General features: G+C 72.3%; 54 protein-coding genes. 40 read left to right on the top strand and 14 right to left on the bottom strand.

The genetic code is table 11. The annotated features are described in order from the left end of the window. The coding region (locus tag AB0D67_RS31840; protein ID WP_362944249.1) for a hypothetical protein at positions 1-915 on the bottom strand (915 nt) is incomplete at its 3' end. Here AB0D67_RS31840 and AB0D67_RS31835 point away from each other — a divergent pair. Further along, positions 880-1,779 (top strand): hypothetical protein, encoded by a 900-nt coding sequence (locus AB0D67_RS31835; protein WP_362944247.1) that lies wholly within the window; start codon positions 880-882, stop codon positions 1,777-1,779. The genes AB0D67_RS31840 and AB0D67_RS31835 overlap by 36 nt on opposite strands. A gap of 105 nt (positions 1,780-1,884) precedes the next feature. Here AB0D67_RS31835 and AB0D67_RS31830 read toward each other — a convergent pair whose 3' ends face one another. Next, positions 1,885-2,811 carry an MBL fold metallo-hydrolase gene (locus AB0D67_RS31830; protein ID WP_362944245.1) on the bottom strand — a complete coding sequence of 309 codons (927 nt, stop codon included), beginning with the start codon at positions 2,809-2,811 and terminating at the stop codon, positions 1,885-1,887. Positions 2,812-2,927: 116 nt separating this feature from the next. Between AB0D67_RS31830 and AB0D67_RS31825 the strand changes: the two genes are divergently transcribed. After that, a complete protein-coding gene (locus AB0D67_RS31825) occupies positions 2,928-3,395 on the top strand; it encodes a single-stranded DNA-binding protein (RefSeq protein ID WP_362944243.1) in 468 nt (155 codons plus the stop codon). A gap of 79 nt (positions 3,396-3,474) precedes the next feature. Here AB0D67_RS31825 and AB0D67_RS31820 read toward each other — a convergent pair whose 3' ends face one another. Then, a complete protein-coding gene (locus AB0D67_RS31820) occupies positions 3,475-4,773 on the bottom strand; it encodes a DUF1015 domain-containing protein (protein WP_362944241.1) in 1,299 nt (432 codons plus the stop codon). 209 nt (positions 4,774-4,982) lie between these two features. Here AB0D67_RS31820 and AB0D67_RS31815 point away from each other — a divergent pair, with 209 nt between their 5' ends. Both AB0D67_RS31815 and AB0D67_RS31810 read left to right on the top strand, forming a co-directional pair. Further along, positions 4,983-5,324 carry a tetratricopeptide repeat protein gene (locus tag AB0D67_RS31815; protein ID WP_362944239.1) on the top strand — a complete coding sequence of 114 codons (342 nt, stop codon included), beginning with the start codon at positions 4,983-4,985 and terminating at the stop codon, positions 5,322-5,324. A gap of 24 nt (positions 5,325-5,348) precedes the next feature. Then, a complete protein-coding gene (locus AB0D67_RS31810) occupies positions 5,349-6,368 on the top strand; it encodes an HAD-IIA family hydrolase (RefSeq protein ID WP_362944237.1) in 1,020 nt (339 codons plus the stop codon). A gap of 49 nt (positions 6,369-6,417) precedes the next feature. Here AB0D67_RS31810 and AB0D67_RS31805 read toward each other — a convergent pair whose 3' ends face one another. Continuing rightward, positions 6,418-6,765, bottom strand: a complete 348-nt coding sequence (locus AB0D67_RS31805) for an SCP2 sterol-binding domain-containing protein (RefSeq protein ID WP_362944234.1) — start codon at positions 6,763-6,765, stop codon at positions 6,418-6,420. Positions 6,766-6,890: 125 nt separating this feature from the next. Here AB0D67_RS31805 and AB0D67_RS31800 point away from each other — a divergent pair, with 125 nt between their 5' ends. From AB0D67_RS31800 to pssA, 13 genes are all read left to right on the top strand, one after another. Then, positions 6,891-8,312 (top strand): hypothetical protein, encoded by a 1,422-nt coding sequence (locus AB0D67_RS31800; protein WP_362944232.1) that lies wholly within the window; start codon positions 6,891-6,893, stop codon positions 8,310-8,312. Beyond that, positions 8,309-8,497: a hypothetical protein gene (locus tag AB0D67_RS31795; protein WP_362944230.1), complete on the top strand. Its 189-nt coding sequence runs from the start codon at positions 8,309-8,311 to the stop codon at positions 8,495-8,497. The genes AB0D67_RS31800 and AB0D67_RS31795 overlap by 4 nt, the downstream gene beginning before the upstream one ends. Continuing rightward, positions 8,494-9,312, top strand: a complete 819-nt coding sequence (locus tag AB0D67_RS31790) for a TlyA family RNA methyltransferase (RefSeq protein WP_362944228.1) — start codon at positions 8,494-8,496, stop codon at positions 9,310-9,312. Before AB0D67_RS31795 ends, AB0D67_RS31790 begins: the two co-directional genes overlap by 4 nt. 56 nt (positions 9,313-9,368) lie before the next feature. After that, complete coding sequence (locus AB0D67_RS31785; RefSeq protein WP_362944226.1) at positions 9,369-10,274, top strand: NAD kinase; 906 nt, start codon at positions 9,369-9,371, stop codon at positions 10,272-10,274. 90 nt (positions 10,275-10,364) lie between these two features. Then, positions 10,365-12,080: a DNA repair protein RecN gene (gene recN / locus AB0D67_RS31780; RefSeq protein WP_362944223.1), complete on the top strand. Its 1,716-nt coding sequence runs from the start codon at positions 10,365-10,367 to the stop codon at positions 12,078-12,080. 119 nt (positions 12,081-12,199) lie between these two features. Then, positions 12,200-13,414 (top strand): putative cytokinetic ring protein SteA, encoded by a 1,215-nt coding sequence (steA, locus tag AB0D67_RS31775; RefSeq protein WP_362944221.1) that lies wholly within the window; start codon positions 12,200-12,202, stop codon positions 13,412-13,414. Further along, complete coding sequence (locus AB0D67_RS31770; RefSeq protein ID WP_362944219.1) at positions 13,411-14,376, top strand: copper transporter; 966 nt, start codon at positions 13,411-13,413, stop codon at positions 14,374-14,376. The genes steA and AB0D67_RS31770 overlap by 4 nt, the downstream gene beginning before the upstream one ends. Positions 14,377-14,380: 4 nt before the next feature. Then, a complete protein-coding gene (locus AB0D67_RS31765; RefSeq protein WP_362944217.1) occupies positions 14,381-15,259 on the top strand; it encodes a hypothetical protein in 879 nt (292 codons plus the stop codon). Further along, positions 15,259-16,971 (top strand): lipid II flippase MurJ, encoded by a 1,713-nt coding sequence (locus tag AB0D67_RS31760; RefSeq protein ID WP_362944214.1) that lies wholly within the window; start codon positions 15,259-15,261, stop codon positions 16,969-16,971. The genes AB0D67_RS31765 and AB0D67_RS31760 overlap by 1 nt, the downstream gene beginning before the upstream one ends. Before the next feature lie 83 nt (positions 16,972-17,054). Continuing rightward, complete coding sequence (locus tag AB0D67_RS31755) at positions 17,055-18,290, top strand: glycosyltransferase family 4 protein (RefSeq protein ID WP_362944212.1); 1,236 nt, start codon at positions 17,055-17,057, stop codon at positions 18,288-18,290. Between the two features lie 185 nt (positions 18,291-18,475). Beyond that, positions 18,476-19,468 (top strand): TerC family protein, encoded by a 993-nt coding sequence (locus AB0D67_RS31750; protein ID WP_362944210.1) that lies wholly within the window; start codon positions 18,476-18,478, stop codon positions 19,466-19,468. Between the two features lie 127 nt (positions 19,469-19,595). Further along, positions 19,596-20,243, top strand: coding sequence for a phosphatidylserine decarboxylase (locus tag AB0D67_RS31745; RefSeq protein WP_362944208.1), 648 nt, complete (start codon positions 19,596-19,598; stop codon positions 20,241-20,243). Further along, the gene (pssA, locus tag AB0D67_RS31740) at positions 20,230-21,060 is read left to right on the top strand and encodes a CDP-diacylglycerol--serine O-phosphatidyltransferase (RefSeq protein WP_362944206.1); all 831 of its coding nucleotides are present in this window, start codon (positions 20,230-20,232) and stop codon (positions 21,058-21,060) included. Before AB0D67_RS31745 ends, pssA begins: the two co-directional genes overlap by 14 nt. Positions 21,061-21,266: 206 nt before the next feature. Here pssA and AB0D67_RS31735 read toward each other — a convergent pair whose 3' ends face one another. Both AB0D67_RS31735 and AB0D67_RS31730 read right to left on the bottom strand, forming a co-directional pair. Further along, positions 21,267-21,908, bottom strand: coding sequence for an MBL fold metallo-hydrolase (locus tag AB0D67_RS31735; protein WP_362944204.1), 642 nt, complete (start codon positions 21,906-21,908; stop codon positions 21,267-21,269). Between the two features lie 96 nt (positions 21,909-22,004). Continuing rightward, positions 22,005-22,832 (bottom strand): maleylpyruvate isomerase family mycothiol-dependent enzyme, encoded by an 828-nt coding sequence (locus AB0D67_RS31730; RefSeq protein ID WP_362944202.1) that lies wholly within the window; start codon positions 22,830-22,832, stop codon positions 22,005-22,007. A 220-nt stretch (positions 22,833-23,052) separates the two neighbouring features. On the opposite strand from AB0D67_RS31730, the gene uvrA reads away from it, so the two are divergent. From uvrA to AB0D67_RS31670, 12 genes are all read left to right on the top strand, one after another. Continuing rightward, positions 23,053-25,893 carry an excinuclease ABC subunit UvrA gene (uvrA, locus tag AB0D67_RS31725; protein ID WP_362944200.1) on the top strand — a complete coding sequence of 947 codons (2,841 nt, stop codon included), beginning with the start codon at positions 23,053-23,055 and terminating at the stop codon, positions 25,891-25,893. 204 nt (positions 25,894-26,097) lie between these two features. Beyond that, positions 26,098-26,523 (top strand): Rieske (2Fe-2S) protein, encoded by a 426-nt coding sequence (locus tag AB0D67_RS31720; RefSeq protein ID WP_362944198.1) that lies wholly within the window; start codon positions 26,098-26,100, stop codon positions 26,521-26,523. A 122-nt stretch (positions 26,524-26,645) separates the two neighbouring features. Further along, on the top strand, positions 26,646-27,089 hold the full coding sequence (locus AB0D67_RS31715) for a Rieske (2Fe-2S) protein (RefSeq protein WP_362944196.1): 444 nt from the start codon (positions 26,646-26,648) through the stop codon (positions 27,087-27,089). Between the two features lie 107 nt (positions 27,090-27,196). Next, a complete protein-coding gene (gene uvrC, locus AB0D67_RS31710) occupies positions 27,197-29,239 on the top strand; it encodes an excinuclease ABC subunit UvrC (protein ID WP_362944194.1) in 2,043 nt (680 codons plus the stop codon). Continuing rightward, entirely contained in the window at positions 29,236-30,210 is a 975-nt protein-coding gene (gene rapZ / locus AB0D67_RS31705) for an RNase adapter RapZ (RefSeq protein ID WP_362944192.1), read from the top strand. The genes uvrC and rapZ overlap by 4 nt, the downstream gene beginning before the upstream one ends. Next, on the top strand, positions 30,207-31,142 hold the full coding sequence (gene yvcK / locus AB0D67_RS31700; protein WP_362944190.1) for a uridine diphosphate-N-acetylglucosamine-binding protein YvcK: 936 nt from the start codon (positions 30,207-30,209) through the stop codon (positions 31,140-31,142). Before rapZ ends, yvcK begins: the two co-directional genes overlap by 4 nt. A 90-nt stretch (positions 31,143-31,232) precedes the next feature. Further along, positions 31,233-32,216 (top strand): DNA-binding protein WhiA, encoded by a 984-nt coding sequence (gene whiA, locus AB0D67_RS31695; RefSeq protein WP_179827915.1) that lies wholly within the window; start codon positions 31,233-31,235, stop codon positions 32,214-32,216. Between the two features lie 241 nt (positions 32,217-32,457). After that, a complete protein-coding gene (gene gap / locus AB0D67_RS31690) occupies positions 32,458-33,462 on the top strand; it encodes a type I glyceraldehyde-3-phosphate dehydrogenase (RefSeq protein ID WP_362944188.1) in 1,005 nt (334 codons plus the stop codon). Beyond that, positions 33,462-34,655 (top strand): phosphoglycerate kinase, encoded by a 1,194-nt coding sequence (locus tag AB0D67_RS31685; RefSeq protein WP_362944186.1) that lies wholly within the window; start codon positions 33,462-33,464, stop codon positions 34,653-34,655. The genes gap and AB0D67_RS31685 overlap by 1 nt, the downstream gene beginning before the upstream one ends. A gap of 100 nt (positions 34,656-34,755) precedes the next feature. Then, on the top strand, positions 34,756-35,541 hold the full coding sequence (gene tpiA, locus AB0D67_RS31680; RefSeq protein ID WP_362944184.1) for a triose-phosphate isomerase: 786 nt from the start codon (positions 34,756-34,758) through the stop codon (positions 35,539-35,541). A 133-nt stretch (positions 35,542-35,674) separates the two neighbouring features. After that, positions 35,675-35,905 carry a preprotein translocase subunit SecG gene (gene secG / locus AB0D67_RS31675; protein WP_179827931.1) on the top strand — a complete coding sequence of 77 codons (231 nt, stop codon included), beginning with the start codon at positions 35,675-35,677 and terminating at the stop codon, positions 35,903-35,905. A 101-nt stretch (positions 35,906-36,006) separates the two neighbouring features. Further along, positions 36,007-36,354: an RNA polymerase-binding protein RbpA gene (locus AB0D67_RS31670; protein WP_179827933.1), complete on the top strand. Its 348-nt coding sequence runs from the start codon at positions 36,007-36,009 to the stop codon at positions 36,352-36,354. Positions 36,355-36,482: 128 nt separating this feature from the next. Here the strand turns inward: AB0D67_RS31670 and AB0D67_RS31665 are convergent, their stop codons facing one another. Together AB0D67_RS31665 and AB0D67_RS31660 are read right to left on the bottom strand one after the other, a co-directional pair. Beyond that, positions 36,483-37,298, bottom strand: a complete 816-nt coding sequence (locus AB0D67_RS31665) for a response regulator transcription factor (protein ID WP_362944181.1) — start codon at positions 37,296-37,298, stop codon at positions 36,483-36,485. Beyond that, a complete protein-coding gene (locus tag AB0D67_RS31660) occupies positions 37,295-38,587 on the bottom strand; it encodes a histidine kinase (protein ID WP_362944178.1) in 1,293 nt (430 codons plus the stop codon). Before AB0D67_RS31660 ends, AB0D67_RS31665 begins: the two co-directional genes overlap by 4 nt. Positions 38,588-38,851: 264 nt before the next feature. Between AB0D67_RS31660 and AB0D67_RS31655 the strand changes: the two genes are divergently transcribed. From AB0D67_RS31655 to AB0D67_RS31640, 4 genes are all read left to right on the top strand, one after another. Continuing rightward, positions 38,852-39,193 (top strand): hypothetical protein, encoded by a 342-nt coding sequence (locus AB0D67_RS31655; protein WP_362944176.1) that lies wholly within the window; start codon positions 38,852-38,854, stop codon positions 39,191-39,193. A gap of 12 nt (positions 39,194-39,205) precedes the next feature. Continuing rightward, positions 39,206-39,385: a hypothetical protein gene (locus AB0D67_RS31650; protein WP_362944174.1), complete on the top strand. Its 180-nt coding sequence runs from the start codon at positions 39,206-39,208 to the stop codon at positions 39,383-39,385. A gap of 148 nt (positions 39,386-39,533) precedes the next feature. Continuing rightward, the gene (locus AB0D67_RS31645; RefSeq protein ID WP_362944172.1) at positions 39,534-40,253 is read left to right on the top strand and encodes a TetR family transcriptional regulator; all 720 of its coding nucleotides are present in this window, start codon (positions 39,534-39,536) and stop codon (positions 40,251-40,253) included. A 301-nt stretch (positions 40,254-40,554) separates the two neighbouring features. After that, positions 40,555-42,237, top strand: coding sequence for an FAD-dependent monooxygenase (locus AB0D67_RS31640; protein WP_362944170.1), 1,683 nt, complete (start codon positions 40,555-40,557; stop codon positions 42,235-42,237). 79 nt (positions 42,238-42,316) lie between these two features. Here the strand turns inward: AB0D67_RS31640 and AB0D67_RS31635 are convergent, their stop codons facing one another. Further along, a complete protein-coding gene (locus AB0D67_RS31635) occupies positions 42,317-42,952 on the bottom strand; it encodes a helix-turn-helix domain-containing protein (RefSeq protein ID WP_362944168.1) in 636 nt (211 codons plus the stop codon). Positions 42,953-43,007: 55 nt separating this feature from the next. On the opposite strand from AB0D67_RS31635, the gene AB0D67_RS31630 reads away from it, so the two are divergent. From AB0D67_RS31630 to AB0D67_RS31620, 3 genes are all read left to right on the top strand, one after another. Next, positions 43,008-43,748, top strand: coding sequence for an SDR family oxidoreductase (locus tag AB0D67_RS31630; RefSeq protein WP_362944166.1), 741 nt, complete (start codon positions 43,008-43,010; stop codon positions 43,746-43,748). A gap of 42 nt (positions 43,749-43,790) precedes the next feature. Then, complete coding sequence (locus AB0D67_RS31625) at positions 43,791-43,949, top strand: hypothetical protein (protein ID WP_362944164.1); 159 nt, start codon at positions 43,791-43,793, stop codon at positions 43,947-43,949. Between the two features lie 128 nt (positions 43,950-44,077). After that, on the top strand, positions 44,078-45,079 hold the full coding sequence (locus AB0D67_RS31620; RefSeq protein ID WP_362944162.1) for a zinc-dependent alcohol dehydrogenase family protein: 1,002 nt from the start codon (positions 44,078-44,080) through the stop codon (positions 45,077-45,079). Between the two features lie 66 nt (positions 45,080-45,145). On the opposite strand, the gene AB0D67_RS31615 is transcribed toward AB0D67_RS31620, so the two are convergent. Beyond that, entirely contained in the window at positions 45,146-45,526 is a 381-nt protein-coding gene (locus AB0D67_RS31615; protein ID WP_362944160.1) for a VOC family protein, read from the bottom strand. An 88-nt stretch (positions 45,527-45,614) separates the two neighbouring features. Next, on the bottom strand, positions 45,615-45,980 hold the full coding sequence (locus AB0D67_RS31610; RefSeq protein ID WP_362944158.1) for a DUF488 family protein: 366 nt from the start codon (positions 45,978-45,980) through the stop codon (positions 45,615-45,617). Positions 45,981-46,055: 75 nt separating this feature from the next. Between AB0D67_RS31610 and AB0D67_RS31605 the strand changes: the two genes are divergently transcribed. Continuing rightward, positions 46,056-46,646 carry a DinB family protein gene (locus tag AB0D67_RS31605; RefSeq protein WP_362944155.1) on the top strand — a complete coding sequence of 197 codons (591 nt, stop codon included), beginning with the start codon at positions 46,056-46,058 and terminating at the stop codon, positions 46,644-46,646. 137 nt (positions 46,647-46,783) lie between these two features. Here the strand turns inward: AB0D67_RS31605 and AB0D67_RS31600 are convergent, their stop codons facing one another. Further along, positions 46,784-47,194 carry a hypothetical protein gene (locus AB0D67_RS31600; RefSeq protein WP_362944153.1) on the bottom strand — a complete coding sequence of 137 codons (411 nt, stop codon included), beginning with the start codon at positions 47,192-47,194 and terminating at the stop codon, positions 46,784-46,786. Between AB0D67_RS31600 and AB0D67_RS31595 the strand changes: the two genes are divergently transcribed. Next, entirely contained in the window at positions 47,126-47,410 is a 285-nt protein-coding gene (locus AB0D67_RS31595; RefSeq protein ID WP_362944255.1) for a hypothetical protein, read from the top strand. The two genes, AB0D67_RS31600 and AB0D67_RS31595, sit on opposite strands and share 69 nt — an antisense overlap. 12 nt (positions 47,411-47,422) lie before the next feature. On the opposite strand, the gene AB0D67_RS31590 is transcribed toward AB0D67_RS31595, so the two are convergent. After that, a complete protein-coding gene (locus AB0D67_RS31590; protein ID WP_362944151.1) occupies positions 47,423-48,067 on the bottom strand; it encodes a TetR/AcrR family transcriptional regulator in 645 nt (214 codons plus the stop codon). Between the two features lie 145 nt (positions 48,068-48,212). Between AB0D67_RS31590 and AB0D67_RS31585 the strand changes: the two genes are divergently transcribed. Both AB0D67_RS31585 and AB0D67_RS31580 read left to right on the top strand, forming a co-directional pair. Then, the gene (locus tag AB0D67_RS31585) at positions 48,213-48,992 is read left to right on the top strand and encodes a glucose 1-dehydrogenase (RefSeq protein WP_362944149.1); all 780 of its coding nucleotides are present in this window, start codon (positions 48,213-48,215) and stop codon (positions 48,990-48,992) included. Next, positions 48,989-49,465, top strand: a complete 477-nt coding sequence (locus AB0D67_RS31580; protein ID WP_362944147.1) for a nitroreductase/quinone reductase family protein — start codon at positions 48,989-48,991, stop codon at positions 49,463-49,465. The genes AB0D67_RS31585 and AB0D67_RS31580 overlap by 4 nt, the downstream gene beginning before the upstream one ends. Positions 49,466-49,590: 125 nt before the next feature. On the opposite strand, the gene AB0D67_RS31575 is transcribed toward AB0D67_RS31580, so the two are convergent. Beyond that, complete coding sequence (locus tag AB0D67_RS31575; protein ID WP_362944253.1) at positions 49,591-50,079, bottom strand: alpha/beta hydrolase fold domain-containing protein; 489 nt, start codon at positions 50,077-50,079, stop codon at positions 49,591-49,593. Between the last annotated feature and the right edge of the window lie 162 nt (positions 50,080-50,241).

Genomic DNA, 50,241 nt, shown 5'->3' with positions numbered 1-50,241 from the left:
TATCGTGAGGAGCGTCCGGGTCAGGGGCGTGATGACCGTGGTGAGCGGCGTCCCTTCAACCGTGAGGAGCGTCCCGGTCAGGGGCGCGATGATCGCGGTGAGCGGCGTACGTACGGTGATCGTGATCAGGCGCGTAGCCGGTACGGTTCCCGGGACCGGGACGATCGCCCCGGCTACGGTCGTGATGACCGCGGCCAGCGACCTCCGTTCAACCGCGATGACCGTGGTCAGCGACCTCCGTTCAACCGTGAGGAGCGTCCCGGTCAGGGGCGCGATGATCGCGGTGAGCGGCGTACGTACGGTGATCGTGATCAGGCGCGTAGCCGGTACGGTTCCCGGGACCGGGACGATCGCCCCGGCTACGGTCGTGATGACCGCGGCCAGCGACCTCCGTTCAACCGTGAGGAGCGTCCCGGTCAGGGGCGCGACGATCGTGGTGAACGGCGTCCGTTCAATCGTGACGATCGTCCCCGTGGTGGTTACCGCGATGACCGTGGTGAGCGGCGTTCCTACGGCGACCGTGACGACCGTCCCCGCTACGGCCGTGAGGATCGAGGGGCACGTCCCTTCGGGGATCGTGACGGTGGATTCCGCTCCGAGGGCGGCGGATCCCGCACGCGTTACGGTCGTGACGAGCGGCCCGAGGAGCGCGAGGAGGCCCGGAGCCGGACGCGGGAGGAACTGCCCCCGCTCGCTCCCGACATCACGGCGGACGAGCTCGACAAGGACGTCAGGGACGAACTGCGCTCCCTCCCACTCGACCTCGCCGACCTGGTCTCCTGCCATCTGGTGGCGGCCGGCCGGGCGCTTGAGGAGGACGACCCTGAGCGCGCCTACGAGCACACCAAGGTGGCCCGTCGTTTCGCCGCCCGTATCGGTGTGGTCCGCGAGGCCGTGGGCATCGCCGCCTACCATTCCGGGCACTTCGCCGAGGCGCTCAGCGACCTGCGTGCGGCGCGTCGTATGACCGGATCCGACGCCTACCTGCCGGTCATGGCCGACTGCGAGCGCGGTCTGGGCCGTCCGGAGCGCGCTCTCGACCTGGTCCGATCCCCGGAGGCGGAGCGTCTCGACCGATCCGGCAAGATCGAACTCGCCATCGTGGAGTCGGGCGCTCGCCGGGACCTCGGCCAGAACGACGCCGCCGTCATCACTCTTCAGCGCCTCCCGGAGCTGCGTGACACACGTCCGCACCCGTGGTCGGCGCGTCTCGCCTTCGCGTACGCCGATGCCCTGGCCGAGGCGGGGCACGAGGAGCCGGCCGTCGAGTGGTTCGGCCGCGCGATGGCCTTCGACGAGGACGGCGAGACCGACGCCGCCGAGCGGTACGCGCAGCTGACGGGGACCGTCATCGAGGACCTGGAGGAGGACGAGGACCTCGACGAGGCCGACGATGCCGCCGCACTCGATGCTCAGCTCGAGGACGAGGCGGACCTCGACGAGGGCGAGCCGGACCTCGGCGGTGTGTCCGATGAGACACCCGCCGTCGAGGAGCCGCCCGCGGAGGAGGAGCCTCCCGTGAAGGCCGCGAACGAGGCCGTACACGGAGATGAGACCGCTGGAGCCGAGGCCGACGAGGCGGGCAAGGCGGACGAGGCGGATGAGGCCGAGACCCGGGAGATCGGGGCCGGCGATGAGGTGGCCGAGGCCGTCGAGGACGACGTCGCGAAGGCCGGGGGGAAGGCCGAGGCCGGCATCGGCCCGGCCTTCATCGAGCCGAATTTCGGCGACACCCTCGACGACACGAACGAGGATGAGGACGAGGACGAGAAGAAGTAGCGGGTTCCGCGCCGCCTCGGGTGGGCCGGAAGGCTCACCCGAGGCGGTACGGGATCGGGCCGGAGGGAGCCGGAGGTCATCGGCTCGATCTGCGGCGGCGTCGGCTCAGGGCTGAACCCGGTTCAGCCAGTGGAGGATTCCGGCGACGTTGGACGGGGCGCCGCTGAGCAGTTCGAACTGCTCGGCCGTCCCGTCGTCGTCCTTCAGGGCCACGTACCGCTCCCGGGTGCGCTCCCTGACCATGGCCACCGCGTGGTCGAGGTCCATGCCCTCGGAGTGGGCCCGGCGGGTCAGATCCACCCAGACGCGTAGTTCCTCCGCCGAGCGCTCCAGCGTCTCCGCCACGTTCGCGACCGGTCCGTAATGGCTGAACAGGAGCCGCTGGGGGGCCAGCGACTCGAACAACGCGATCGAGTCGAGCGCGGTCCGCAGGTCGAAGTCCGGGGGCGGGGTCGCCGGTCGCAGATCTCCCGTCTGCGGAAGATAGACGCCGGCGGCGTCGCCGACGTAGAGATCCCCTGTGCCGGAGTCGATCAGGCCCACGTGGTGCTTGGCGTGTCCCGGAGAGTAGTGGCTGCTCAGGGTGCGGCCGTTGCCGAGATCGATGCTCCCCGTGTCTCCGAGGGCACGGATGCGCGACGACTCGGTGGGGGAGAGCTCCCCGAAGAGGGTGTCCAGCTTGTCACCCCAGACCATCCGGGCGCTGGACATGAGCCGCGAGGGGTCGGCCAGATGCCGGGCGCCTTTCTCGTGGACCACGATCTCGGCCTCCGGGTAGAAGCCCGCGATGTCGCCGACCCCGCCCGCGTGGTCCAGGTGGATGTGCGTCACGACCACCGTGGCGAGGTCCGCGGGACCCACACCCAGGGAGGTGAGGGCGTCGCGCACGATCGGAGCGGAGGTGGACGTACCCGTCTCGACCAGACAGGGACGGTCTCCCAGGATCAGGTATCCCGCTGTGATGCCGGAGTATCCGGCCATTCTCGTGTCGATCTCATAGACCTCGCCGCCGAGAGCGGTGATGTTGTCCACAGGTCACCTCAGAACTGGAACCGGCATCCCCAGAACGGCGTTCGGCCGTTCCGGCACAGCTCACATCGTAAAGAGTCGTCTCCGATCGGCAGAGGCAGAGATCGGAGGAAGATTCGATGGATCGCAACGAGGTCGTCCTGGTGGGTCGCCTGCCCGAGGCGGCGAGCGTCAGGAAACTGCGAAGCGGGAGCGCGCTCACCAGGTGGCGGCTGATCGTCCGTCGGCAGCAGCGGGCCCGGAGGATTCAGGTTGACACCATCCCCTGTGCGTCGTTCGTCCCGGAAGTGGCTCTGGCCGCCGCCGGGTGGCTACCCGGTGACATGGTCGAGGTGACGGGTTCGCTTCGCCGTCGCTGGTGGGGCGACGACGGATCCAAATCCTCGGGCTACGAGGTGGAGGTTCGCTCGGCGAGGCATCTCGGCCCCGCTCCCGGGGCGGCACCCGCCGGTGACCGGGGCGGGGAGGAGGCGGCCCTGGATCGGGACGGGGGCGGACGCCATGAGCACGCGAAGGTCACGCCTTGGAGCGGCGGGCGTCTCCTGGACGGCGAGCGGCCCTCGGACGGAGCCTGCGGATCGGGATGAAGACACCGTGGCCGGCCGGACGATGGGCCGGACTTCGCCGGGAGGCGTTCACCCACGCCTTCATCGCCGGTCTTCGTCCTCAGTCGAGGTCGAACATTCGCAGGACCAGACCTGTGCGGGGTTTGGGGCCGAAAGAGGTGGACTTGCGCGGCACCCGTTCCCTGTGGGACGCGACGGCGAGCACGTCGTCGACCTCCAGGGGGTTCATGAGCACGGCGGTTCCCCCCGAATCCCGGGCGAGCCGTACCGCGGCCTCCGCGTCGTGGTGCACGACCCGCACGGACCGCTCTTCATCGGGCATCCCCCAGATCTCGGGGAGCAGGAACTCGGCGAGGATCGAGGTGTTCAGCGCTCTCCAGCGGGCCGAGCGATCGGCGGGCATGGCCCGCTCCAGACGTTCCCGGTTCGGGTCGGTGAGGAGGTGGGCGGTGCCTCCGGCCGACAGCAGGTAGGCCGGCTCCGCCGCGGCCGCCAGCGCGGAGAGCCCCTCGCCGAGGGATCCGTACTCCCGGATCCTCCAGGCCTCCCCGGCCCGGCTGAGCGCTTCACCGAGCGGCAGCCCCGGGATCACCCGGTGGATGGCCTTGAGGTTGGGCGGGTAGGCGGTGGAGTCGACCAGGAGTGCCAGGCCGAAGTCCCGGGCGCCCGGTATCGGCGGCCGCCCCGGCGCGGTGGCTCCGGCGGTGGCTTCGGCGGCGTGGTGCTCCCGCTGGAGGGCGAGATAAGTGGCGTAGCGGTGATGACCGTCGGCGATCAGCGCCCTGCGGGGACGCAGATCCTCATTGAGCAGGGCGAGCTCTTCGGGGGCGGTGATGGCCCACAGCCGGTGTCGCACCCTGTCATCGGTCGTCGCCTCGGCCAGGGGCGTCCGTGAGGCGGCGATCTCGTCCACGAGCCTGGTGGTCGGCCCGCCGTCGCCGTCGTAGAGCAGGAAGATGGGCTCCAGGTTGGCCTCGGTCGTGCGCATCAGGGCCAGGCGGTCGGCGACGGGCCCCGGCATGACGTCCTCGTGCGGCAGGATGATCTGCTCCTCGGGGCCTGCCAGGCCCACGTCCCCGATGAGCCCCCGCTGCAGGATCCCGGGTCCGGCCTGCTCGTAGACGTACACGGCGGGTGACTCGTCGGCCACCAGCACGCCGGAGGACAGCCAGGTCCGAAGGGTCTCGCGGGCTTCGGCGTAGCGGTGGCGATCACTGCCGGGAAGGATGAGCCGCACCACGTTGTTGGGGTGTGCGTCGAGGAGCTCCCGAGCGCCGACCTCTGAGATGAGGTCATAGGGCGGGGAGATCACCTCGGCCAGATCGCCGACCGCGAATCGCACGCCGCGAAACGGGCGTAGCACCAGCCCGTCAGGTGCCGGCAGTTCAGGATTCGCCATGGAGGGCATGTTGTCACAAAGGCCTGTAAGGCTCGGGGGCCGTCTTGAGGGCGCACTGGTGCCCGGGTCGTCAGGGAATCGGTCAGATCTGTCATCTGTCGATGAAGGAGGCCTCACATATGGTCCAAGGACGCAGCGGTTCGCCTGATTCCCCCGATCCAGAGGCGGGCGCTCCCGTCGGGGACGTCTATGACTGGTTTCAACGCGGGATGAAACTTCTGACCGAGGGCAGCCCGGCCGCCGCAGCCTCACTGCTGGAGCGGGCCGCCGACGCCGAACCGGAGTCGCGCAGCATCAGGGAGGGGCTCGCCCGGGCCCAGTTCAACTCGCGGCAGTACGCCGACGCCGTCGACAGTTTCCGCTGGATCATCGACGCCAACCCGGCCGAGGACTACGCGTACTTCGGTCTGGGGCTCGCCCTGTGGCGCACCGGGGACATGGAGGCGGCGCAGGAGCCCCTGGCGATCGCCGTCGCGATGCGCCCCGACCAGCGTCATTACGTGTCGGCGCTGCGGAGCGTCCGTGCGACCCTCCGCGCCCGTCAGGCATGACGACCGGGGTGGTGGAATAGGGCGGTGGATTCCAACGCGCTCATCGATCCCTACGACACCCTCCTCCTCGATCTCGACGGCGTGGTCTATCTGGGCCGCGACGCCGTTCCGGGGGCCCCGGAGGCGTTGCGGCGGGCGGCGGAGGGAGGGGTGCGGCTCGCCTACGTCACCAACAACGCCTCACGCACTCCCGGGGCGATCGCCGAGCACCTGAGCGCGCTCGGCGCCCCGGCGCGTGCCGAGGACGTCGTCACCTCGGCCCAGGCCGCCGCGCGACTGGTGGCCGAACGGGTCGAGCCCGGTTCGGCGGTGCTGGTGGTCGGGGGGATGGGATTGCGCAGCGCCCTTCGCGCACACGGCCTGCGCCCGGTGAGCACCGCGGCGGAGGGGCCCGCCGCGGTCGTGCAGGGCATCGCTCCCGACCTCTCCTACGGTCTGCTCTGCGAGGGCGCCCTGGCCGTACGGCGGGGCGCCCTGTTCGTGGCGGCCAACGCCGATGCCACGATGCCCTCGGGCCGCGGTGAACTGCCGGGCAACGGGTCGATGACCCGGGTGATCGTCACGGCGACCGGGGTGGAGCCCGTCGTCGCCGGGAAGCCGGAGCCACCCCTGCACCGGGAGTCGATGCTGCGCACCGGCTCCCGGCGGCCCCTGGTGGTCGGTGACCGGCTCGACACCGACATCGAAGGGGCGACGAACGCGGGGGTGGACGCCCTGCTGGTTCTGACCGGCGTGACCGCACCGCTCGACCTGCTGACGGCGGGTCCCCGCGGGAGGCCCACCTACGTCGCCGCGGACCTGTCGGCGCTGCACCGGCCCTACCCCGCGGTGCGGCGGTCCGGAGACGGATGGGTCTGCGAGGGCTGGACCGCCCGCTGGGAGAGCGGCCGGCTGCGCCTCGACGGCCATGGGGAGGGGATCGACGCTCTTCGCGGGGCCTGCGCCGCGACATGGGAGGCCGCCGGCGAAGGGAGGGCGGACGAGGACGCGGTGAAGGCCGCTTTGGACTCCTCACTGCCGGGAGAGGGTGTCCGCCGTCGATGATCCGGTCACCCGGGGCGGCACGGGTCGTGGATGCCGAAGACTTCGAGGATCAGAGGAGCTTGCGGAGTCGGAGGAGGTCGCCGAAGCTGGCGTCGATCTTCACTTTGCCACCGAACAGGGCGCGCCCCATGTCCAGCTCCCCGTTGACCAGGGAGATCAGATCGTCACTGCCGATGGTCAGCTTCACGTCGGCGGGCCTGCCGTCGGCGGAGGGCCGCTCCTCGAAGGGGCCAAGGCCGCCGTGGTGGATGCGTCCGTAAAAAGTGACGCCGAGGTCGCTGATGTGGCAGCTGATGCTGCGCTCGACCACGTGCTTGGCGCGGCTCGCCTGGTCAACCTCGTCGAACTGTTCGCCGAGTCTGCGCAGTGCCACCCGGCACTCGTCGACGGTCGCCATCGCGCGACGCTCCTTTCTCTTTCCGGACGCTTCCGGATCCTTTGACGTACGGACGGTAGCGTTCCACATGAACATAATGTGCGATCCGGCGTCCGGGGGTTCGCCGGAGGGGGGGAGGCGTCGCCATGGTGTTCGATGCGCTGCGCGGTTACCTGCAGGGGGCCACCGGCCTCAGCGAGATGACGACGGCCAGGGCGCGGGAGGTGGTCCGTGACCTGTTCGGTCTGAGGGAGGCGGAGTCGCCGCAGGCGTCCGATCAGATCGACGAGATGGCCAGGGAACTGGTCACGGCGGGGGAGGAGAGCCGGAACCAGCTCGACGAGATCATTCAGAACGAGGTGAACCGCCTGGTCGACGCGTTCGATCAGGCGCACGAGAGAGAGATCGAGGAGATCGACCGGCTGCGGACGCGCGTGGCCGAACTGGAGGCCCGGCTGGCCGAATCCGAGACGGCCGCACCGCGCGCCACGCGGAGCCGTACCGCCGCGAAGACCGCGGAGAAGCCGGACAGGACCGCCGGGAAGACAGCAAAGACGGCGAAGACCACGGGAAAGGCCGCGGCGAAGACGGGGGCGGCGAAGACCGCGAAGACCGCCGGCGAGGCCGAGGCGAAGGAGAAGCCGGAAGAGGCCGTCGCGAAGGCCCAAAAGACGGAGAAGGCCGCCGCGAAGACGGAGAAGCCGGAAGGAGCCGTCGCGAAGGCCGGAAAGACGGGGAAGGCCGCCGGGAAGGCGACCGCCGAGACGGGGAAGGCCGTCGCGAAGACGGAGAAGGGGACGGCGAAAACGACCGCGAAGGCGGGGAGGGGTACGGCGAAAGCGGCTGAGGAGACGGGGAAGGGCACCGCGAGTACGGCGAAGGCTACGGGAAAGGCGGCGGAGAAGAAGACCGCTGGGGGGACCACCGGCAAGGCCGCCGCGTCGCCCAGGACCACCGGCAAGGCCACCGAGAAGTCCGGGGAGAGGGCCACTGGCAAGGCCGCCGCGTCGCCCAGGACCGCAGGCAAGGCCACCGAGAAGTCCGGGACCGCAGGTAAGGCCGCTGCGAAACCCGGGGCCACTGGCAGGACCGCCGCGAAAACCGGTGGCGAGGCCGCGGAGAAGCCAGGGGAGGACACGGGCAAGGACGGGAAGGGCGCTGACAGGGCGACCGCGAAGGCCGAGAAAGCAGCCGAGCGGGCGACCGTGAAGGCGGAGAGGGCCGCGGAGAAGGCCGCTGAGGCGGGCAGGTCCGCGGAACGCGCCGAGAAGGCGGCGAAGGACACGGAGCGGGCCCGGGAGGCGTCCGGCGAGGGCGGCGAGGCGGGTCAGGGCGGCGGTGGCGCCGCGCCGCGGAAGACCGGTGGAAGAGCCGCCGGAAAGACCGCCGGGAAGACCGCAGAGAGAGCGGCCGGGAAGACCGAGGGGAAGGCGGGCCGTACGACCGGGACGACGCGTGCCGCGGCGTCCGATACCGTCAAGGCGTCCACGGGCGGGGCGTCCCGTGCCCGTGCGGCGGACAGGACAGCGAAGAGGACGACGAAGAGCACTTCCGGAGGGGATGGATGACCCACCTGCCCGAAGAGACCGGCGAGGAAGAGACCGGCGGAGAGCGGGTCGACGCCGTGCTGAACGGGCTGACCCGGCTCGGCGAGATGCCCGTCTCGGCGCATGTGGGCGTGTTCGAGGAGGTGTTCGCCGGACTGGAGGGGGTGCTCGCGTCGGCGGACGACACCGCGGACCGGCGCCGGTGAGCCGGCGGGCACGTCTCGACAGCGAGCTCGTCCGCCGCCGGCTGGCCAGATCCAGGGAGCAGGCGGCTCAGTTGATCGAGGCCGGCCGGGTCACCGTCGGGGGCCAGGTGGCCGCCAAGTCCGCGACCCAGGTGGACACCGCCGCCGCGATCGTGGTGGCCGAGGCCCCCGGCGGTGTCGACTACGTCTCGCGGGGGGCGCACAAGCTGCTGGGCGCGCTGGAGGCGTTCGGGCCCCGTGGCCTGACCGTCTCCGGGCGGCGCTGCCTGGATGCCGGGGCCTCGACCGGGGGCTTCACCGACGTGCTGCTGCGCAACGGCGCGGCGCACGTGCTGGCGGTGGACGTCGGGTACGGCCAGCTCGCCTGGTCGCTGCGGACCGACGAGCGGGTCACGGTCATGGAGCGGGTCAACGTCAGGGACCTGACGCCCGACATGGTGGGGGAGGCTCCCACCCTGGTCGTGGGCGACCTGTCCTTCATCTCGCTGCGCCTGGTGCTGCCGGCCCTGACCCGCTGCGCCGCCGGGCGGGCCGACTTCGCGATGCTGGTCAAGCCCCAGTTCGAGGTGGGCAAGGAACGGGTGGGCGCCGGCGGCGTCGTCCGGGACCCCGCCCTGAGGGCTCAGGCCGTACGAGACGTCGCCGAGGCCGCCCGGGGCCTCGGTCTCGTCGTGCGCGGCGTCACCGCGAGCCCGCTGCCCGGCCCGTCCGGCAACGTCGAGTACGTCATCTGGCTGGGCAAGGGAGAGGGCGCGCCGCCGGTCGCCGACGTCGAGGCGGAGATCGGGCGCGCGGTGGCGGAAGGACCCCGCTAGGGTCTGTCGGTGGACGCGCCGAAGGCGCCGGTGCTCACCCCCCGAAAGAGTGGAACATGACGATCAAGCGCACCGTGCTGGTCACCGCCCACACCGGGCGCCGGGCGGCCGTCGAGACCGCCCGGCTGGTGATCGGGCGGTTGCTGGAGGCGGGGGTGGCGGTGCGCGTCCTCGGCTCCGAGGCCGAGGCCGTGGCGTGCGCGGGCGCCGACGTGGTGCCGGACACCGCCGTGGCCGTCCAGGACGCCGAGATGATGATCGTGCTCGGCGGCGACGGCAGCCTGCTGCGGGCCGCCGAGTTCGCCCGTCCGGCCGGGGTGCCGCTGCTGGGGGTCAACCTCGGGCACGTCGGGTTCCTTGCGGAGGCGGAGGTGGAGGACCTGGCGGTCGCGGTGGACTGCGTGGTCCGGGGCCGCTACGACGTGGAGGAGCGGATGGCCGTCGAGGTCACCGCCCGCCTCAACGGGCGGTTGCTGGCCGACACCTGGGCGCTCAACGAGGCGACGGTGGAGAAGAACGACCGGATGCTGGAGGTGGTCGCCGAGATCGACGGGCGGCCTCTGTCACGATGGGGGTGTGACGGGGTCATCTGCGCCACCCCGACCGGTTCGACCGCGTATGCTTTCTCGGCCGGCGGCCCGGTGGTGTGGCCGGAGGTGGAGGCGTTGCTGCTGGTGCCGATCAGCGCCCACGCGCTGTTCGCCCGGCCGCTGGTGGTCTCCCCGCGGTCCCGGCTGGCGCTGGAGGTCCAGCCGGAGACGGCCGGGGCCGTGCTGTGGTGCGACGGCCGCCGCCGCTTCGATCTGCCCGCCGGGACACGGATCGAGGTGCGCCGCGCGGAGGTGCCGGTACGGCTGGCGCGGCTGCACGGTCTGGAGGACACCGGGGCGCCGTTCACCGACAGGCTGGTCGCCAAATTCGGCCTTCCTGTGCAGGGGTGGCGCGGCCGGGCGAGGCCGTAGATCATCCCGGCGATCACGGTGCCGAGCGCGTAGGATCGTGCCCGCGCACCGCACTGATGTTCGGTGAATTCGATGTGACGGGAGGGACCAGTGCGACCCAGGGTCGAGGAGGTCCGCATCCAAGGGCTCGGCGTGATCGACGAGGCCGTCCTGGCGTTGTCGCCGGGATTCACCGTGCTCACGGGCGAGACCGGCGCGGGCAAGACGATGGTGGTGACCGGTCTGGGGCTGCTGTTCGGCGGCCGGGCCGACCCGGCCCGCGTCCGTCCGGGCTCCGACCGGGCGACCGTCGAGGGCACTCTCGTGGTGAACCCGGCGGGCCGGGTGGCCCAGCAGGTGCAGGACCTCGGGGGAGAGGTCGAGGACGGCGAGCTGATCATCTCTCGCACGGTCTCGGCCGAGGGCCGCAGCCGGGCCTGGCTGGGCGGGCGCACCGTCCCGGTGGGCACGCTGACCTACCTCGCCGAGGACCTCGTGGCCGTCCACGGCCAGATGGACCAGCAGCGGCTGCTGCAGCCGGGCCGCCAGCGCGCGGCCCTCGACCGTTACGCCGGCGAGGAGCTGGTCAAGCCGCTGCGCGCCTACGAGCAGGCCTACCGGCGCCACCGCCAGGTGACCGACGAGCTGGCCGAGATCACCGCCCGCGCCCGGGATCGCGCCCAGGAGGCCGACATGCTCCGGTTCGGGCTGGAGGAGGTCGAGCGGGCCGAGCCCAAGGCCGGTGAGGAGACCGAACTGCGCGAGGAGGTGGAGCGGCTCTCCCACGCCGACTCGCTCCGCGGTGCGGCGGAGACCGCGCACCGGGCGCTGCTCGGCGACCCGATGGCCGGTGACCAGGACCTCCGGGACGCCGTCACGCTGGTCGGGCAGGCACGCTCCGCCGTGGAGGCGGTCCGCGACTTCGACCCGGCGCTGGCCGGGATCGCCGACCGGCTGGCCGAGGCCGGCTACCTCATCTCCGACGTCGCCACCGAGCTGGCCGCCTACGCCGAGTCGGTCGAGGCCGACCCGGCCCGCCTCTCGATGGTGCAGGAGCGCCAGGCGGTGCTGACCCATCTGGTGCGCAAGTACGGCGAGGACACCCGGGCCGTGCTGGCCTGGGCGGAGCGGGCCGCGCGGCGCGTCACCGAGCTGGAGGGCGACGACGAGCGGATCGGCGAGCTGACCCGCGAGCAGGAGGAGCTCACCGGCCGTCTCACCGAGTTCGCGGCCGAGCTGACCCGGATCCGCACCTCCGCCGCCGAGCGGTTCGGGCAGGCGGTGACCGAGGAGCTCTCCGCGCTGGCCATGCCGCACGCCCGGGTGGTGGTCGTCATCACGCCCGCCGCCGAGTTCGGCCCGCACGGCCTGGACGACGTGGAGCTGCGGATGTCCCCGCACCCCGCCTCGCCGCCCCTGCCGCTGAACAAGGGGGCCTCCGGCGGCGAGCTGAGCCGGGTGATGCTCGCCATCGAGGTGGTCTTCGCCGGTGCCGATCCGGTGCCGACGTTCGTCTTCGACGAGGTCGACGCGGGCGTGGGCGGCAAGGCGGCGGTGGAGATCGGCCGCCGCCTGGCCCGCCTGGCCCGCACCGCCCAGGTGATAGTCGTCACACACCTGCCCCAGGTAGCGGCGTTCGCCGACCAGCACCTGGTGGTGGAGAAGGCGAGCGACGGCAGCGTGGTCCACAGCGGCGTGGTGGCGCTCGACCAGGACGGCCGGGCCCGGGAGCTGGCGCGCATGCTGGCCGGCCTCGAGGACTCCGAGCTGGGCCGCGCGCACGCCGAGGAACTGCTGGCGATCGCCGCCGCCGACAAAAGGGGTTGAGGAGGACTGTTCACGCCCATTCGGGGGAGCAACCGGATGCGGGGAATCCGCGGTGACGAATCCGGCGGACATCGGGCTGCCCGGCTCACCCGGTCGTCACCTCTGGCAGGATGGGTTCGATGAAGGTGCCGACTGACGGGCCTCGACGCAGGCTCACCGGTTACCTCCGCCACAGGAAGGTCTCGGACCTTCCCGGGGTGACGGCCGTGGCGCGGATCGACCGGCGGACGAAGAGGCTCACCAAACGCCTCCGTCCCGGGGAGATCGCGATCATCGACCACGTCGACGTCGACCGGGTGAGCGCGGAGGCCCTTGTCGCGTGCGGCGCGGCGGGCGTGGTCAACGTCGCCGCGGGCATCAGCGGGCGCTACCCCAACCTGGGGCCGCAGATCATCGTCGAGGCCGGCGTGCCGTTCGTCGACAACGCCACCCCCGAGCTGTTCGACCGGATCTCCGACGGCGACCTGATCCGGCTGCACGACGGCGTCGTCCACCTCGACGACGAGATCGCCGGCAAGGGCGACGTGCAGACGGCCGAGTCCGTCGAGGCCGCCATGGCCGAGGCGCGGGCCGGGCTGACCACGCAGATCGAGGCGTTCGCGACCAACACGATGGAGTACATCCAGCGTGAGCGGGACCTCCTCATCGAAGGCGTCGGCGTGCCCGACGACGTCCACACCTCCATGGAGGGCAGGCACGTCCTCATCGTGGTGCGCGGTTACCACTACAAGGAGGACATCGCCGTCCTGCGCCCCTACATCCGCGAGTTCCGCCCCGTCATGATCGGGGTGGACGGCGGCGCCGACGCGCTCATCGAGGCCGGCTACCTCCCCGACGTCATCGTCGGCGACTTCGACTCGGTGTCGGACAAGGCGCTCACCTGCGGCGCCGAGCTGGTCGTGCACGCCTACCGGGACGGCCACGCGCCCGGCCTGGAGCGGATCCAGCGGCTCGGCCGCGACGCCGTCGTCTTCCCCGCCGTCGGCACCAGCGAGGACATCGCCATGCTGCTCGCCGACGACAAGGGCGCCGACCTGATCGTCGCCGTCGGCACCCACGCGACGCTGGTGGAGTTCCTCGACAAGGGACGCGCCGGCATGGCCAGTACCTTCCTCACCCGCCTGCGGGTGGGGAGCAAGCTCGTCGACGCCAAGGGCGTCAGCCGGCTGTACCGCAGCCGGATCTCCACCCCGTCACTGCTCCTGCTCGTGGCCACCACGCTGATCACCATGGGGGTGGCGATCATCGTCTCCCCGGTGGGCAAGATCTGGCTGGACAGCGTCCGCGACATCTGGAACGGCTTCATCTTCTGGTTGGTCGGGCTCTTCTCGTGATCGATTTCCGCTATCACCTCGTCTCCATCGTCGCGATCTTCCTGGCGCTGTCGGTCGGCATCGTGCTCGGCACCAGCTTCCTGGAGGACCCCGCCATCAAGGCGACGGAGATCTTCGCCAACCAGCTCCGGGTGAGCAACGAGGAGTACCGCGACCAGCTGGAGACCGTGCAGAAGCGCGAGGCGGCCAACGACGCCTTCGTCACCGACTCGGCCCCCCGCCTGGTGCAGAACGCCCTCGCCACGGAGAGCGCCGTCATCGTCGAGGCCCCCGGCGCCACGACCGCCATGCGTGAGGGGATCCAGGACCTCCTCGCCAAGGCGGGGGCCACGGTGACCGGCCGGGTCGTCCTCGACGAGAGCTACGTCGACGCGGCCCAGGCCCCCCTCATCGAGAAGCTCGCCGACGACGTCAAGCCGGCCGACATGGTCTTCCCCGCCGACGCCACGCCGTACCGGAAGGTGGCCGCCGCGCTCGCCGGGGCGATCGTGACCGACGACCCGGCCCAGATCGGCAAGGAGAACCCGGTGGCCGCCGGGGTCCTGGACGCCTTCGAGGCCGGCGGGCTGCTCACCGTCACCGGGCAGCCGGCCAAGCGCGCCGCCCTGGCGGTGCTGATCGCCCCGGCCGAGCCGTACACCGGGGAGAGCGCGGCCCAGCAGGCGAACGCGATCGTGTCGATGGCGCTGGGCCTGGACGAGACCGGCCGGGGCGTCGTCGTGGCCGGCGCGCCGTCCTCCGCCGCGGCCGGTGGGACCATCGCCGCGCTGCGTGACGACACCGCCGCCGCCGAGAAGGTCTCCACCGTCGACAACGCCGATATGCCCGCGGGACGGGTCGTGGTGGTCTACGCTCTGCGGGAGCAACTGTCCGGGGCCACCGGCCAGTACGGCATCGGCTCGGGCGTCTCGGGCGTCGAGCCCAGCGCGTCGCCGGCCCCCACGGCCACCTCCGGAGGATGATCCGATGGCTCGTCGCGCTCTGACCGCCGCCCTGGCCGGCGCCCTCCTCGGCGCGGCCGCGGCCCGTGCCGCGTACGCGGCCTTCACCCGCAGGCCGCCGGTCGGCGACGCCGACACCTGGAGCCGCGTCAACCACCGGGGTGAGCCCATCACGCTGCTGGAGGGCCCGGCGTTCGTCGCGGGCGCCGGCGTCGCCGCCGCGGCGGTCCCCGGCCTGCCCGCCCGGGTCCGCGCGGCCGCGCTGCTGGCCGCGGCCGGCGCCGGCGGGCTGGGCGCCTACGACGACCTGTACGGCGTGACGGCCTCCAAGGGGTTCCGGGGCCACCTGGGCGCGCTGGCCAAGGGCGAGGTCACCAGCGGCGCGGTGAAGCTCGCCGGAATCGGCCTGACCGGGCTGGCCGCGGCCGCGCTGACCGTGTCCGCGTCGGCCGCGAGCCGCCCCGCCGACGCGGTGATCGACGGCATGCTGGTCGCCGGCGCCGCCAACCTGGCCAACCTGTTCGACCTGCGTCCGGGCCGCGCCGTCAAGGTCGGTCTGCTCACCGGCGCGCCGCTGCTCGCCGCGGGCCTGCGCCGTGGCGACCCGGTGGCCGCGGCCCTGGCCGCGTTGCCGCTCGGCGCCTCGGCCGCCCTGCTGCCCGAGGACCTGGGCGAGCGGGCGATGCTGGGCGACGCCGGGGCCAACGCGCTGGGCGCGCTGCTCGGCCTGGCGGCCTCCGTCACCCTGGGGCGTCCCGCCCGCCTGGCCGCCCTCGGCACCGTGGCCGCGCTGACCGCCGCCTCGGAGAAGGTCAGCTTCACCAAGGTCATCGCCGGCAACCCGGTGCTCAACCGCATCGACATGCTCGGCCGCCGTCCCCCGGAGCAGGCGCCCGCCGGCTGATGGGGAGGAAGATCGGGCAGGGGGTCGCGGGCGCGGCGCTCCTCATCGGGATCGTCACCATGGCCGCCCGGATCGTCGGGTTCGGCCGGTACTGGGTCCAGTCGCACACCGTCGCCAACTCCTGCCTGAGCACCGCCTACAACACCGCCAACTATGTCCCCAACATCGTCTTCGAGCTGGTGGCGGGTGGCGCGCTGGCCGGGATGGTGGTCCCGGTGCTGGCCTCGGCCGCCTCCCGATCCGGCGACGACCCCGGGGCACGCGCGGAGGCCGGGCGGATCACCTCGGCGCTGCTCACCTGGACGATGCTGGTCCTGGTGCCGCTGACCCTCCTCATCGCGGTCCTGGCCGGGCCGGTCGTCTCGCTGCTGAGCGGCGACGCCAGGGAGTGCGACCTGTCGCAGGTCGTGGCCGCCGGGACGGACATGCTCGTCGTCTTCGCCCCCCGCATGATCTTCTTCGGGCTCGCCGTGGTCCTGTACGGCGCGCTGCAGGCCCACCGGCGGTTCATGGGGCCCGCGCTGGCGCCGCTGGTCTCCAGCCTGGTCGTGGTCGTCTCCCTCGTGGCGTTCGAGGCGGTGAACGGCGGTGCCGCCGACGATCTGTCGCGCCTGACCCCGGCGGGGAGCCTGACGCTGTCCGTGGGCGCGACCGTCGCGGCCGCGGCGATGGTGCTGACCGTGCTCGGCCCGGCGGCGCGGCTCGGACTGCGGCTGCGGCCCTCGCTGTCGTTCCCGCCCGGGGTGGCGGCCCACGCCCGGCGCCTGGCGGTCGCGAACCTGGCCGTGCTGGTGGCCCAGCAGGTCACGCTGACGGTCGTGGTCCGGCTGGCCAACCACTTCGGCGGGGCGGGCGCGGTGGGCGTCTACACCTACGCCTGGGCGCTGTTCCAGTTGCCCTTCGCGGTGTTCGTGGTGCCGGTGGCCACCAGTTCCTTCCCGCTGCTGTCCACCCGGGCGGCCGACGGCGACCGCGCCGGGTTCGACGACCTCGCGGCCTCCACCACGCGGGTGGTGCTGCTGGTGACGGGCCTGTCGGCCGGGGTGATGGCGGCGATCGCCACGCCCGTGGCGCGGCTCTTCGTGGCGGGCACCGAGGGCGGCGACCCCCCGGCGATGGCCCGCGCGGTCGAGTTCTTCGCGCTCGGCCTGGTGGGCTACGGCCTGATGTTCCACCTCGCGCGGGTGCTGTACGCCCGCGGCGAGGGCAGGGCGGCGGCGCTCGCCTCGGTCGCCGGGTGGGCGGTCGCGCTGGTCGCGCAGGTCGTGCTGGCCCGTGCCGCGTCCGGCCCCCCGCAGGTGGTGGGGCAGCTGGCGCTGGGCGGCACCGCCGGGATGACGGCCGGCGGGGCGCTGCTGGCGCTGGCCGTGCGCAGGGGCGCGGGCGCCGGGGCGCTGGCCGGGACGGGGCGGGCGCTGCTCGCCGCGGTGCTCGGCGGGGCCGCCGCCTACGGCGCCGGGCTGGTCGTCGCGGACGCCCTGACGGGCACGTCCACGTGGACGAGCGTGATCGCCGGAACGGTGGCCGCCCTGGCGGGCGCGACGGCGTTCGCGGTCGTGGCCGCGGTGGTCGACGGGCCGGACACCCGGGCGCTGCTGGGCAGGCTCGGCGGGATCGGCGGCCTGGGCAGGCGCACCGGGGCGAGGGGCTCCGGCGGGGACGGCGGGGAGGCGGGGATGTCCGCCACGGGAGGGAGACGCTCCGATGACTGAGACGGCGCGGACGGCGTCGCGGGAGAAGGACGTCTCCGGTGGCCGGGGCGGCGTGGACGGCGTCGCGGAAGGGGGACGTTCCGATGGCTGAGCCGATGCGGGTGGCGTTCGTGCTGGGGACCAGCGCGGGCGGGGTCGGGCGGCACGTCGCGATGTTGGCCGGCGGGCTGGTGGAGCGGGGGGCGCGGGTGGTCGTGGCGGGCCCTGCGTCCACCGGGGAGAGCTTCGGGTTCGGCCGCCTCGGTGCGCGGTTCACTCCCGTGCCGATCTCGGACCGGCCCCGCCCCCGGGACGACCTCCGGGCGCTGAGCCGGCTGCGGACGCTGCGCGGCGCCGGCGTCGTGCACGCCCACGGGCTGCGCGCCGGGGCCCTGGCCGCGCTCGCGCTGGCCGGGACCGGAACGCCGCTGGTGGTGACGCTGCACAACGCCGCCACCGCGGGCGGCGCGGTCGGTGCGGTCCACGCCGCCCTGGAGCGGATCGTGGCACGCCGGGCCGACCGCGTCCTGGTGGTCTCCGCCGACCTGGGGGAGCGGATGCGCCGGCTCGGGGCGCGGCACGTGGCGGCCGCGGTGGTCCCGGCGCCCCCGCTGCCCCCGTCCGGGCTCCCGCCCGCCCGGGTGCGGGCGGAGCTCGGCGTGGGCGGGCGCCCGATCCTGCTGACGGTCGCCAGGCTGGCCCAGCAGAAGGGACTGGAGACGCTGCTCGACGTCGCCGCCGCCTTCGCCCCCGCCGCGGGGGAGGGACGAGGGCCGGAGCGCCCGGCCGCGGGGCAGGAGCGGAGCCCGGAGCCCCCGGCCGCCGGGGAGGAACAGGGACCGGACCCTTCGGCCGCCGGGGAGGAGCGGGGGCCGGTGTTCCTGATCGCCGGGGAGGGCCCGTTGCGCGGGCCGCTGCGGGAGCGGATCGACCGTGAGGGGCTGCCGGTGCGGCTGCTGGGCGATCGCGGCGACGTCGCCGACCTGCTCGCCGTGGCCAGGGCCCTGCTGGTGCCGAGCCGGTGGGAGGGTCAGCCGCTCACCGTCCAGGAGGCGCTGCGGGCCGGGGTTCCCGTCGTGGCCACCGCCGTGGGCGGCCTGCCGGACATGGTGGGGGAGGCCGGGTTGCTGGTGCCGTACGGCGACGCCGGCGCGATGCGCGCGGCGGTGGCCCGGGTGCTGGCCGACGACGGGCTCACCCGTGACCTGGGCCGGGCGGCCGCTCTGCGAGGGCGCGCGCTGCCCGGACGCCAGGAGGCGGTGGAGGCCGCGCTGGCGGTTTACCGGGAGCTGTCCGGGGGAACCGGAGGGTCGGAACAACCGACCACGCCTGATCGTTGAATTAGGCGGTTCCAAGCCACCCACCTATACTGGCTTGGTTAGGGGGGGAGTATCCCTTCGCGGCAGTCTCGTCATCACGGTGTCGCCCCGCCCCACGGGGCCCCCGGGGCTGTCGGTCCGCGTCTCGTCGCGGGCGGGAGAGACCTCCGGCAGTCAGTCATGCGCGCCGCCGGAGGTTACCAACTGTGATCGTTCCTGTCTGGGCCTGGATCGCCGTCATCGGCGGTCTCCTCGTGGTCCTCGCCCTCGATCTGTGGATCGTCGACCGGGGCGAACCGCGCGAGTTCTCCATGAAGCAGGCGGGGGCGTGGGTCAGCTTCTACGTCGCGCTCGCGGTCGTCTTCGCCGTCGTGCTGTGGATCACCGCCGGGGCGACCCCCGCGGCGCAGTTCATCGCCGGCTATCTCACCGAGTACAGCCTGAGCGTTGACAACCTGTTCATCTTCTACATCATCATGACCCGCTTCGCGGTGCCCAAGGTCCACCAGCACAAGGTGCTGCTGGTCGGCATCCTGATGGCCCTGGTCATGCGAGGCGTCTTCATCGCGGTGGGCGCCGCCGCGCTGTCGAGCTTCAGCTGGCTGTTCTACGTCTTCGGCCTCTTCCTCCTCTACACCGCCGTGCAGCTCGTCCGCCAGCACGGCCAGGACGATGACGAGTTCAAGGAGAACGCGGTCCTGCGCTGGGCACGCCGGGCGCTGCCGCACACCGACGACTACGTGGGCTCCCGGGTCTTCGTCAAGGTCGGCGGCAGGCGCATGGTCACCCCGATGCTGATCGTGATGGTCGCCATCGGCACCACCGACCTGCTGTTCGCGCTCGACTCGATCCCGGCGATCTTCGGGCTCACCACCGACGCCTTCATCGTCTTCACCGCCAACGTGTTCGCCCTGATGGGCCTGCGCCAGCTCTATTTCCTGCTGGGCGGCCTGCTGCAGCGGCTCGTCTACATCAGCTACGGTCTGGCGTTCATCCTTGGTTTCATCGGGGTTAAGCTGATTCTCGAGGCGCTGCACTCCAGCGGCGTCTCCTGGGCACCGGAGGTGCCGATCTGGCTCTCGCTGGCGGTCATCGGCGTCACCATGACGGTCACCACCGTCGCCAGCCTGGTGAAAATCCGCCGTGACGAGAGCAAGAGCAGGGAAGTGACCACCCCCACGGGTGCCGAACAGGGCTAGCGGATCGGTGCCCGAGGCGGTTTTCTTGTCTGGTTCCGCCGTATAAGGGTTGTCAGATGGGTAGCATCCTGCCTCAAGCAGGTAGACATACCGGTCTAACGCCCCAATACATCACAAAAGGTTCCCCGTGTCCCACGATTCAGCAAGCCCTCAGCCCGGCCGGATCAGACTGGCTCGTGGCGTCTCCCCGTGGCTTCTCCCGACCGTGGCCGCCGCCGCCGCGACCTCGCTGCTCAGCCGCCGCGACCGGCGCTGGGCGCTGGCGGCCCTCCCGCTGACCGCGCTCACCGGCGGGATGCTCTGGTTCTTCCGCGACCCCGACCGCGTGCCGGGCACGGCGCGCGTCCTGTCCCCGGCGGACGGCGTGGTGCAGAGCATCGACCCATGGCCAGACGGCCGCACGCGGGTGGCCATCTTCATGAGCCCGCTCAACGTGCACGTCAACCGCGCGCCGCTGGCCGGCACGGTCACCTCCGTCGAGCACGTCCCCGGCGGGTTCCTGCCCGCCTTCAACAAGGACAGCGACTCCAACGAGCGCGTCGTGTGGCACCTGGACACCGAACTCGGCGACATCGAGCTGGTCCAGATCGCCGGCGCCGTCGCCCGGCGCATCGTGCCCTACCTGGCGGCGGGCGCCAAGGTCAGGCGGGGCGAGCGGATCGGCCTCATCCGGCTGGGTTCACGGGTGGACGTCTACCTGCCCGAGGGGATCGCCCCCGCCGTGTCGGTCGGACAGAAGACCGTCGCGGGGGTGACCGGTCTTGACCACGGCTGACGCCGGCTGGCCGCTCGACGAGACGGACGATGAGCCACGCGGCCCCGTCGGCAAGGCGTTCCGTCTCTCGGCGGCCGACTCCCTGTCGCTCGGCAACGCGCTGTGCGGCTTCCTGGCCGTGTGCGTGCTGGCCTGGTCGGCCATCCGCGCGCTGCAGGAGGGCAAGCCCTTCGAGGCCGACCCCCGTTTCTTCGGCACCGCCGTCGTGCTGCTGCTGATCGGCGCCACCTGCGACCTGTTCGACGGCCTGGTGGCCCGCAAGTTCCGGGCCTCGGCCATGGGCGCGGAGCTGGACAACCTCGCCGACGTGATCAGTTTCGGTTTCGCCCCGGCGTTCATGGTCGTCATCTGGGCGGGTTTCAACCCCAGCACGCCGTTCCCGCTGGTGATGGTGGTCGCGGCGTCGGTGCTGCTGGCCGGTGTCATCCGGCTCGCCCGGTTCGCCTGCGTCAAGACCAAGAGCGGCGACTTCATGGGCCTGCCCATCCCCATGGGCGCGATGACGGTGGTGTCGATCGTCCTTCTGTTCCCGCCGTCGAAGCTGACGGTGGTGCCCATCCTGGGCGTTGCCTACCTCATGGTCAGCCGGATCGAGTACCCCAAGCCCAAGGGCAACCTGGCGGCCGTCGTGCTGGCCTGGATGATGATCAACGTCGCCTGCCTGACCATATGGGCCGCCGGGCTGTCGGGGGGCGACTCGCTGATCAAGGTCGGGGCCGGCATGCAGATCGCCATCGTGGCGGCCATCCCGCTGCGCGTGCTGATGTTCAAGCGGGCCAAGCGCAAGGAGCGCCGCGAGGCCGAGCACGTCGGCTGACGGCCGGGCGCACGGCTCCCGAGGGCTTCCGCCGGGCGGGCCGTACGCCCGCCCGGCCGATCACGGACGGCGCGCTACCCACGCGGCCGCTCATGGACGTGCGTGCGCAGGCCCGGCGTCGGCCGTACGGCCGCGCGGATCCGGGCGCGGGCCGTACGGGACGCCGGGCGCGAGGGCTCACCCGCCCTCGCGGTCCCGTCGCGGGCTCACCAGCCGCGGGCCCGCCACTGCGGCAGGGACGGGCGCTCGGCGCCCAGCGTGGTGTCCCTGCCGTGGCCCGGGTAGACCCAGGTGTCGTCGGGCAGCCGGTCGAAGATCCGCTCCGACACGTCCCTGAAGAGCTGCTCGAACCGCTTCGGATCCTTGTCGGTGTTGCCGACGCCGCCGGGGAACAGCGAGTCGCCGGTGAACAGGTGCCCGGGATAGTACAGCGCGATCGAGCCGGGAGTGTGACCGCTCAGGTGGATCACCTCCAGGGACACCACGCCGACGGTCACGCCGTCGCCGTGCTCCACCTCCTGGTCCACCGGCACCGGCAGCTCGGGCGCGTCGAGCGGGTGGGCGACCACCGCCGCGCCCGTCACCCCGGCGACCCGCTCCAGCGCCTGCCAGTGGTCGGCATGCCGGTGGGTGGTCACGATCTTGCTGATCGGCCGGTCGCCGATGAGCGCCAGCAGCCGGTCGGCGTCCGCCGCGGCGTCGATGAGCACGCCGTCGCCGGTCTCGTTGCAGCGGACCAGATAGGCGTTGTTGTCGTACGGCCCGACGGCCAGCTTGGAGATCGTCAGGGCGCTCAGCTCGCGGACGTCGGCGGGACCGCCGACCCGCACGTCACCGGTATAGGTCATCGGTTGCCTCCAGGGTGGGAGCCGGTCCTTCGGGGCCGGGGAACATCAGGGAACATCGGGGAGCACGGTGCGCTTCCACGCCTCGGGATCCGTCTTTCAGGAGGGGGTCGTCGACGGGTACTCCTCGGGCGGGGCGGCGGGCAGGTTCGGGGGCGCGGTCAGGGTCAGCCAGGGCGGCGGCGCGGGCAGCGGCCCGGCGTCCGCCGAGGCGGGCCTGTTGCCCGCGGTCCCCTCCGGCATCACCCTGAGGCCCGTTCCCGGGGCGCGCCCGGTCAACCATCCCAGCAGGCTCCAGGCGTCGCCCTGGACGACCGGCCCCGAGCCCAGCCCCCGCCAGACCTGCCGGTGCTTGTCGCCCTCCTTGACCTCCTCCACCACGATCTCGCTGACCGTGCCGCGACCGTGCGGCCACGACACCATCGCGTCGTACAGCTCCCGGCGGACGAACGCCTCCGGCCAGTCGGCGCACCGGTATCCGGCGCCCAGGTCCACGTGGTGGATCTCGACCTCCCGCAGCCGGCGGACGAGGACGTACCAGGCGGGGTGGGCGGGCCCGCGCATCCCGCCGACCGTCGCCCGCCACCCGTCGGAGGGCATGGCCAGCACCGCCTCCGCCAGCCGCGCGGCGCTGTCCTCCAGATCGGCCAGCTGCTCCTTGACGGGCCGCGCCGCCCCCGCCAGGATCCCGGCCTCACGCGCCCCGGCGTCGGGGTACTGCGGCGTCTCGACTCCGGTCCTGGCCCAGGACAGCAGGTTGACGTGGCTGTCGGCGTTGCGCGATATGTGGGCGAGCACGTGCCCCCTGCTCCAGCCGGGCAGGCGGGAGGGCTCCGGGACGTCGTCGTCGGACAGCCCGGCGACCGTGGAGAGCAGCCGCCCCATGGAGCCGTCCAGCTCGGCCAGCAGCGTGTCTATGACGTTCATGCCCCAACTCCATCACCTGGGCGGGCCGCCGGGCCAGGGTATGGACGACCGTGTCTTCACGGTCGTCCATCGGGCGGCCGTACGGCCCGCGGGAAGGCCGTAACCTTGAAGCGGACGGGAAACCTCATCCCCCGCACGACGCTCCGCGAAATTGTCGGACCCCGTCGCTAGTCTTCCCGCGACCGCTTCTGAAACCTTCCACATCGACGTCGGGACTGCTGTGGCTGACCGCCTCATCGTGCGTGGCGCACGTGAACACAACCTCAAGGACGTCTCGCTGGACCTGCCGCGAGACTCTCTGATCGTCTTCACCGGACTGTCCGGCTCGGGCAAGTCCAGCCTGGCCTTCGACACCATCTTCGCCGAGGGTCAGCGTCGCTATGTCGAATCGCTGTCGGCCTACGCCCGCCAGTTCCTCGGGCAGATGGACAAGCCCGACGTCGACTTCATCGAGGGCCTGTCGCCCGCGGTGTCGATCGACCAGAAGTCGACGAGCCGCAACCCCCGCTCGACGGTCGGCACGATCACCGAGGTCTACGACTACCTGCGGCTGCTGTGGGCGCGGGTGGGCAAGCCGCACTGCCCGAGCTGCGGGCGTCCCATCGCCAGGCAGAGCCCCGAGCAGATCGTCGACCGGGTGATGGAGCTGCCCGAGGGCACCCGCTTCCAGGTGCTGGCCCCGGTCGTCCGCGGCCGCAAGGGCGAGTACGCCGAGCTGTTCAGCCAGCTCCAGACCAAGGGCTTCGCCCGCGCCAGGGTCGACGGCACGGTCATCCGGCTGGACGAGCCGCCGACGCTGAAGAAGCAGGAGAAGCACGACATCGAGGTGATCGTCGACCGGCTCGCGGTGAAGGAGGGCTCACGCAGCCGCCTCACCGGCTCGGTCGAGACGGCCCTGCAACTGTCGGGCGGCACCATCACGCTGGAGTTCGTCGACCTCCCCGAGGACGACCCGAACCGCGAGCGCTTCTACTCCGAGCACCTCTACTGCCCCTACGACGACCTGTCGTTCGAGGAGCTGGAGCCCCGCTCGTTCTCCTTCAACTCGCCCTTCGGCGCCTGCCCGGAGTGCACCGGCCTCGGGGTGCGGATGGAGGTCGACCCCGACCTCGTCGTGCCCGACCCGGAGAGGACCCTGGCCCAGGGCGCGATCTCGCCCTGGGCCGGCGGGCACACCAGCGACTACTTCGTCCGCCTGGTGGAGGCGCTCGGCCTGGCGATGGGCTTCAAGCTCGACACCCCCTGGGAGCGCCTCCCGCGCAAGGCGCAGAAGGCCCTGCTGAACGGCTACGACGAGCAGGTCCACGTCCGCTACCGCAACCGCTACGGCCGCGAGCGTTCCTACTACACCACCTTCGAGGGCGCGATCTCCTGGGTGCAGCGCCGCCACGCCGAAGCCGAGAGCGACGGCATGCGGGAGAAGTTCGAAGGCTACATGCGGGAGATCCCCTGCCCCGCGTGCAAGGGCGCCCGGCTCAAGCCCGTCTCGCTGGCCGTCACGGTGAACGACCGCTCGATCGCCGAGGTGTCGGCGATGTCGATCGCCGACTGCGCGGCGTTCCTGGCCCGCCTGGAGCTGTCCGAGCGCGACATGCACATCGCCGAGCGGGTGGTCAAGGAGATCAACGCCCGGATGGGCTTCCTGCTCGACGTGGGCCTGGACTACCTCACCATGGACCGCGCGGCCGGCACCCTCGCCGGCGGCGAGGCCCAGCGCATCCGCCTGGCCACCCAGATCGGCTCCGGCCTGGTCGGCGTCCTGTACGTGCTGGACGAGCCGTCCATCGGGCTGCACCAGCGCGACAACCAGCGGCTGCTGGAGACCCTGATCCGGCTCCGGGACATGGGAAACACCCTCATCGTGGTCGAGCACGACGAGGACACCATCGCCGCGGCCGACTGGGTGGTGGACATCGGCCCCGGCGCCGGCGAGCACGGCGGCCAGGTCGTCGTCTCCGGCACGGTGCCGGAGCTGCTGGCCAGCGATGAGTCGCTGACCGGCGCCTACCTGTCCGGCCGCAAGGCCATCACGGTCCCGGCGGCGCGCCGCAAGCGCGACAGGAAGCGCCAGCTCACCGTCAAGGGGGCCCGCGAGCACAACCTCAAGGGCGTGGACGTGGAGTTCCCGCTGGGCGTGTTCACCGCCGTCACCGGCGTCTCCGGCTCGGGCAAGTCGACGATGGTCAACGACATCCTCTACAACGCCCTGGCCAAGGAGCTCAACGGCGCGCGCACCGTCCCCGGCCGCCACTCGCGGATCAACGGGATGGACCTCGTCGACAAGGTGGTGCACGTCGACCAGTCGCCCATCGGCCGCACCCCGCGGTCCAACCCGGCGACCTACACCGGCGTCTTCGACAAGGTGCGCGACCTGTTCGCGCAGACCACCGAGGCGAAGGTCCGGGGATACCAGAAGGGCCGGTTCAGCTTCAACGTCAAGGGCGGCCGCTGCGAGGCGTGCTCGGGCGACGGCACGATCAAGATCGAGATGAACTTCCTGCCGGACGTCTACGTGCCGTGCGAGGTCTGCCACGGCGCGCGGTACAACCGGGAGACCCTGGAGGTCCACTACAAGGGCAAGACCATCTCCGAGGTGCTCGACATGCCCATCGAGGAGGCGCTGGAGTTCTTCGACTCCATCCCCTCGATCAAGCGGTACCTCAAGACGCTCAACGACGTCGGCCTGGGCTACGTCCGGCTCGGACAGCCGGCCACGACCCTGTCCGGGGGCGAGGCGCAGCGCGTGAAGCTCGCCTCGGAGCTGCAGCGCCGCTCCACCGGCCGGACGGTCTACGTGCTGGACGAGCCGACCACCGGCCTGCACTTCGAGGACATCCGGCGGCTGCTGGGCGTGCTCGGCAAGCTCGTCGACGGCGGCAACACGGTCATCGTCATCGAGCACAACCTCGACGTCATCAAGACCGCCGACTGGGTGATCGACATGGGACCCGAGGGCGGTTCGCGGGGCGGCACCGTGGTGGCCACCGGCACACCCGAGGAGGTCGCGCTGGTGGAGGACAGCCACACCGGCCGCTTCCTGCGGAAGATCCTCGGCGCCTGAGGCCGGATGCGGGACCGGACCCCGGCATCAATAGCCTTTTGGCGCGGGGGTCCGGTCCCGGCGCGGCCCGCGTGCGCGGGCCGGCGGTCGTGGCCGGCGGCACAGGCGGGCCCCCGGCGGACCACCCCCGGCGGACCACCCCCGACGGGCCGCCCCGGTACGGTCCGCGGCCTCCGGTACGGGGAAGACGAGGAAGGGCCTCAGATGAGCAGCAGTGAAGGTTCCGCCATGCCCACGCGCAGGCACGTCATCGGCGCCACGGCGGTGGCGGCCTGCGGGGCGGCGCTCGCCGGATGCGCCTCGGGGGATCCCGGCCCGGCGATCGTGCCGCCCGGCGTCAAGGGCAAGGTGGTCGCGCAGACCTCCGACGTCCCCGTGGGCGGCGGCCTCGTCATCTCCAAGTGGAAGATCCTGATCACCCAGCCCTCCTCCGGGGTGTTCAAGGCGTTCAGCGCGAGCTGCCCGCACCGTGGCTGCGCGGTCGGCGGCGTCGCCGACGGCGTCGTCAACTGCCCGTGCCACGGCAGCCAGTTCGCCGCCGACTCCGGCAAGCTCCTCCGGGGCCCGGCGGAGGCCCCGCTCGCCGAGTTCCCGCTGAAGGTCGAAGGCGGCGGCATCGTCCTCGTCTGACCCGGCCCGCGCCGGTGCGGGCCGCGGCGAAAGTTGAAGCTTCACAGATTTTTGACGCCGGGTACGGCATGCTGATCCGCATCGGGGAGTTCGCACCCGACGACGATCTGGGGAGAGTGACGATGACGGACGCGACACGCCGCGCGATGCTGCTGGGAGCCGGGGGCGCCGGGGTGGCGGCGGTGCTGACCGCCTGCGGCGGGGACGGCGGGCAGACGACCGCCGAGGTCGGGGAGCCGTCGGCCGCCGGGTCGGCCGACGCCGACACGCAGCAGGGCCAGGGGGCCCTGGCCAAGACCGCCGACATCCCGGTGGGCGGCGGCACCGTCTTCGAGGACCGCAAGGTCGTGGTCACCCAGCCCGCGGCGGGGGAGTTCAAGGCGTTCAGCTCCGTCTGCACCCACAAGGGATGCCAGGTGCAGAGCGTCTCCGACGGCACGATCAACTGCCCGTGCCACGGCAGCAAATTCGCCATCGCCGACGGGTCCGTGAAGCAGGGCCCGGCCACGAAGCCCCTTGAGGCCAAGGAGGTGAAGGTCGAGGGCGACTCGATCGTCCTCACCTGAGCCCCCGGGGGGCCTCCGCCGGGGCTCCCGGGCCTGGCCCGGGAGCCCCGGTCCGGGGAGGGCTCGCGGGAAGGAAACCTGTCGGCGCGGGCCGATAGGCTCTTGGTGTGGCGAGATCTGCAGGCGGTCCGGCGAGCTTCCGGCCGAGTCCGGGGTCGATCCCCGAGTCCCCCGGCGTCTACCGGTTCAGGGACCCCGACGACCGGGTGATCTACGTCGGCAAGGCCAAGAACCTCCGCCAGCGGCTGAACTCCTACTTCGCCGACTTCGCCGGGCTGCACCCGCGCACCCAGACCATGCTCACCACGGCCGCCGGCGTCGACTGGACGGTCGTCGGCACCGAGGTGGAGGCGCTCCAGCTCGAATACTCCTGGATCAAGGAGTACGACCCGCGGTTCAACGTCAAGTACCGCGACGACAAGTCCTACCCCTACCTCGCGGTCACCATGGGGGAGGAGTTCCCCCGCGTGCAGGTCCTGCGGGGGGCCAAGCGCAAGGGCACCCGCTACTTCGGCCCCTACTCCCACGTCTGGGCGATCCGCGAGACGGTCGACCTGCTGCTGCGGGTGTTCCCGATGCGGAGCTGCTCGGCCGGGGTGTTCCGCCGGGCCGGGCAGGTCGGCCGGCCCTGCCTGCTGGGCTACATCGACAAGTGCTCGGCGCCCTGCGTGGGCCGGATCAGCCCCGAGGACCACCGGGCCCTGGCCGAGGACTTCTGCGACTTCATGGCGGGCAACACCGGCCGGTTCGTCAGGCGGCTGGAGCGCGAGATGGCCAAAGCCGCCGCCGAGCAGGAGTACGAGCGGGCCGCCCGGCTGCGCGACGACATCCAGGCCCTGCGGCGGGCCATGGAGAAGCAGGCCGTCGTGCTGGGCGACAACACCGACTGCGACGTGATCGCGCTGGCCGAAGACCCGCTGGAGGCGGCCGTCCAGGTCTTCTACGTCCGCGGCGGCCGTATCAGGGGCCAGCGCGGCTGGGTGGTGGACAAGGTCGAGGAGACCGGCCCCGGCGAGCTGGTCGAGCGGTTCCTGCTGCAGATCTACGGCGAGGCGGCCGCCGAGTCGGTCCCCCGCGAGGTGCTGGTGCCGGCCCCGCCGCCGGACGCCGACGCGATCGCCGAGCTGCTCGGCGAGCACCGCGGCGGCCGGGTGGAGATCCGCGTCCCGCAGCGCGGCGACAAGAAGGACCTGATGACGACCGTCGAGCGCAACGCGGCGGAGGCGCTCCGGCAGCACAAGCTCAAGCGGGCGAGCGACCTGACGTCGCGCAGCAGGGCGCTGCAGGAGGTCGCCGACGCCCTCGGCCTCGACCAGGCGCCGCTGCGCATCGAGTGCTACGACGTCTCCCACATGCAGGGCACCGACGTGGTGGCCTCCATGGTGGTCTTCGAGGACGGCCTGGCCCGCAAGAGCGAGTACCGCAGGTTCTCCGTCCGCACCACCGGGGGAGACGTCGCCTCGATCCACGAGGTGATCTCGCGGCGGTTCAAGCGCTACCTGGAGGAGCGCTCGGCCACCGGGGAGCTCGACGTCGAGGCGGACGCCGAGCCGGGCCTGGAACCCCAGGCGGGCGCCAGGCCGGACATCGGCCCCGAAGCGGGCGCCGGGGAGCCGGGTGCGGAGGCGGGCGCCGGGCCGGGCGGCGAGCCCCAGGCGGGCGCCGAGCCGGGCATCGACCCCGAGACCGGCAGGCCGCGCAGGTTCGCCTACCCGCCCAACCTCGTCGTCGTGGACGGCGGCCCGGCCCAGGCCGCCGCGGCCCGGCGCGCGCTGGACGAGCTGGGCGTGGACGACGTGGCGGTCTGCGGCCTGGCCAAGCGGCTGGAGGAGGTCTGGCTCCCGGACGAGGAGCTGCCGGTGATCCTCCCCCGCACGAGCGAGGCCCTTTACCTGCTGCAGCGGGTGCGCGACGAGGCCCACCGCTTCGCCATCACCTACCATCGTTCCAAGCGGTCCAGGAGCGTCAGGGAAAGCGCCCTGGACGGGGTACCGGGGCTCGGGCCGGCCCGCAGGCAGGCCCTGATCAAGCACTTCGGATCGGTGAAGCGGCTTCGGGAGGCGACCGCCGCCCAGATCTGCGAGGTTCCCGGGATCGGCCCCGCCACGGCCGAGACGATCGTGTCGGCGTTGAAGGATGAGACATCATGAGCGAGGAACAGGCCCCGAACGACGAGCCGACCGCGGGCGTGGACCGCGGCGCGGGTGAGGCGCAGGGCACGGACGGCGGACGGCCGGATCAGCGCCGGGCGGCCGGCGGCCAGACCGCGTTCGTCATCGTCACCGGCATGTCCGGGGCGGGGCGGAGCACCGCGGCCAAGGCCCTGGAGGACCTGGGCTGGTTCGTCATCGACAACCTGCCGCCCGGGCTGCTGTTCGCCATGGCCGAGGAGGCCGGCCGGGTCAAGCTGGCCGCCGACAAGGTGGCGGCCGTGGTCGACGTGCGCAGCCTGGCCTTCACCACCGACCTCAACGCCGCGATCGGGGAGCTCGACGGGCGGGGCGTCGCCGTACGGGTGGTGTTCCTGGAGGCCAGCGACGAGGAGCTGGTGCGCAGGTTCGAGAACGTCCGCCGCCCGCACCCCCTTCAGGGGGACGGCCGGCTGGTCGACGGGATCGCCCGCGAGCGGGGCATCCTGCGGGAGGTGCGGGCCAACGCCGACCTGGTCATCGACACCTCCAACCTCAACGTCCACGAGCTGCGCGGCAAGATCGTCGCCTTCTTCGGCGGCGATGACCGTCCGGGCCTGCGGGTCAACGTCGTCTCCTTCGGCTACAAGTACGGCCTGCCGGTCGACGCCGACCTGGTCGTCGACTGCCGGTTCCTGCCCAACCCGCACTGGGTGCCCGAGCTGCGCCCGATGAACGGCCTGGACCCCGCGGTGCGCGACTACGTCCTCGGCCAGCCGGGCGCCAAGGAGCTGCTCGACGCCTACGAGGAGGTGGTCGGCATCATCGCGGCCGGCTACACCCGCGAGGGCAAGAGCTACGCCACGCTCGCGGTGGGCTGCACCGGCGGCAAGCACCGCAGCGTCGCCATGGCCGAGCAGATCGGAGCCCGGCTGCGTGACCGCGGCGGCCTGGACGTCCAGGTGAGCCACCGGGATGCGGGCCGGGAGTGACCGAGGATCTCAAGGTCGTCGCGCTGGGCGGCGGTCACGGGCTGTACGCCTCGCTGTCGGCGCTGCGCCGGGTCACCTCCCGGCTCACGGCCGTGGTCACGGTGGCCGACGACGGCGGGTCGAGCGGGCGGCTCCGCCGTGAGCTGGGCGTGCTGCCCCCGGGCGACCTGCGGATGGCGCTGGCCGCCCTGTGCGGCGACGACGAGTGGGGCCGCACCTGGAGCGAGGTCGTCCAGCACCGGTTCCGCAGCGAGGGCGAGCTGCACGGGCACGCCCTCGGCAACCTGCTGATCGTGGCGCTGTGGGAGCGGCTCGGTGACACGGTCGCCGGCCTCGACTGGGTCGGGCGGCTGCTCGGCGCGCACGGCCGGGTGCTGCCGATGTCGTCGGTGCCGCTCGACATCGTCGCGGAGGTCGAGCTGGACGGTGTGGTGAGCACCGTGCGCGGGCAGGTGGCCTGCGCCCTCACCCCCGGCAGGGTCCGGGCCGTCTCCCTGGTCCCGGCCGACCCCCCGGCCGGTCCCGAGGCGGTCCAGGCGGTCCTGGACGCCGACTGGGTGGTCTTCGGCCCCGGGTCGTGGTTCACCAGCGTGCTGCCCCACCTGAAGGTGCCCGAGCTGGCCGAGGCGCTGCACACCACCCGGGCGCGCCGCCTGGTCACGCTGAACCTCGCCCCGCAGCCCGGCGAGACCGACGGGTTCTCCCCCCAGAAGCACCTGGAGGTGCTCCGCCAGCACGCGCCGGCCCTGGAGATCGACGTGGTGCTCGCCGACGCGGGGGTGGCCGACGACCGCGAGGAGCTGGAGAAGGCCGCGGCCGGGCTCGGCGGGCGGCTGGTGCTGGCCGACGTCGCGTCCCCCGACGGCTCCCCGCGGCACGATGCGCAACGTCTTGCCTCCGTCCTGGACGAGATTTTCCGTGGGAAGCGTTGATCCTGGTCAGCGGTGCCCGTGAGTGCGAGAAACTTCTGTGTGCCCGGTTGTTCCGGGCTGCACGAGGTCTGATGGGGGAGGACGAACGATATGGCGGCGATGACAGGAGTGGTGAAGGACGAGCTGAGCCGGCTGCCGGTCCTGAAGCCGTGCTGCCGTAAGGCCGAGGTGTCGACGCTCCTTCGCTTCGCGAGCGGCCTGCACCTGGTCGGCGGACGGATCGTGATCGAGGCCGAGCTGGACACCAACGTCACGGCGCGGCGGCTCATCAAGGACATCGCCGAGGTGTTCGGGCATCGGGCCGAGGTGCTCGTCCTCGCCCCGGCGGGACTGCGCAAGGGCGCCCGCTACGTGGTGCGGGTGTACCGCGACGGTGAGGCGCTGGCCCGCCAGACCGGCTTGATCGACAACCACGGCCGCCCGGTCCGCGGCCTGCCCAGGCAGGTGGTGGCGGGGGCGACGTGCGACGCCGAGGCCGCCTGGCGCGGGGCGTTCCTGGCGCACGGCTCCCTCACCGAGCCGGGCCGTTCCATGTCGCTGGAGGTCACCTGCCCCGGGCCCGAGGCGGCGCTCGCGCTGGTCGGCTCCGCCCGCCGGTTGAAGATCCACGCCAAGGCGCGCGAGGTGCGCGGCGTCGACCGGGTGGTGGTCCGCGACGGCGACGCGATCAGCGCCCTGCTGACCCGGCTGGGCGCCCACGACAGCGTGCTGCTGTGGGAGGACCGGCGGATGCGCCGCGAGGTGCGGGCGACGGCCAACCGCCTGGCCAACTTCGACGACGCCAACCTGCGCCGCTCGGCCCGCGCCGCGGTCGCGGCCGGAGCCCGGGTCCAGCGGGCCCTGGAGATCCTCGGCGAGGAGGCCCCGGAGCACCTGGTGGTGGCCGGGCGGCTGCGGGTGGAGCACAAGCAGGCGTCCCTGGAGGAGCTGGGCCAGCTCGCCGACCCGCCGCTGACCAAGGACGCCATCGCCGGGCGCATCCGCCGCCTGCTCGCCATGGCCGACAAGCGCGCCCAGGACATCGGCATCCCCAACACCGAGGCCAACCTCACCGTCGACATGCTGGCGCCGTGACGGCGCGGGGTGCGGTGCGGGGGAGCCGCCGGGAGCGTCGCGGGGGAGCGCGGTGTGCCGGGTGTGCGCCGCGAATGTCGTGAGGGGCGTCGCGGCAGGTCAACGGGCGCGTCGAACACACCCCACCCCACCAGTGGTCTAAACCAATTTGGGTCCTATAGGGTTCGTGTTGAGGTTTTCAGCCCGCCACACGCCGCCGGTCCCCGGGGCCGGCGCACCGACGTACGAGGAGATCGGTACCGTGAGCATCCGCGTAGGCGTCAACGGCTTCGGCCGCATCGGCCGCAACTTCTGGCGTGCGGTCGCTGCCAGCGGCAAGGACATCGAGATCGTTGCGGTCAACGACCTGACCGACAACGCCACGCTCGCCCATCTGCTCAAGTACGACAGCATCCTCGGCCGCCTGCCGTACGAGGTGAAGAGCACCGCCGACGAGATCATCGTGGACGGCAAGGCCATCAAGGCCTTCGCCGAGCGCGACCCGGCCAAGCTTCCCTGGGGCGACCTGGGTGTGGACGTCGTCGTCGAGTCCACCGGCCTGTTCACCGACGCCAACAAGGCCCGGGTGCACGCCGAGAACGGCGCCAAGAAGGTCATCATCTCGGCTCCGGCCAAGAACGAGGACGTCACGGTCGTGATGGGCGTCAACGACGACACCTATGACCCGGCCAGCCACACGATCATCTCCAACGCCTCCTGCACGACCAACTGCCTGGCCCCGATGGCCAAGGTCATCAACGACACCTTCGGTATCGAGAAGGGTCTGATGACCACCATCCACGCCTACACGCAGGACCAGAACCTGCAGGACGGCCCGCACAGCGACCTGCGCCGCGCCCGCGCCGCCGCCCTGAACGTCGTGCCGACCTCCACCGGCGCCGCCAAGGCCATCGGCCTGGTGCTGCCCGAGCTGAAGGGCAAGCTCGACGGTTACGCGCTGCGCGTGCCGGTGCCCACCGGCTCGGCCACCGACCTGACCGTCGAGGTCGGCCGCGAGACCACCGTCGAGGAGGTCAACGCCGCGCTCAAGGCCGCCGCCGACGGCCCGCTCAAGGGCTACCTGACCTACACCGAGGACCCGATCGTCTCCAGCGACATCGTCACCGACCCGTCGTCGTGCATCTTCGACGCGGGCCTGACCAAGGTGATCGGCAACCAGGTCAAGGTCGTCGGCTGGTACGACAACGAGTGGGGTTACTCCAACCGTCTCGTCGACCTCGTCGAGAAGGTCGGCCGAGACCTCTGATGAAGGACCTGTCCGCATTCGACGTGAAGGGCCGGCGCGTCCTGGTGCGCGCCGACCTCAACGTCCCCCTGGACGGGGACGTCATCACCGACGACGGCCGCATCCGCGCCTCCGTCCCGACGATCCGGGAGCTCGCCGACAAGGGCGCCCGGGTGGTGGTCTGCGCCCACCTCGGCCGGCCCAAGGGCGAGCCGAACCCGAAGTACTCCCTGGCGCCGGTGGCCCGGCGCCTCGGTGAGCTGCTGGGCGCCGACGTCGCCTTCGCCTCCGACGTGGTGGGCGACTCGGCCCGGTCCGTCGTCGAGGGCCTCGGCGACGGCCAGGTGGCCCTGCTGGAGAACCTGCGGTTCGAGCGGGGCGAGGAGTCCAAGGACGACGCCGAGCGCGCCGCGTTCGCCGAGAGGCTCGCGGCCTTCGCCGACCTCTACGTCGGCGACGGCTTCGGCGCGGTGCACCGCAAGCACGCCAGCGTCTACGACGTGCCGAAGCTGCTGCCGCACGCGGCGGGCCGGCTCGTGCTCGCCGAGGTCGAGGTCCTGCGGAAGCTGACCGAGGAGCCGGCCCGGCCGTACGTCGTGATCCTCGGTGGCGCGAAGGTCTCCGACAAGCTCGGCGTGATCGGCAACCTCCTGACCAAGGTCGACCGGCTCCTCATCGGCGGCGGCATGGCCTACACCTTCCTGGCCGCCCAGGGCCGCGAGGTCGGGAAGTCGCTGCTCCAGGAGGACCAGCTCGACACCGTGCGCGGCTTCCTCGACGAGGCGGCCAAGCGCGGCGTGGAGCTCGTCCTGCCGGTCGACGTGCTGGCGGCCGTCGACTTCGCCGAGGACGCCGAGTACGAGGTGGTCGACGCCACCGCGATCCCGGCCGACCGCCAGGGCCTCGACATCGGCCCGCGCACCCGCGAGTTGTTCGCGGGCAAGCTGGCCGACGCCCGGACGGTGTTCTGGAACGGCCCGATGGGCGTCTTCGAGTTCGAGGCGTTCTCCGGGGGAACCCGCGCGGTCGCCGAGACGTTGGTCGCCTCGGAGGCGTTCACCGTCGTCGGCGGCGGCGACTCGGCCGCGGCCGTGCGCACGCTCGGGCTGCCCGAGGACGGGTTCTCGCACATCTCCACCGGTGGCGGGGCCAGCCTCGAATACCTTGAGGGCAAGACCCTGCCCGGGCTCGTCGCCCTGGACAGCGGGGAGTGAACCGACTCGGTGAGCGGGCGCGCCGTCCCGGCGCGCCCGCTTCCGACGCCAGAAACGTGAGTAGCGCTCCGCGAAGCGGACGAGGAACGGCGGGTGACAGATGAGCACGGCACGCAAGCCCCTCATCGCCGGCAACTGGAAGATGAACCTCAACCACCTGGAGGCCATCGCTCACACCCAGAAGCTGGCGTTCGCGCTGAACGACAAGGACCTCGACCGGGTCGAGGTGGCGGTCCTGCCGCCGTTCACCGACCTGCGCAGCGTGCAGACCCTGGTGGACGGCGACAAGCTGCGCCTGGTGTACGGCGCGCAGGATCTGTCCGAGCACGACGGCGGCGCGTACACCGGGGAGGTCTCCGGGGCGATGCTCGCCAAGCTCGGCTGCACCTTCGTGGTGATCGGGCACTCGGAGCGGCGGCAGTACCACCGCGAGGACGACGACGTGGTCAACGCCAAGATCCACGCGGCCTACCGGCACTCGCTCACGCCGATCCTGTGCGTGGGGGAGAACCTCGAGGTCCGCCGGGCCGGCGGCCAGGTGGCCCACAGCGTCGCCCAGCTCGACGGGGCGCTGCGCAAGGTCACCGCCGAGCAGGCCGCGTCGATCGTGCTGGCATATGAGCCGGTGTGGGCGATCGGCACCGGCGAGGTGGCCACCCCGGAGGACGCCCAGGAGGTCTGCGGGGCGCTGCGCTCCCGACTCGCCGAGCTGTATGACGCCGATGTGGCCGCCGCCGTCCGTATCCTTTACGGAGGGTCGGTCAAGGCCGACAACATCCTCGGCATCATGGCGCAGCCCGACGTGGACGGCGCCCTGGTCGGCGGCGCCAGCCTCGATCAGGTGGAGTTCGTGAAAATCTGCCGTTTTGGTGAAATGTCAGGCTGACCGAGACGTTCGGGGGGTACGACTTGACATGAGGTCGTACCCTCTTAGAGCAAGTTTGAATCGTCACGCCTCAGGCGTCACACAAGGGTCGTGCCCGGACGCGGGCCGCGCGTAAATAGGGAACAGGTCAACGGTGACAATCGGAATCTCCATCGCCCTCATTCTGGCGAGCTTGCTGATGATCCTGCTCGTCCTGCTTCACAAGGGCAAGGGCGGGGGTCTGTCGGATCTGTTCGGTGGCGGTTTCTCGTCATCGTTCGGAGGGTCCTCCGTGGTCGAGCGCAACCTTGACCGGCTCACCATCATCACCGGTGTGGTCTGGTTCGTCTGCATCATCGCGCTGGGCCTTCTTCTCAAGCCCTGACCGGGGCTTTCAGACGCCCTGGCTTTCGCCAAGCGTGACAGTGGTTCAGCCCCCCGCGCCCACCCGGAGCGGCGGGGGGCCATCGAGCGAGGAGTTCATCCGTGGGTAGTGGCAACGCGATCCGTGGCAGCCGTGTCGGAGCCGGCCCGATGGGGGAGGCGGAGCGCGGCGAGGCGGCTCCCCGTGTGAGGGTCCCGTTCTGGTGCGCGAACATGCATGAGACGCGCCCCAGCTTCGCCAGCGACGCCCCCATACCGGAGTTCTGGGACTGCCCGCGGTGCGGCCTCCCGGCCGGTCAGGACGAGAGCAACCCGCCCGCGCCGCCGCGCAACGAGCCGTACAAGACGCACCTCGCGTACGTCAAGGAGCGCCGCAGCGACAAGGACGGCGCCCAGATCCTGGCCGAGGCCCTGGAGCGGCTGCGTTCCTCCTCCCGCCCGATGTACTGATCCGCTGATCCGGCGGATGTGAGGGGCCCCCGCGGAGAGCTTCCGCGGGGGCCCTCCGCGTCTCCCATGACCAGGGGACGCCGGGCGGCGGGTGAGGCGTCCCGGCCCCGCCGTACGGATGCCGGGGTTCAGGTCCCGGCCACGCCGCGGCGGTAGGCGTAGCCGACGGCCTGGGCGCGGTCGCGCGCCCCGATCTTGGCGAAGAGGTTGTTGACGTGCGTCTTCACCGTGGCCTCGCTGATGAACAGGGCCGCGGCGATCTCCGCGTTGGAGCGGCCCTCGGCGATGAGCCGCAGGACCTCACCCTCCCGCCTGGTCAGCCCGTCGGGCAGGGCGTCGCGCTCCCGGGCGGGACCCGTCCGCCCGGCGCGCTCCCGGCCGGGATCCGGCACGGCGGCGCGGTCCCGTACGGGGACCGGCGGGCCGCCGTGGCCCCTGGAGGAGCCCGGCCGGGCGTCCTCCAGGTCTCTCCGGGCCGGGCCGGTCGGCGGAGCCGGGGGCATGGCGTCCAGGAGGCGGCGCTGGACGGCCGGGTCGAGCTGGGCGTCGCCCCGCGTCACGGCGGCGACGGCCCGGGAGATCTCCTCGGCGTCGGCGCTCTTGGTGAGGAAGCCCCGGGCCCCGGCCCGCAGCGCGGCGAACACCGACTCGTCGTCGGAGTAGGTGGTCAGCACGACGACCTGGACGTCCGGATACGCGGCGCGGATCCGCCCGGTGGCCTCGACGCCGTCCATCCGGGGCATCCGCAGGTCCATCAGGACCACGTCCGGCCGTGTCTCCCGGACCAGCCGCAGGGCGGCTTCGCCGTCGCCCGCGGAACCGGCCACCTCGATGCCGGGCAGCAGACCCAGCAGCAGCGTCAGCCCCTCACGCACGACCGTCTGGTCGTCGACCACCAGCACCCGGACGGGCGCGCCGCCCGTCTCCCTCCCGGCCTCGGTCATCCTGCGGTCTCCTCCGGTGGCTCGACGGGCCGGCGCGCGGCGGGGATCAGGCCCGGAGGGCGCCCCGCCGCCGGAGACCCCCCAGCGGGCCGCTCCGTCATGGGAGACGGCCCGGCCGACCGTTCCGCCGCACGGATCCGCCCGGACCGTCGTTCGGCGGGGGACCGGCCGGAGGGTCGTTCCGCCGCGGGGAACCTCAGCCGCACCCGGAAACCCCCGTCCGTCTCCCCGGCCTCCAGCGCCCCACCGAGCAGCTCGGCCCGCTCCGCCATCCCGACGAGACCGTACCCCCCTCCCGGCGTGCCCGGCCCGCTCCCTGAGGGGTTGGTCACCTCCAGCTCGCAGACCTCGCCGGCGAAGGCCAGCCGTACGGTGGCCGGCGCCCCGGGAGCGTGCCGGCCGACGTTGGTGAGGGCCTCCTGGGCGGTGCGGACCACCGCCAGCTCGGTCTCGGGCGCCAGCCGCCGTTCGGGGCCGGTCACCGTCAGCGGGCACGCCTGCCCGGTCGTGGCCCGGAACTCCTCGGTCAGGGCTTCGATCGCCGCCGGCAGTGGCGGGCTGTCCTCCCGCAGCGCCGACACGGCCCTGCGGGCCTCCTCCAGTCCCGACCTGGCGAGCTGCCCGGCGTGCTCCACCCGTTCCAGTGCTTCGGTGTGCCGCTCGGCCCGCAACAGCAGGCGCGCGCCCTCCAGGTGCACGATCTGCGCGGACAGGGAGTGGGCCAGCACGTCGTGGATCTCCCTGGCGATCCGCGCCCGCTCGGCGAGCACCGCCTCGCGTGCCTCGGCGGCCCGGGTCGCCCTGCGCTGCCGGACCGCGTAGGCGATGAGGAGGATCACGCAGACGTTGACGGCCAGGGACAGCTCCTGCTCCCAGGAGCGGCCGGCCAGCCCGGCCAGCAGCAGGCCGGTCAGCGCGAGCAGCCCCACCGGCACGGCCCGGTGCGGCGGATGGCGGAAGGCCGCCGCCCCGACGGTGAAGAGCAGGGCCGCGACGGCCAGGCCGCCGTCAGGGGAGAGAACGAGGAGGCCGATCGAGGCGATCACGGCGGTGCCGAGCCTGACCGGGATCCCGAGAACCGTGACCGGGGGCTTCTCCCGGCGGGCCGAGCCCGGCGGGGGAGCGGCGGCCAGGCATCCGGCGACGGCCAGCGCCAGTGCCGCGACCGTGAGGCGGTGACCGGGGGCGGCGGCCTGGTCCCGGACCACCTGTACGACGGCGAACGCGGCGAACGTCGCGACCACCGCGACCCGCAGCAGGACCGCGGCCTGCCACCGGATTCCGGGCATGTCCCGAAGATACCCGTGGGCTCGGCCTCCCTCCGCACCGGGCCGTTTCCGGCGTTCCGCCGCGCGGGGACTCCGGGTGCCGGGCGGCGTCCGCCGGTGCGGGCCGTACGGCGACGCCCCAGCGGTGGGCGGCGGCATACGGAGCCCGGTACGGAGCGCCGTACGGTGCGGGGAGCGGTCACGCGCGCTGGGACGGTGAGGCGCGGGGGCAGGGCGCGGGCTCGGCGGGCGACGAGGAGGGACTGGACGCCGATGGTCACGCCCATGAAGAACAGGATGGCCGTGGGCGCCGGCGCGAGCCCGAGGGCGTGGCCGGCGCCGAGCAGCGCGACGCGCGCGACGGCGGAGGCCAGCCAGCCCAGCAGGGTCCATCGGGTGCCCTTGGACCAGGGCGTCCCCTTCCCGTCCCGCCAGACCCGGACGGTCGAGGCGCGCAGGACGCCGAAGGCCACCGCGCAGGCGACATCCACGGCCAGCAGGAGCAGGCTGAGCGGCAGACGACGAGGGTCCACGAGCCCGCCGGAGGCGGCGCCGGCCACCATCATGAACAGGGCGAGCCAGAGGAGGCCGGTCCGGGTGGCGACCCGGGTCATCATCTGCCGGTAGAGCACGAAGGCGATGACGAGGACGATGACGGCCGTCGTGCTCAGCGGATTCGTCGAAATGAGCGAGTTCACGGGGAAGACGGTAGGGAAACGCGCGCCGGGGCGGATCGGCGCCGGGGTGGAGAGATTCGATCTCCACCCGTGGGTGGAGTGCCGGCGGATCGCCGTCCGCGATCCCCGCACCGGGCGGTGATCCGCGTCCCCGCACCGGGGCGATGGTCCGTGTCCCCGTACCGGGCTGCCGGGCTGAATGGTCCGTGCGACGCGGTCCGGACCGTACGGCGAAAAAATTTCGCGGCACGCATCTTTTCGTAATCCGCAAATATGTGTACGGTGGTCCCATGGACACCGGGAAACCCGAGCGGCCGGGACTTCGGGAGCGCAAGAAACAGGAGACCCGTGCCGCGCTGAGCTGGGCGGCCATCCGCCTGGTCGTGGAGCGCGGGCTGGACGCCGTCCGGGTGGAGGACATCGCCGCCGAGGTCGGGGTGTCCCCCCGCACCTTCAACAACTATTTCTCCAGCAAGGGCGAGGCGATCGCCGCCCGCCACCTCGACCGCGCCCGCCGGATCGCGGAGGAACTGCGCGCCCGGCCGGAGTCCGAGCCGCTGTGGGAGGCGATCCTCAACGCGGTGCAGACCCAGTTCTCGCCCGCCGACACGCCCGGTGGCACGCGCGTCGACGCGGCCGGTGACATGTCCGGCGGCGCGGGCGACGAGGTGACCGGCGGCAGACGGGCACCCGACCGGCGGTGGATCGCCGGAGTCCAACTGATGATCAGCGAACCCTCGCTGCAGGGCGAGATGCTCAGGGCGAACGCGGCCGCCGAGGCGGAGCTGGCCGCGGCGATCGCCGAGCGCACCGGCACCGACGCCGTCCGCGACCTGTACCCGCGGCTGGTGTCCGGCGCGGTCGGCGTGGCCGTCGGCCTGGTCATGGAGCGCTGGCTGCGGGCCGACCCGCCCGTCCCGTTCGGGCCGATACTCCGCGACGCGCTCGGCCAGCTCGCCGCGGGGCTGCCGGTTCCCGGTCGAGGGGAGGCCGCCGGTCCCCGGGCCTGAGAGCGGCCCTTCCGGCCTCCGGCCCCCGCCGGTCCTCCAGCCCTCCCGGACCCGCCGGCCCTGATCGGCCCGGCCCTGATCGGCCCGGCCCCGGGAGTCCGGTCTGCGAGCCCGATTCCCGCCGCACCCCGTACCCGGGTGCCCCTCTCGGACGTCGCCCGGGTGGTCCGTCACGACCATCGGTTGTCACCGTGTGTCATGGGGCGTGACGACACGTGCCCACGTGTTCCATGCCCTCCTTTCATCGACCCCGGACCTCCGGGAGCCGAACCCCCATCCATCCCATCGAGGAGGAACCGCCATGTCCGCAGACGTGGTCATCGCCGGAGCCGGCCCCAACGGGCTGATGCTGGCCTGTGAGCTGAGCCTGGCCGGAGTGCGGCCGATCGTGCTGGAGCGGCTGCCCGCACGCACCACCGAGAACCGCGCCAACGGCCTGGTCGGCCAGGTGGTGCGGATGCTCGACCGCCGGGGCCTGTACGGGCGGCTCGGCGGTGGCACCGAGCCGCCCCGGCCGGTTCCGGGGTTCGTGTTCGGCGCGCTGCCGCTCGACCTGAGCACGCTGGACGACAACCCGCTCTACATGCTGGGGACGCCGCAGCAGCGCGTCGAGCAGGTCCTGGAGGAGCGTGCCGCCGAGCTGGGCGTCGAGATCCGCCGGGGGCACGAGCTCGCCGGCCTGTCGCAGGACGCCGAGGAGGTCGTCGCCGACGTCATCGGACCGGACGGCCCCTACCGGCTGCGGGCCCGCTATCTCGTCGGGGCGGACGGCGGGCGCAGCGTGACGCGGAAACTGGCGGGGATCGGCTTCCCCGGCGTGACGCGGGACTCCACGGTCTCCCGCACCGCGTCCGTCACCGTGCCGCCGGAACTGGTGGACCCGGCCACCGGCGGGCTGAACGTGCCCGGCTACGGACTCGTCCCGCCGTTCATGCACCACCGCACCGAACGCGGGTTGTTCGTCTTCGCGCCCTTCCCCTGCCGCCCGGCCCTGGTGAGCACCATGGAATGGGAGCCCGCCGCGGCCGAGGGTGACGGGCAGCCGCCGCTGACCCTGGAGGAGCTGGGCGAGAGCGTCCGCCGCGTCCTCGGGGCCGATCTCCCCCTCGGCCCGTCCACGGGGTCCGGTCCGCACGTGATGCGCCGCCTGACCGGCGGAAACACCCGGCTGGCCGAACGGTTCCGGGACGGCCGGGTGCTGCTGGCCGGTGACGCGGCCCATGTGCACTCGGCGATCGGTGGTCCCGGTCTCAACCTGGGCCTGCAGGATGTGGTCAACCTCGGCTGGAAGCTCGCCGCCGAGATCCACGGCTGGGCCCCGCCCGGCCTGCTGGACAGCTACGAGGCCGAACGGCGGCCCGCGGCGGAGCGGGTCGTCATGCACAGCCAGGCGCAGTCCGCGCTCATCGCCCCGGGAGCGGAGGTCACCGCGCTGCGGCGGCTGTTCACCGAGCTCCTCGGCGACCGGAACGTCGTCCGGCATATCGCCGCCACCATGGCCGGATCGGACATCCGCTACGACATGGGCGTAGGCGACGGGGCCGCGGGCGACGGGGGCGCGGGCGGCGTCCACTCCCTGACCGGCAGGTGGGCGCCCGACCTGTCGCTCGACACCGGCACCGGTCCGGTACGGCTCGCCGAGCTGACCGCGGACGCCCGTCCACTGCTGCTGGACCTGACCGAGGACTTCTCAGTGGCCCGGGAGGCCGCCGGCTGGAGCGACCGGGTGAAGGTCGTCGGCGCGCGCCCGCCGCATTCCGGCATGCCGGGCGGTGGAGCCGGTGAGGACGCCGCGCGTGGCGGATTCCACGGATCCGCCGTACCCGGTGAGGACGGCGGATCCGGTGGCATCGCCGCTCTGCTGCTGCGGCCCGACTGCTACGTGGCCTGGGCCTCGGCGTCGCCTCGTCCGGACTCCCGGGAGCGGGACGCCCTCCGCGCCGCCCTGGCGCGATGGTTCGGCGCGCCCGCCGAGGACGCCTGACGGCGCGGCCGTCCCGGCGTACGGCGAGTCCGCCAGGGCGGCCGCCCCGGGTCCGAGGGCGCCGCGCCGACAGGGATTGCTAAACGGAACCTTCTCCGCTTAAATAAGCGGAGAATGTTCCGTTTGTTAGGGCTCCGCTGAAGGTGTCCAGGCCCGCCTTGAGGCGTCCGGCGTCCATCCCGAGCGTCCGGCGCTGGTACAGGTACAGGTCCGCGGCCAGCGGCGCCAGCAGGGCGTCGGCCAGGTAATGGGCGTCGGCCTCCGGGAGGGCCTGGCGGATCAGCGTGGCGAGATGGAGGTGGTAGGCGGCGTAGGAGCCGCCGGTGTAGCGGGCGTGCGGGGCGCTGCTCTCGGCGAACAACAGCAGGTCGGCCTGCTCCTCCGTACGGTCCGCCAGCGCGGCCAGGAAGGCGCGCACCCGCTCGCCGGGTGCGGCCCCCGGGCCCAGAGGGGGCGGGCCGTGCAGGAAGGCGTGCTGGAAGGCGCGCTCGCGCTCGTCGATCAGCGCGTGGGCGAGCCCCGCCCGATCGGTGAAACGCCGGTAGACGGTGCCGACGCCGACGCCGGCGGCCCGGGCGACCTCGTCCATCGACAGGCTCTCCACGCCGCCGGCCGCGGCGAGGTCGCGGGCGGCGGCCAGGATCCTCCGGCGGTTCTCCGCGGCGTCGGCCCGCTCCCGCGGCCGCGCTCCGGCGAGCGGCAGTTCCCTGTTCATCCCGGCAGCATAGTCATCCGGAGACCGCTCCGGATTCCACGGTCAGGAGACATCCATGTCATCACTCACGGGCCGGACGGCCCTGGTCACCGGCGGCAGCAGGGGCATCGGCGCCGCCGTCGCGCTGGGACTCGCCGCGGCCGGAGCCGACGTCGCCATCACCTACGCCCGCTCGGCCGACCGGGCGCGCGAGGTCGCGGCGGAGATCGAGGCGCTGGGCCGTACGGCCGTCACGATCGAGGCCGACGCCGCCGACCCCGCCTCGGCCTCCCACGCGGTGGACCGGACGGTCGGCGTCCTCGGCCGGCTCGACGTCCTCGTCAACAACGCCGGGACCTTCGTCCACGGCCCGCCGGAGGAGATGACGCTGGAGCAGGTCGACCACATCCTGGCCGTCCACACCCGCGCCGCCTTCCTCCTCGCCCAGCAGGCCATCCGGCACATGGGAGCAGGGGGCAGGATCATCACCATCGGCAGCAGCCTCGCCGAGCGCGTCCCCTACCCCGGCATGACCCTCTACGCGATGAGCAAGGCGGCGCTCACCGGGCTCACCAGGGGCCTGGCCCGGGACCTCGGCTCGCGTGGCATCACCGCCGCCATCGTGCACCCGGGGTCCACCGACACCGAGATGAACCCGGCCGACGGCCCGGACGCCGACGCCGAGCGCGCCTTCACGGCGGTCGGCCGCTACGGCCGGGCCGAGGAGGTCGCCGCCATGGTGGTCCACCTGGCGGGCGAGGGCGGCGCCTTCGTCACGGGCGCGGCCATCGCCGTGGACGGCGGTTTCGCCGCGTGACCCCCCGAGCCCGCGGACGGATCCCGACGGGGAGGACGTGAGATGACCAAGACGGCCGTCGCGTGGAGCGTGCTCGTCGGCGCCGGACTCCTGGAGATCGTCTGGGCGGCCGGAGGGGCGGAGCGAGGCGACCTCGCGCCGGATCCCGATCCGGCGATCTCCGGGACCGACCGGCGCGCCGGGCACGCGGACATCGTCTGAAAACTCCTCGATGGGGCCGTGGGGCCTGGCCGGCGTCCGTATTCATTAGTACGACAGACGTCGTAGTTTGACATCTATCGTACTTCCGTGTTTGAGTCGATCATCGTCTCTCACGGAGGAAGAACGACATGCTGGCGAAGACGGTGCTGTTCCACGAACTCGGCGGCCCCGAGGTGATGAGGCTGGAGGACGTGGAGGTCGGCGAGCCGGGTCCGGGCGAGGTCCGGATCCGCGTGGACGCGATCGGCCTGAACCGGGCCGAGGTGCTGTTCCGCACCGGCCACTACATCGAGCCGGTGAAGCGGTTCCCCGCCCGGCTGGGCACCGAGGCCGCGGGCGTGGTCGAGGCGGTCGGCGAGGGCGTCGAGGAGTTCCGGCCCGGACAGCCGGTCAGCACCGTGCCCGGGTTCTCGCAGAACGACCACGGGGTCTACGCCGAACGGGCGATCGTGCCCGCGGCGTCGGTGCTGCACCGCCCCGAAGGACTCGGCGCCGTCGAGGGCGCGGCGGTGTGGATGCCGTACCTGACGGCCTACGGCGCGCTGGTGGAGGCCGGGGGGATGCGTGCGGGGGACACGGTCGTGCTGAACGCGGCCTCCAGCAGCGTGGGGCTGGCCGCCATCCACGTCGCCGGCCGCGTCGGCGCCACACCCATCGCCCTCACCCGCACCGCCGCCAAGAAGGAGGCGCTGCTGAAGGAGGGCGCGGCGGAGGTGATCGTCACCGGGTCGGAGGACGTGGCCGAGCGGGTGCTGACGGCGACCGGCGGCCGGGGCGCCGAGTTCGTCTTCGACGCCGTCGCCGGTCCCGGCGTGCGGGACCTGGCCCGGATGGTCGCCGACGAGGGCACACTCCTGGTGTACGGCGCGCTGAGCGGCGAGCCGACCCCCTATCCGGGCATCGACCTCGGCATGCCCGCGCTGAACATGCGCACCTACACCATGATCGAGACGGCGAGCCGGCCGGAACGGCTGCGCCGGGCGGCCGCGTTCGTGACCTCCGGGCTGCGTTCGGGTGCGTTCCGGCCGGTGGTGGACCGCACCTTCGACCTGGGCGAGATCGTCGAAGCCCACCGGTACCTGGAGTCGAACGCCCAGGTCGGCAAGATCGTGGTCACCGTCGCGCACTGACCTCCGCAGGTCCTCCGCAGGTCCTCCGTCGGCACGCGGACCGGCCCCGTGGCCGGGGAGGCGGGGTCAGGGCCAGACCTTGGCCTGGGACTCGAAGAGCTCCCGGTCGCTCTCCACGGGCAGGACGCAGACCAGGTGCCCGCCGGGCACCCGCAGCACGCGGCACTCCTGCCACCGCGACACCTGCTCGGCGCCGAGCCCGACCAGACGCGCGGTCTCGGCCTCGACGTCGTCGGTCTCGATGTCCAGGTGGAAGCGGGGCGCGTCGTCGACCGACTGGACGGCGGTGACCAGTCCGGGCAGGGCCTCGTGCAGCGTGACGAACTGCGGCTCGGAGGGGATGAGCTCGGTCCGCACGCCGAGCGCGGCGGACCAGAAGGCCGCCGCGTCGGCGGCCTCGGCCTCGGGGGCGTCGATCAGAACGGCGTAGACGCGGCTTCGATGCATGTCCGCACCGTACCGGTTGCGTCTCCGGCCGGTGCCGACACCCATGCGACGGCGATGCGGCCGCCGGCTTCGGGGGCGTCCGAGAGGGTCAGCCGTCCGGCCCGGCGAGCCGGTCGCGCAGATACTCCCGCAACACCACGGCGTTGTTGTGCTCGGTGTCCCTGGCCGCGTACAACAGCGTGACCTTCCCCGCGCGCGCGGCCTCCAGCAGAGGCTGGACGGTGTCCGCCTCGCCGTCCAGCTCCTCGCGGTAGCGGCGGCGGAACTCCGCGAACCGCTCGGGGCGGTGCCCGAACCAGCGCCGCAGCTCCGCCGAGGGCGCGATGTCGCGGACCCAGCGGACCCGCTCCAGCTCGTCCTTGCGCACACCGCGCGGCCACATGCCGTCCACCAGGAACGCCGTCCCCTCGAACGGCCCGCCGTCGTACACCCGCTTGACGATGATGTCCCCCATCCCCGGGATCTACCCGGATGGCGTGCCGCGGAAGCGGCGGACCGGTTCGCGGCATCGGGTGGCAGGATGTCCGGCATGACTGCATCGGATCCGAAGTCGGATCTCCATCGTTACCTGAAGATCGCCCGTGAGGCCCTGGTCTGGAAGCTCGACGGACTGGCGGAGTACGACATCCGCCGGCCGATGACCCCCACCGGGACCAACCTCCTCGGATTGATCAAACATGTGGCCGGCACCGAGGCCGGGTACTTCGGTGACGTCTTCGGCAGGCCGTTCCCCGAACCGCTGCCCTGGATGGAGGACGAGGCCGAGGCCAACGCGGACATGTGGGCGACCGCGGAGGAGTCGCGCGAGGAGATCATCGCGCTGTACCACCGGGTGCAGGCGCATTCGGACGCGACGATCGAGGCGCTGGAGCTGGACGCGACCGGCCGGGTGCCGTGGTGGCCGGAGGGCCGTGACGAGGTGACCCTGCACCGGATCCTGATCCATATGATCGCCGAGACCGACCGGCACGCCGGGCACGCCGACATCGTCCGGGAGCTCATCGACGGGGCCGCCGGACTGCGGCAGGACGCCGGGAACCTGCCGCCGGGCGACCGGTCATGGTGGGAGGGCTACCGCGCCCGGCTGGAGGACGTGGCCCGCGTGGCCGGCCAGGCCTGAACCGGCGGCGCGGCGACGGAGCCGGTCGGGCCTGATCCGGCGGCGGGCACCGGAGCCGGCCGGGATCGCGAAGACGCCTGCCGGGACGGCGGTGAGCCGCGGCGCCCGCGCGGAAGCCGCCCGGACGTGACGCGGAATCACGGGTTCAACCGGAGCCGGACCGTACGGCGGGCCAGATGCGGCGGGGGCGGTACGGCCAGGCGTTCGCCCGAACGGGTGGGCAGGGCGAAGCCGACCGCCTTGCCGGACGCTCCCGTCGTGAAGACCGTCGTCGGACAGACCCGGCAGTAGCCCTGGGACAGCTCCCTGACCATGATCAGACCGCGCCCGCGCTCGGCGAACAGGTCCAGCGTCGTCTGACCGCGGGGACGGTCGAGAAGCGCCGGGATCCACCCCGGATCCGGATCGCCGTCGACCACCTCGCACCAGACGGGGACGCCGTCCACGACGAAGAGGCGCACCTCGTACGGCGGGCGCGCATGACGCTCGCCGTTGGCCGCCAGTTCGGCCACGATCGTCTCCGCGTCGTGGACGTCCTCGCCGGGCACGCCCGCGGCCCGGAGCGCCTCGCGCACGACGGCGCGGGCGCGTCGCGAGGCCGGTCCGGGACACAGCGGGCGCGGGCCGCCGTCCTGCTGGCCGGAGCCCTGACCTCCGCCCGCTCGGTCGAACGCCTCCGCCGCTTCTCCGCCCGCCTGGACCCGTACGGCACCACCATCCAGGTCAGAGAGTTCCGCGCCAGCCTGGACGCCGAACTCCTTTAGTGACGGCGGGACTCAGTCGTTGGTGGACGCCCCCGGTCCAGTCGCGGCGTACCGGGCGGCGATGGTGCGGACGGCCTCGTCGACCACCTGGGCGACGCGTTCGGCGGTCACCTCCCAGCCCGGCACCAGGAGTTTCGGCCAGAAGACGTAATTGGAGATCATGCCTAGGAACTGGGTGGCTGCGAGGTTCACGTCCTCGACCCGCACCGTTCCCGCCTCGTGCTCAGCCAGGAGGTAGCTGCGTACCGACTCGAAGTAGGGCATCTTCCCGTGCGAGAACTGCGCATGGGCCAGCTCCGGGAACCGCGGCAGCTCGGCGATGACGATCCGGAACAGGTCGGTCATCTGGGGCCGGCTCAACAGTTCGGCGTAACGGCGGCCGAGGGCGCTGAGCCCGTCGACGACGTTGCCTGCCGGCGGAGGATCCTCCTCGTCAGCGATTGACCAGGACTCGGTGACGATGGCGTCGAACAGGGCGGCCTTGCTCGGAAATTGCTTGAACAAGGTGGCCCGCGAGACACCCGAGCGTTCTGCGATCCGCGCCAGCGATGTCCGGTCGTAGCCCAACTCGAGGAACAGCGCGGTCGCGGCCGTCACGATCAGCGCGTGCTTTTCCTGGGCGACGCGCTGGTGGTACGTCGGTACGACCCTGTTCATGGACCGAGCATACGAGATGAGTGGCTTGACTCGCCACTGTCGCCGACCTACTGTCAAGGCAGTGGTGAGTCGCCCGGCTCACCATCGGCCGGCCGTTCATCGCCGATGATCCCGGTCGGTCACCCACGTACCGAAGGAACATCGGATGAATCGCTTCGACAACCAGACCGTGCTCGTGACCGGTGGGACCGGTGGCCAGGGATCGAGCCACGTACGCGCCTTTCACGCGGAGGGAGCGAACGTGGTGATCGGCGACATCGACACCGAACGCGGCGCCGCTCTCGCCGACGAGCTCGGGACCCGCGCCCACTTCACCCGCCTCGACGTCACCGACGAGAGTTCGTGGTCCGCTGCCGTGCGGGCCGCCGAGAGCGCCTTCGGCGCCCTGAACGTACTCGTTAACAACGCGGGCGTCCAGAACCCGCCGGTGCCGATTGAGAACACGGACCAGGCCACGTGGTCGCGCATCCTCGATATCAACCTCACAGGGACCTTCCTCGGCATCAAGGTCGCCGCCCCCGCTCTGCGCCGCGCGACAGGGGGAGCCATCGTCAACATCGCCTCGACGATGGGCCTGGGCGGTACGGCGCACTACGCGCCGTACGTCGCCGGCAAGTGGGCCGTGCGAGGACTTACCCGAACGGCGGCGCTCGAACTCGGCCGGGATCGCATCCGCGTGAACACCATCCACCCCGGCGTGATCGCGACCCCCTTCATCCAAGAACCGGCGGCCGGCGCCACCGCGGCGATCGCCGACTTCTACTCACCCGAGCCGTTCGCCATCCCCCGACTTGGAGAGCCGGCCGACGTCACCCGGCTTCTCCTGTTCCTCACGTCATCAGACGCGTCGTTCATCACGGGGTCGGAGTACGTCATCGACGGTGGACTCCTCCTCGGGCCCGCCCTTCAGACCGAGACCGCATGAGCAGTCCAGACACGACCGGATGGAACGACTCCGCACGTGACGCGTCTTTGTCGCACCTGCCCGATCACATCCGGCGAGCCATCGAGATCACACCCGCAGCAGGCACCAGCGAACGGATCATCGACATCACGACGCTGGGGCGACGCACCGGCCGGCCACGCCGCATCGAGATCTTCTTCTACCGGGCTGTGGGCACCACCTACCTGTGCAGCGGCGCCGGCAGTGCCGCGACCGACTGGCATGCGAACCTTCTCGCCGATCCCGACTTCACCTTCCACCTCAAGAACGGGATCTGCGCAGATCTGCCTGCACGGGCCACGCCTGTCACCGACCCGGCTGAACGTCAGGCCGTGCTGGCGGAGATCGTCGCGGATCTCAACCAGCCCCACGACCCCGGCACCATCCGGCCGACTCGACTCGAAGACTGGGCTGACAGCCGGCTGATGCGCATCAGCTTCCGCCATCGGCAGTGATCGCGGATCCCTCGACAGATGACCCAGATCGTCGGCGGCCACGGCAAGGCCGGCTCACCGTACGGCTTCGCCGCCCTGGCTCGTGCCGGCCCACCCGCGCGCCCGGCTGGAACGGGTGGAGGAACTCAGGTCCGGGACCCTTCGATCACCGCGACGATCTCGTCGACGGCCCGTCTGAACTCGGGCAGGGAGTACAGGGGCCAGACGTGCATCATGCCGGGGTATTCGAACCACTCCAGGGACACCCCCTCCTGCCGTGCCCTGTCCTTGAGCCGGTGGGCGTCGACGTTGAGGATGTCGAGGGTGCCGGTGAAGACGGCGATGGGAGCCAGGCCGCGGAGCGAGCCGTACAGGGGGCTGACCACCGGATCACGCGGGTCCAGACCTCCCGCGTACAGACGGCCGGCCTCGCGCACGCCCTCGGGGGCGAGGATCGGGTCGTCCCGCTCCAGCTTCGCCATCGCCGGATCGTCGCAGGAGACGTCGACGCACGGCGACACCAGCACCAGACGCGCCGGCTGCGGCAGGCCGGCCTGTCTGGCCTGCATGACCAGGGACAGGGCCAGGTTGCCCCCCGCCGAGTCGCCCATCACGGTCAGGCGCCCCGGCGAGATCCCGGTAGAGAGGCAGGAGCATGGCCCACACGTCGCGGGCGGTGTGCTCGGGGGCGAGGGCTAAAAACTGCCGCGCAATTAATCAGTGAACCTCAGCCTTTCTCATTGTCTATAATGATCCCGTGAAGCTTTCCGAGTGGGCGGCACGCAACGGCGTGCACT

The sequence above is a fragment of the Streptosporangium sp. NPDC048047 genome, assembly GCF_040653115.1.
Taxonomy (GTDB): Bacteria; Actinomycetota; Actinomycetes; order Streptosporangiales; family Streptosporangiaceae; genus Streptosporangium.
The sequence above is the reverse complement of the archived record's forward strand: the minus strand, read 5'-3'. Positions and strand labels throughout refer to the sequence as shown.

What these genes read in the sequence shown, in the direction of transcription:
- AB0D67_RS31735 (WP_362944204.1), bottom strand. Translation starts at nt 21,908, where the DNA reads ATGACCTATACCGGTGACGTGCGGGTCGGCGGTCCCGCCGACGTCCGC.
- AB0D67_RS31615 (WP_362944160.1), bottom strand. Translation starts at nt 45,526, where the DNA reads ATGCATCGAAGCCGCGTCTACGCCGTTCTGATCGACGCCCCCGAGGCC.
- AB0D67_RS31815 (WP_362944239.1), top strand. Translation starts at nt 4,983, where the DNA reads ATGAAACTTCTGACCGAGGGCAGCCCGGCCGCCGCAGCCTCACTGCTG.
- AB0D67_RS31640 (WP_362944170.1), top strand. Translation starts at nt 40,555, where the DNA reads ATGTCCGCAGACGTGGTCATCGCCGGAGCCGGCCCCAACGGGCTGATG.
- tpiA (WP_362944184.1), top strand. Translation starts at nt 34,756, where the DNA reads ATGAGCACGGCACGCAAGCCCCTCATCGCCGGCAACTGGAAGATGAAC.
- AB0D67_RS31630 (WP_362944166.1), top strand. Translation starts at nt 43,008, where the DNA reads ATGTCATCACTCACGGGCCGGACGGCCCTGGTCACCGGCGGCAGCAGG.
- AB0D67_RS31625 (WP_362944164.1), top strand. Translation starts at nt 43,791, where the DNA reads ATGACCAAGACGGCCGTCGCGTGGAGCGTGCTCGTCGGCGCCGGACTC.
- AB0D67_RS31755 (WP_362944212.1), top strand. Translation starts at nt 17,055, where the DNA reads ATGGCTGAGCCGATGCGGGTGGCGTTCGTGCTGGGGACCAGCGCGGGC.
- AB0D67_RS31720 (WP_362944198.1), top strand. Translation starts at nt 26,098, where the DNA reads ATGAGCAGCAGTGAAGGTTCCGCCATGCCCACGCGCAGGCACGTCATC.
- AB0D67_RS31715 (WP_362944196.1), top strand. Translation starts at nt 26,646, where the DNA reads ATGACGGACGCGACACGCCGCGCGATGCTGCTGGGAGCCGGGGGCGCC.
- AB0D67_RS31660 (WP_362944178.1), bottom strand. Translation starts at nt 38,587, where the DNA reads ATGCCCGGAATCCGGTGGCAGGCCGCGGTCCTGCTGCGGGTCGCGGTG.
- AB0D67_RS31590 (WP_362944151.1), bottom strand. Translation starts at nt 48,067, where the DNA reads ATGAACAGGGTCGTACCGACGTACCACCAGCGCGTCGCCCAGGAAAAG.
- AB0D67_RS31620 (WP_362944162.1), top strand. Translation starts at nt 44,078, where the DNA reads ATGCTGGCGAAGACGGTGCTGTTCCACGAACTCGGCGGCCCCGAGGTG.
- AB0D67_RS31605 (WP_362944155.1), top strand. Translation starts at nt 46,056, where the DNA reads ATGACTGCATCGGATCCGAAGTCGGATCTCCATCGTTACCTGAAGATC.
- AB0D67_RS31685 (WP_362944186.1), top strand. Translation starts at nt 33,462, where the DNA reads ATGAAGGACCTGTCCGCATTCGACGTGAAGGGCCGGCGCGTCCTGGTG.
- AB0D67_RS31655 (WP_362944176.1), top strand. Translation starts at nt 38,852, where the DNA reads ATGAAGAACAGGATGGCCGTGGGCGCCGGCGCGAGCCCGAGGGCGTGG.
- AB0D67_RS31730 (WP_362944202.1), bottom strand. Translation starts at nt 22,832, where the DNA reads ATGAACGTCATAGACACGCTGCTGGCCGAGCTGGACGGCTCCATGGGG.
- AB0D67_RS31760 (WP_362944214.1), top strand. Translation starts at nt 15,259, where the DNA reads ATGGGGAGGAAGATCGGGCAGGGGGTCGCGGGCGCGGCGCTCCTCATC.
- AB0D67_RS31645 (WP_362944172.1), top strand. Translation starts at nt 39,534, where the DNA reads ATGGACACCGGGAAACCCGAGCGGCCGGGACTTCGGGAGCGCAAGAAA.
- AB0D67_RS31595 (WP_362944255.1), top strand. Translation starts at nt 47,126, where the DNA reads ATGACGCTCGCCGTTGGCCGCCAGTTCGGCCACGATCGTCTCCGCGTC.
- AB0D67_RS31820 (WP_362944241.1), bottom strand. Translation starts at nt 4,773, where the DNA reads ATGGCGAATCCTGAACTGCCGGCACCTGACGGGCTGGTGCTACGCCCG.
- AB0D67_RS31800 (WP_362944232.1), top strand. Translation starts at nt 6,891, where the DNA reads ATGGTGTTCGATGCGCTGCGCGGTTACCTGCAGGGGGCCACCGGCCTC.
- AB0D67_RS31765 (WP_362944217.1), top strand. Translation starts at nt 14,381, where the DNA reads ATGGCTCGTCGCGCTCTGACCGCCGCCCTGGCCGGCGCCCTCCTCGGC.
- AB0D67_RS31825 (WP_362944243.1), top strand. Translation starts at nt 2,928, where the DNA reads ATGGATCGCAACGAGGTCGTCCTGGTGGGTCGCCTGCCCGAGGCGGCG.
- AB0D67_RS31610 (WP_362944158.1), bottom strand. Translation starts at nt 45,980, where the DNA reads ATGGGGGACATCATCGTCAAGCGGGTGTACGACGGCGGGCCGTTCGAG.
- AB0D67_RS31585 (WP_362944149.1), top strand. Translation starts at nt 48,213, where the DNA reads ATGAATCGCTTCGACAACCAGACCGTGCTCGTGACCGGTGGGACCGGT.
- AB0D67_RS31580 (WP_362944147.1), top strand. Translation starts at nt 48,989, where the DNA reads ATGAGCAGTCCAGACACGACCGGATGGAACGACTCCGCACGTGACGCG.
- AB0D67_RS31650 (WP_362944174.1), top strand. Translation starts at nt 39,206, where the DNA reads ATGACGAGGACGATGACGGCCGTCGTGCTCAGCGGATTCGTCGAAATG.
- rapZ (WP_362944192.1), top strand. Translation starts at nt 29,236, where the DNA reads ATGAGCGAGGAACAGGCCCCGAACGACGAGCCGACCGCGGGCGTGGAC.
- steA (WP_362944221.1), top strand. Translation starts at nt 12,200, where the DNA reads ATGAAGGTGCCGACTGACGGGCCTCGACGCAGGCTCACCGGTTACCTC.
- AB0D67_RS31665 (WP_362944181.1), bottom strand. Translation starts at nt 37,298, where the DNA reads ATGACCGAGGCCGGGAGGGAGACGGGCGGCGCGCCCGTCCGGGTGCTG.
- AB0D67_RS31785 (WP_362944226.1), top strand. Translation starts at nt 9,369, where the DNA reads ATGACGATCAAGCGCACCGTGCTGGTCACCGCCCACACCGGGCGCCGG.
- AB0D67_RS31635 (WP_362944168.1), bottom strand. Translation starts at nt 42,952, where the DNA reads ATGAACAGGGAACTGCCGCTCGCCGGAGCGCGGCCGCGGGAGCGGGCC.
- whiA (WP_179827915.1), top strand. Translation starts at nt 31,233, where the DNA reads ATGGCGGCGATGACAGGAGTGGTGAAGGACGAGCTGAGCCGGCTGCCG.
- AB0D67_RS31805 (WP_362944234.1), bottom strand. Translation starts at nt 6,765, where the DNA reads ATGGCGACCGTCGACGAGTGCCGGGTGGCACTGCGCAGACTCGGCGAA.
- AB0D67_RS31795 (WP_362944230.1), top strand. Translation starts at nt 8,309, where the DNA reads ATGACCCACCTGCCCGAAGAGACCGGCGAGGAAGAGACCGGCGGAGAG.